The sequence below is a fragment of the Chitinophaga silvatica genome, assembly GCF_003419895.1.
Lineage (GTDB): Bacteria > Bacteroidota > Bacteroidia > Chitinophagales > Chitinophagaceae > Chitinophaga > Chitinophaga silvatica.
On the sequence record NZ_QPMM01000010.1, the window covers coordinates 173,015 to 230,685 of the forward strand.

The 57,671-nt window shown below is 40.8% G+C and carries 55 protein-coding genes (1 of these 55 cut by a window edge); 23 read left to right on the top strand and 32 right to left on the bottom strand.

Going from position 1 to position 57,671, the window contains the following annotated elements; translation table 11 throughout:
* Positions 1-136: 136 nt before the first annotated feature.
* A complete protein-coding gene (locus DVR12_RS18565; RefSeq protein WP_116977287.1) occupies positions 137-763 on the bottom strand; it encodes a WbqC family protein in 627 nt (208 codons plus the stop codon).
* A 392-nt stretch (positions 764-1,155) separates the two neighbouring features.
* Between DVR12_RS18565 and DVR12_RS18570 the strand changes: the two genes are divergently transcribed.
* Positions 1,156-1,611 (top strand): LEA type 2 family protein, encoded by a 456-nt coding sequence (locus DVR12_RS18570; RefSeq protein ID WP_116977288.1) that lies wholly within the window; start codon positions 1,156-1,158, stop codon positions 1,609-1,611.
* 20 nt (positions 1,612-1,631) lie between these two features.
* On the opposite strand, the gene DVR12_RS18575 is transcribed toward DVR12_RS18570, so the two are convergent.
* From DVR12_RS18575 to pyrE, 3 genes are read right to left on the bottom strand one after another with little or no spacing between them, the layout of a single operon-like run.
* Positions 1,632-2,192 carry a hypothetical protein gene (locus DVR12_RS18575; protein WP_116977289.1) on the bottom strand — a complete coding sequence of 187 codons (561 nt, stop codon included), beginning with the start codon at positions 2,190-2,192 and terminating at the stop codon, positions 1,632-1,634.
* Between the two features lie 27 nt (positions 2,193-2,219).
* Positions 2,220-2,591: a heavy-metal-associated domain-containing protein gene (locus DVR12_RS18580; protein WP_116977290.1), complete on the bottom strand. Its 372-nt coding sequence runs from the start codon at positions 2,589-2,591 to the stop codon at positions 2,220-2,222.
* 37 nt (positions 2,592-2,628) lie between these two features.
* On the bottom strand, positions 2,629-3,264 hold the full coding sequence (gene pyrE, locus DVR12_RS18585) for an orotate phosphoribosyltransferase (protein ID WP_116977291.1): 636 nt from the start codon (positions 3,262-3,264) through the stop codon (positions 2,629-2,631).
* 118 nt (positions 3,265-3,382) lie between these two features.
* Between pyrE and DVR12_RS18590 the strand changes: the two genes are divergently transcribed.
* The gene (locus tag DVR12_RS18590; RefSeq protein ID WP_116977292.1) at positions 3,383-4,003 is read left to right on the top strand and encodes an NUDIX hydrolase; all 621 of its coding nucleotides are present in this window, start codon (positions 3,383-3,385) and stop codon (positions 4,001-4,003) included.
* Positions 4,004-4,036: 33 nt separating this feature from the next.
* Here DVR12_RS18590 and DVR12_RS18595 read toward each other — a convergent pair whose 3' ends face one another.
* The 4 genes from DVR12_RS18595 to DVR12_RS18610 are packed head-to-tail and all read right to left on the bottom strand — an operon-like array spanning position 4,037 to position 6,378.
* Positions 4,037-4,468 (bottom strand): hotdog fold thioesterase, encoded by a 432-nt coding sequence (locus tag DVR12_RS18595; RefSeq protein ID WP_116977293.1) that lies wholly within the window; start codon positions 4,466-4,468, stop codon positions 4,037-4,039.
* A gap of 4 nt (positions 4,469-4,472) precedes the next feature.
* Complete coding sequence (coaD, locus tag DVR12_RS18600; protein WP_116977294.1) at positions 4,473-4,949, bottom strand: pantetheine-phosphate adenylyltransferase; 477 nt, start codon at positions 4,947-4,949, stop codon at positions 4,473-4,475.
* 8 nt (positions 4,950-4,957) lie between these two features.
* A complete protein-coding gene (locus DVR12_RS18605) occupies positions 4,958-5,458 on the bottom strand; it encodes an RsmD family RNA methyltransferase (RefSeq protein WP_233522426.1) in 501 nt (166 codons plus the stop codon).
* Positions 5,459-5,502: 44 nt separating this feature from the next.
* Complete coding sequence (locus tag DVR12_RS18610) at positions 5,503-6,378, bottom strand: DUF3822 family protein (protein WP_116977296.1); 876 nt, start codon at positions 6,376-6,378, stop codon at positions 5,503-5,505.
* A gap of 128 nt (positions 6,379-6,506) precedes the next feature.
* Here DVR12_RS18610 and DVR12_RS18615 point away from each other — a divergent pair, with 128 nt between their 5' ends.
* A complete protein-coding gene (locus DVR12_RS18615) occupies positions 6,507-7,838 on the top strand; it encodes an MATE family efflux transporter (protein ID WP_147323488.1) in 1,332 nt (443 codons plus the stop codon).
* A 62-nt stretch (positions 7,839-7,900) separates the two neighbouring features.
* On the opposite strand, the gene DVR12_RS18620 is transcribed toward DVR12_RS18615, so the two are convergent.
* The 5 genes from DVR12_RS18620 to DVR12_RS18640 all read right to left on the bottom strand — a co-directional run bounded on the left by DVR12_RS18620 (position 7,901) and on the right by DVR12_RS18640 (position 12,043).
* Entirely contained in the window at positions 7,901-8,656 is a 756-nt protein-coding gene (locus DVR12_RS18620; RefSeq protein ID WP_116977298.1) for a tetratricopeptide repeat protein, read from the bottom strand.
* A 106-nt stretch (positions 8,657-8,762) separates the two neighbouring features.
* Positions 8,763-9,113, bottom strand: coding sequence for a dihydroneopterin aldolase (locus DVR12_RS18625; RefSeq protein ID WP_116977299.1), 351 nt, complete (start codon positions 9,111-9,113; stop codon positions 8,763-8,765).
* Between the two features lie 52 nt (positions 9,114-9,165).
* Entirely contained in the window at positions 9,166-10,116 is a 951-nt protein-coding gene (trxB, locus tag DVR12_RS18630) for a thioredoxin-disulfide reductase (protein ID WP_116977300.1), read from the bottom strand.
* Positions 10,117-10,132: 16 nt separating this feature from the next.
* A complete protein-coding gene (locus DVR12_RS18635; RefSeq protein WP_147323489.1) occupies positions 10,133-11,014 on the bottom strand; it encodes a DUF4249 family protein in 882 nt (293 codons plus the stop codon).
* Positions 11,015-11,185: 171 nt separating this feature from the next.
* A complete protein-coding gene (locus DVR12_RS18640) occupies positions 11,186-12,043 on the bottom strand; it encodes a sigma-70 family RNA polymerase sigma factor (RefSeq protein WP_089757630.1) in 858 nt (285 codons plus the stop codon).
* A gap of 328 nt (positions 12,044-12,371) precedes the next feature.
* Here DVR12_RS18640 and DVR12_RS18645 point away from each other — a divergent pair, with 328 nt between their 5' ends.
* The 5 genes from DVR12_RS18645 (at position 12,372) to DVR12_RS18665 (ending at position 17,463) form a co-directional block, all read left to right on the top strand.
* Complete coding sequence (locus tag DVR12_RS18645; RefSeq protein WP_116977302.1) at positions 12,372-13,388, top strand: threonine aldolase family protein; 1,017 nt, start codon at positions 12,372-12,374, stop codon at positions 13,386-13,388.
* Positions 13,389-13,546: 158 nt separating this feature from the next.
* Positions 13,547-16,192: a valine--tRNA ligase gene (locus tag DVR12_RS18650; protein WP_116977303.1), complete on the top strand. Its 2,646-nt coding sequence runs from the start codon at positions 13,547-13,549 to the stop codon at positions 16,190-16,192.
* Between the two features lie 55 nt (positions 16,193-16,247).
* The gene (locus tag DVR12_RS18655; RefSeq protein ID WP_116977304.1) at positions 16,248-16,739 is read left to right on the top strand and encodes a hypothetical protein; all 492 of its coding nucleotides are present in this window, start codon (positions 16,248-16,250) and stop codon (positions 16,737-16,739) included.
* Between the two features lie 134 nt (positions 16,740-16,873).
* Positions 16,874-17,056 (top strand): type II toxin-antitoxin system HicA family toxin, encoded by a 183-nt coding sequence (locus DVR12_RS18660; RefSeq protein ID WP_116977305.1) that lies wholly within the window; start codon positions 16,874-16,876, stop codon positions 17,054-17,056.
* Between the two features lie 38 nt (positions 17,057-17,094).
* Positions 17,095-17,463: a pilus assembly protein HicB gene (locus DVR12_RS18665; protein WP_116977306.1), complete on the top strand. Its 369-nt coding sequence runs from the start codon at positions 17,095-17,097 to the stop codon at positions 17,461-17,463.
* 9 nt (positions 17,464-17,472) lie between these two features.
* On the opposite strand, the gene DVR12_RS18670 is transcribed toward DVR12_RS18665, so the two are convergent.
* The 6 genes from DVR12_RS18670 to DVR12_RS18695 form a co-directional block, all read right to left on the bottom strand.
* Positions 17,473-20,262, bottom strand: coding sequence for a TolB family protein (locus DVR12_RS18670; RefSeq protein ID WP_116977307.1), 2,790 nt, complete (start codon positions 20,260-20,262; stop codon positions 17,473-17,475).
* A gap of 106 nt (positions 20,263-20,368) precedes the next feature.
* Entirely contained in the window at positions 20,369-21,796 is a 1,428-nt protein-coding gene (locus DVR12_RS18675; protein ID WP_116977308.1) for an L-serine ammonia-lyase, read from the bottom strand.
* A gap of 306 nt (positions 21,797-22,102) precedes the next feature.
* Positions 22,103-22,582 carry an FKBP-type peptidyl-prolyl cis-trans isomerase gene (locus tag DVR12_RS18680; RefSeq protein ID WP_116977309.1) on the bottom strand — a complete coding sequence of 160 codons (480 nt, stop codon included), beginning with the start codon at positions 22,580-22,582 and terminating at the stop codon, positions 22,103-22,105.
* A gap of 34 nt (positions 22,583-22,616) precedes the next feature.
* Positions 22,617-23,102, bottom strand: a complete 486-nt coding sequence (locus tag DVR12_RS18685; protein WP_116977310.1) for an FKBP-type peptidyl-prolyl cis-trans isomerase — start codon at positions 23,100-23,102, stop codon at positions 22,617-22,619.
* Positions 23,103-23,236: 134 nt separating this feature from the next.
* Complete coding sequence (gene groL, locus DVR12_RS18690; protein ID WP_116977311.1) at positions 23,237-24,874, bottom strand: chaperonin GroEL; 1,638 nt, start codon at positions 24,872-24,874, stop codon at positions 23,237-23,239.
* A 48-nt stretch (positions 24,875-24,922) separates the two neighbouring features.
* Entirely contained in the window at positions 24,923-25,204 is a 282-nt protein-coding gene (locus DVR12_RS18695; RefSeq protein WP_079473337.1) for a co-chaperone GroES, read from the bottom strand.
* 441 nt (positions 25,205-25,645) lie between these two features.
* On the opposite strand from DVR12_RS18695, the gene nusB reads away from it, so the two are divergent.
* The 5 genes from nusB (at position 25,646) to DVR12_RS18720 (ending at position 28,721) form a co-directional block, all read left to right on the top strand.
* Positions 25,646-26,575: a transcription antitermination factor NusB gene (gene nusB / locus DVR12_RS18700; protein ID WP_116977312.1), complete on the top strand. Its 930-nt coding sequence runs from the start codon at positions 25,646-25,648 to the stop codon at positions 26,573-26,575.
* 37 nt (positions 26,576-26,612) lie between these two features.
* Positions 26,613-27,053: a DUF1573 domain-containing protein gene (locus DVR12_RS18705; RefSeq protein ID WP_116977313.1), complete on the top strand. Its 441-nt coding sequence runs from the start codon at positions 26,613-26,615 to the stop codon at positions 27,051-27,053.
* Positions 27,054-27,081: 28 nt separating this feature from the next.
* On the top strand, positions 27,082-27,423 hold the full coding sequence (gene yajC / locus DVR12_RS18710; RefSeq protein ID WP_116977314.1) for a preprotein translocase subunit YajC: 342 nt from the start codon (positions 27,082-27,084) through the stop codon (positions 27,421-27,423).
* A 239-nt stretch (positions 27,424-27,662) separates the two neighbouring features.
* Complete coding sequence (coaE, locus tag DVR12_RS18715; protein WP_116977315.1) at positions 27,663-28,265, top strand: dephospho-CoA kinase; 603 nt, start codon at positions 27,663-27,665, stop codon at positions 28,263-28,265.
* A gap of 165 nt (positions 28,266-28,430) precedes the next feature.
* A complete protein-coding gene (locus DVR12_RS18720) occupies positions 28,431-28,721 on the top strand; it encodes a HesB/IscA family protein (RefSeq protein WP_116977316.1) in 291 nt (96 codons plus the stop codon).
* An 84-nt stretch (positions 28,722-28,805) separates the two neighbouring features.
* Here the strand turns inward: DVR12_RS18720 and secDF are convergent, their stop codons facing one another.
* Positions 28,806-31,946 (bottom strand): protein translocase subunit SecDF, encoded by a 3,141-nt coding sequence (secDF, locus tag DVR12_RS18725; protein WP_116977317.1) that lies wholly within the window; start codon positions 31,944-31,946, stop codon positions 28,806-28,808.
* Positions 31,947-32,161: 215 nt separating this feature from the next.
* Here secDF and DVR12_RS18730 point away from each other — a divergent pair, with 215 nt between their 5' ends.
* From DVR12_RS18730 to DVR12_RS18745, 4 genes are all read left to right on the top strand, one after another.
* Positions 32,162-33,358, top strand: a complete 1,197-nt coding sequence (locus DVR12_RS18730; protein WP_116977318.1) for a serine hydrolase — start codon at positions 32,162-32,164, stop codon at positions 33,356-33,358.
* Positions 33,359-33,401: 43 nt separating this feature from the next.
* Complete coding sequence (locus DVR12_RS18735) at positions 33,402-34,127, top strand: DUF4397 domain-containing protein (protein WP_116977319.1); 726 nt, start codon at positions 33,402-33,404, stop codon at positions 34,125-34,127.
* A gap of 291 nt (positions 34,128-34,418) precedes the next feature.
* The gene (locus tag DVR12_RS18740) at positions 34,419-35,558 is read left to right on the top strand and encodes a pyridoxal phosphate-dependent aminotransferase (protein WP_199417145.1); all 1,140 of its coding nucleotides are present in this window, start codon (positions 34,419-34,421) and stop codon (positions 35,556-35,558) included.
* A 111-nt stretch (positions 35,559-35,669) separates the two neighbouring features.
* Positions 35,670-36,191, top strand: coding sequence for a DUF7935 family protein (locus DVR12_RS18745; RefSeq protein ID WP_116977321.1), 522 nt, complete (start codon positions 35,670-35,672; stop codon positions 36,189-36,191).
* Between the two features lies 1 nt (position 36,192).
* Here the strand turns inward: DVR12_RS18745 and DVR12_RS18750 are convergent, their stop codons facing one another.
* On the bottom strand, positions 36,193-37,101 hold the full coding sequence (locus DVR12_RS18750) for a M23 family metallopeptidase (protein ID WP_116977322.1): 909 nt from the start codon (positions 37,099-37,101) through the stop codon (positions 36,193-36,195).
* Between the two features lie 94 nt (positions 37,102-37,195).
* Between DVR12_RS18750 and DVR12_RS18755 the strand changes: the two genes are divergently transcribed.
* Together DVR12_RS18755 and DVR12_RS18760 are read left to right on the top strand one after the other, a co-directional pair.
* Positions 37,196-38,743 (top strand): acyl-CoA mutase large subunit family protein, encoded by a 1,548-nt coding sequence (locus DVR12_RS18755; protein WP_116977323.1) that lies wholly within the window; start codon positions 37,196-37,198, stop codon positions 38,741-38,743.
* A 27-nt stretch (positions 38,744-38,770) separates the two neighbouring features.
* On the top strand, positions 38,771-39,664 hold the full coding sequence (locus DVR12_RS18760) for a class I SAM-dependent methyltransferase (protein WP_116977324.1): 894 nt from the start codon (positions 38,771-38,773) through the stop codon (positions 39,662-39,664).
* A gap of 74 nt (positions 39,665-39,738) precedes the next feature.
* Here DVR12_RS18760 and DVR12_RS18765 read toward each other — a convergent pair whose 3' ends face one another.
* A complete protein-coding gene (locus DVR12_RS18765) occupies positions 39,739-41,901 on the bottom strand; it encodes a S46 family peptidase (RefSeq protein WP_116977325.1) in 2,163 nt (720 codons plus the stop codon).
* Positions 41,902-42,056: 155 nt separating this feature from the next.
* Between DVR12_RS18765 and DVR12_RS18770 the strand changes: the two genes are divergently transcribed.
* Together DVR12_RS18770 and DVR12_RS18775 are read left to right on the top strand one after the other, a co-directional pair.
* Positions 42,057-43,127, top strand: coding sequence for a sensor histidine kinase (locus DVR12_RS18770; protein WP_116977326.1), 1,071 nt, complete (start codon positions 42,057-42,059; stop codon positions 43,125-43,127).
* A 9-nt stretch (positions 43,128-43,136) separates the two neighbouring features.
* Entirely contained in the window at positions 43,137-43,829 is a 693-nt protein-coding gene (locus DVR12_RS18775; RefSeq protein WP_116977327.1) for a LytR/AlgR family response regulator transcription factor, read from the top strand.
* Here DVR12_RS18775 and DVR12_RS18780 read toward each other — a convergent pair.
* The 3 genes from DVR12_RS18780 to DVR12_RS18790 form a co-directional block, all read right to left on the bottom strand.
* Positions 43,804-44,319, bottom strand: coding sequence for a hypothetical protein (locus tag DVR12_RS18780; RefSeq protein WP_116977328.1), 516 nt, complete (start codon positions 44,317-44,319; stop codon positions 43,804-43,806). The genes DVR12_RS18775 and DVR12_RS18780 overlap by 26 nt on opposite strands.
* Positions 44,319-45,029, bottom strand: coding sequence for a dioxygenase family protein (locus tag DVR12_RS18785; protein ID WP_116977329.1), 711 nt, complete (start codon positions 45,027-45,029; stop codon positions 44,319-44,321). The genes DVR12_RS18780 and DVR12_RS18785 overlap by 1 nt, the downstream gene beginning before the upstream one ends.
* Positions 45,030-45,340: 311 nt before the next feature.
* Positions 45,341-46,168, bottom strand: a complete 828-nt coding sequence (locus DVR12_RS18790; protein ID WP_116977330.1) for a M57 family metalloprotease — start codon at positions 46,166-46,168, stop codon at positions 45,341-45,343.
* 366 nt (positions 46,169-46,534) lie between these two features.
* Here DVR12_RS18790 and DVR12_RS18795 point away from each other — a divergent pair, with 366 nt between their 5' ends.
* A complete protein-coding gene (locus DVR12_RS18795; protein ID WP_116977331.1) occupies positions 46,535-49,336 on the top strand; it encodes a S8 family serine peptidase in 2,802 nt (933 codons plus the stop codon).
* Positions 49,337-49,456: 120 nt separating this feature from the next.
* Here the strand turns inward: DVR12_RS18795 and lpdA are convergent, their stop codons facing one another.
* From lpdA to DVR12_RS18830, 7 genes are all read right to left on the bottom strand, one after another.
* The gene (gene lpdA / locus DVR12_RS18800; protein WP_116977332.1) at positions 49,457-50,863 is read right to left on the bottom strand and encodes a dihydrolipoyl dehydrogenase; all 1,407 of its coding nucleotides are present in this window, start codon (positions 50,861-50,863) and stop codon (positions 49,457-49,459) included.
* A gap of 246 nt (positions 50,864-51,109) precedes the next feature.
* Positions 51,110-51,775, bottom strand: coding sequence for a LolA family protein (locus DVR12_RS18805; RefSeq protein ID WP_116977333.1), 666 nt, complete (start codon positions 51,773-51,775; stop codon positions 51,110-51,112).
* 135 nt (positions 51,776-51,910) lie between these two features.
* Positions 51,911-54,565 carry a DNA translocase FtsK gene (locus DVR12_RS18810; RefSeq protein ID WP_116977334.1) on the bottom strand — a complete coding sequence of 885 codons (2,655 nt, stop codon included), beginning with the start codon at positions 54,563-54,565 and terminating at the stop codon, positions 51,911-51,913.
* 9 nt (positions 54,566-54,574) lie between these two features.
* Complete coding sequence (locus DVR12_RS18815; protein ID WP_116977335.1) at positions 54,575-56,005, bottom strand: alpha/beta hydrolase family protein; 1,431 nt, start codon at positions 56,003-56,005, stop codon at positions 54,575-54,577.
* Positions 56,006-56,015: 10 nt separating this feature from the next.
* Positions 56,016-56,408 carry a DUF423 domain-containing protein gene (locus DVR12_RS18820; RefSeq protein WP_116977336.1) on the bottom strand — a complete coding sequence of 131 codons (393 nt, stop codon included), beginning with the start codon at positions 56,406-56,408 and terminating at the stop codon, positions 56,016-56,018.
* Positions 56,409-56,410: 2 nt separating this feature from the next.
* Positions 56,411-56,905, bottom strand: a complete 495-nt coding sequence (locus DVR12_RS18825; RefSeq protein ID WP_116977337.1) for a shikimate kinase — start codon at positions 56,903-56,905, stop codon at positions 56,411-56,413.
* Positions 56,906-56,926: 21 nt separating this feature from the next.
* Positions 56,927-57,559 carry a 4'-phosphopantetheinyl transferase family protein gene (locus DVR12_RS18830; RefSeq protein WP_116977338.1) on the bottom strand — a complete coding sequence of 211 codons (633 nt, stop codon included), beginning with the start codon at positions 57,557-57,559 and terminating at the stop codon, positions 56,927-56,929.
* A gap of 91 nt (positions 57,560-57,650) precedes the next feature.
* On the opposite strand from DVR12_RS18830, the gene dcd reads away from it, so the two are divergent.
* Positions 57,651-57,671 carry the start of a dCTP deaminase gene (dcd, locus tag DVR12_RS18835; RefSeq protein WP_116977339.1) on the top strand. It continues 516 nt past the right edge of the window, so 21 of the gene's 537 nt are visible here — the first part of the coding sequence; its start codon is at positions 57,651-57,653; the stop codon falls past the right edge of the window.

Below are 57,671 nucleotides of genomic sequence, written 5' to 3' on the forward strand. Positions count from 1 at the left end.
ATAGGTTGCAAATCTAAATATTTTGTTGATTGCCACCTCAATTTTTTTCGGGCATAAAGTGTTAAAATACCATGAATAAGAATGCAAATATACAATCAATTATAAATCAATCAATTGAATAGTAATATTTAATATTTTAACTCAATATTTTCAGGCTTTGTTTTCCTTCGCAAAAAAGCAGATCTAAAATGCTCAAATTAGGAATAAACCCTATGCGTTCCTGAAACACCTGGGTATAAGTCGGCTCCCCTGTACTTGCCGGCAACGGTAAAATTGTATCCCGCGCATCTGTTACCCCGGAAGCTGTCACCTCTTTTTGAAACTCATTTGTAAATGTAACCGGGATCGTTAATCCAATCTGACGGTTTACCCATTCCAAACAAGCTATATTCCAATCCAGCAGAAAATCGAAAGGTTTTGAGTAAAGCGTTTCAAGGTCAGCTTCAAAATACTCAAACCACGGAGAGCGACGATAAGCAGACACCAGCGTTTTCCAGTGTAAACTCTGCCACCTCTCTTCATTGCTAATCCGAACATCCTTCATAACAGTGCGCTGATTCTTTCCTTTTGAAAGCGGAACACTCAAAGTAATCCTCCCGTTTGGCCCCGCAATGTAACAACGGTTCCTGTAACTCACCTTCTGGTAATGCTCATAGCGCTCCAGACATAAAACATCGTTTTGAACTAAAGTTTTATATACATCAATCGGTGCAAAATATTGGGATTCAATGAGTAATATTCTCTCACCAGCATTCTCTGTCATAATGTCAAAATTGTCGACTTTACAGCCTTGGTTTTTATTTAAAAGGTAAATCTGATGGCAATGTACACTTCAATCAAACTATCTTAACTAATTAATTTACAATTAATAGAACTAATAATTAAATACGAATAATATTAGTAATGAATGATTTTCAGCCATTTTAGCCAGTTTGCAAAAATACTAAAGATTTTAGTTGGAAAAATGTTGATTTTTATTGAACAAGCGAGAGAATTTAAAAATACGTAATTCTTATAACAAGATAATTATCAACCATATAATAATTACCTGATCTTTAATATGCTTCCGTTAAAACTTTCCCAATTCAATTTCGTTCCTTTGATAACTTATACCTTTGCCGTAGGTTTGAACATTAATATATTCCGGGTTATTACATGAAGATTTTCAAAATATTTATAGCAGTTATTCTGGTAGCTATCATAGCAGCCTCATGCGAGAAAAATAAAGATATCCAGTTCGTGCGGGTTGCCGGTATCAGTATGGATGAGATCGGTATGTCCAAAAGCATCGTAAGCATGACCCTCGCCTACTATAATCCAAATAATTACCGACTTCAATTAAAGGACGCAAAATTCGACATATTTATCGATGATACTGAAGTAGGTCATTCTATGCAGGATACAACCATCGCTATTCCTGCCCGGGATACTTTTTACTTTCCGGTGAAACTGGAAATAAATATGGCCAACGTCATGAAAAATGCGATGAGTCTGCTTGGCAATAGTGAAGTGACAATTAAGGCAATGGGAAATTGTAAAGTAGGTAAAGCAGGTATTTTTGTTCCGTTCCCAATTAAGTGCGAAACCAAACAAAAGCTCAATTTCTTTTAATTGCCAACTGGCAATGTAGTTTAATCAATTGTTGCTAATAAGTATACCAGCTCCAATAAATGCTGGCATTCCAGAATATTCCGAACCGGAGATAACTCTAATTGCTTCCGCAACTTGTTAATATCTGATTGCAACTCTCCATTTAACAGCCCCTGCTGTTTGGCTGCCTGATAGGCTAAAGCAGTTTTCAAAGCTGTTGCTTTGATTCGTAAAGTATGCGGAACATGCCTTCCGGGATGAACATGCACATAACTTTCACCCTTAGCCTCCCGCAAGATCCACTCAGAACTATCACTTAATTTTATTGTAATAAATTCTTGGTGCGCAATCAGGTAATTATGAAAAGCCGAGTGCTCAAAAATGCCCGATTCTTCCAAAAATCCCTTGATTTCACTAATAATCTCCGGTAATGAAAGCAATCCGGTATACATATCCATCTGCGAGGCTCCTAGCTTTTTCAGGAGAATGAATACTTCAGGGAAAGGTGTCTGAGCAAGTACCTGATGTAATACTCCCAGGTGATGCTTAAGTGGGTTAAATAAAAAAGGAACGGGTAACTCTGCTTGTTTGATTAAAGTCATAGTTACCCGTTCCAATATTATTAAGGATTAGTGTTTCTTATCCATTCCACCTCCATCTTCCGGCTTTTTGCAGCAGGTAGGAAGTTTAGCGTAAGATTCAGGATTAGCAGTTACATTGTCTGCATCATAACCTGCATTAGCGATACCGGTTTTGATGTTTTCGATATTTGTGCGATCAGTCCAATATTTAACAGTAGTGATATGCTTTTTTACATCCACTTTAACAGATTGCACTCCTTCTTCATGGCCAATATATCTTTCGATACGGTTCTTGCAAGACTCACACTGAACGGTAGGTGTGTTGATCTTAACCGTTTCAATAGATTTCTGCTTTTGTTGTGCCATAGCAGTGCTAACACTGGCAAATAAAACTAATAGGAATAATTTCAGGATACGCATAATTGTAAATATTAGAGTTCGAATATACCAAAAAAAGTTATTTCCCCCATTGGTCAGGAGCAGTTCTCCATGCTTGTAAAGTTGCTATTTCTGCTGCGGATACAATTCCTTTTTCTTCGGCCAACGCAATCAATGCATTATAGTTACTCAAAGAATAAAAAGGTACGCCTGCCGCTTCAAAAGCTTTTACCGCTACATCAAAACCGTAGTTGAAGATAGAAACCATACCGATTACCTCTCCTCCTGCCGCTCTGATAGCCTGAACAGCTTCAAGGCTACTTTTACCGGTAGAAATCAGGTCCTCTACTACCACTACTTGCTGGCCAGGTTGCAAAACCCCTTCTATCTGATTTCCCATTCCATGCTCCTTCGGTTTCGAACGTACATATATAAATGGTAATTTCAACTGGTCTGCCACCAACGCACCATGCGGAATACCCGCAGTAGCTACACCCGCAATTACGGCTGCATCCGGGAAAGTGGTAAACACCAGATTACATAATTCTGATTTAATGTAATCTCTGACATAAGGGTAGGATAATGTTTTACGATTATCGCAATAAATGGGCGATTTCCAACCAGAAGCCCAGGTAAATGGATTTGCCGGGCTTAATTTCACCGCCTGTACCTGCAGTAATTTTTCTGCAACTTGTTTTTCGCTTATTGTTGTCATACAAGCGCCAAAAGTACTATCATTTTTATAATAAATCGTCGTTTTCCCTCATCTGCCAGTCCATTCTTTTCGTATTTTATTTTATAATTCTTCATTCTATCATTCTTACATTTGCCCCATGCAAGAAAACATTACCATTTATTTAAACGAGCGGCCCTTACTATTGTGTGCAGATTCATCACCTATTCCTGCACATCTTTCTAACGCCAAAATATATGAGAATCCTGATTACCAGAAAATGGAATCTGTCTTACAAAAATTGGAAAATGGTAAAAAAGAAGCTGCTATTTTTGTAGCTCCTGATGTGAAACAGTTACTTAAAAAAGTTACACTTCATTTTACCCCAATTGTTGCGGCAGGTGGATTAATCACCAATCCGGCCGGCGAAATCCTGATGCTGTTCCGCCGTGGTAAATGGGATCTGCCTAAAGGAAAGCAAGATCCGGGGGAAGACCTGGAAACATGCGCCATCAGAGAAATAAAGGAAGAAACAGGTTTATACTCTATAACGTTAGAGCATAAACTCACTGAAACTTTCCACTATTATCCTATGAAAAATAAAAAGGTATTAAAACATACCTACTGGTATAAAATGCTGTTCACCGGCACTGAATTAACTATCCCACAAATCGAAGAAGATATACAGGATATCGAATGGATTAAACCAGAAAATATTAATAAATACCTGAAATACTCTTATGCTAATATCAGAGAGGTATTCCGGGCTGCAGATATATAAAAAGAAAAAGGCACTTTAAGTGCCTTTTTCTTTTTATTTTATTGAACGAACTGCAACCGTCAACCTACTCACACATATCAAATTATGCTCATCGTCAGTAATCCGAATATCCCAAACATGGGTAGACCCTCCAATATGCAGTGGCTTAGCCAGGGCATGCACGTATCCGCTTTTTACGCCTCTGATATGGTTGGCATTGATCTCCATTCCAACACAAATCTGTTTTTCTGTATTAATAATTAACCAGGATCCAATGCTCCCCACTGTTTCGGCCAGTGCTGCAGATGCTCCTCCATGCAACAACCCATACGGCTGAATAGTACGATGATCTACCGGCATCATTGCCCGCAAGTAATCGGGGCCAATCTCAGTAAATTCCATTCCCAGCCAATCGCCCATTGTATTTTCTCCCTGCTCATTCAATTGTTCCAGGGATATATCCTTAGAATACCAGATCGTTTTCATACTATTACTTTTTTAATTTCTTGATACCCTCCAAAACTGCTTCAGGCAGAAATGAAGATACATCTCCTCCATACCTGTAAATATCTCTGACCAAAGTTGAAGCAATACTGGAATATTTTGGAACCGGGGTCAGAAATATTGTTTCTATTTCAGGAGCTATTGTTCTGTTAGCATCTGCAATAGCTTTTTCATATTCGAAATCACTTACATAACGTATTCCCCTCAAAATAAACCTTGCATCAATCTTTTTGCAAAAATCAATGGTTAAACCCGTATAGGAAGTAACTTCTACCTTAGGTTCATTTTTATAAATCTCCTTAATCCATGCCATTCGATCTTCCAGATTAAACATCGGAGCCTTATTACTGTTCAATCCAATTCCAATTACAATTCTATCAAACAAATCAATTCCTCTGTCGATAATATCTGTATGTCCAAGCGTAATAGGATCAAATGTTCCCGGAAATAGACATGTTTTCATGCTGTAGATTATTTCTTAAGTGATGCTCTATTGATAAATATAGAGAATACGGTTTCTCCGTAGTTTCGTTCTGAACGGTACCAACTATAATCTTTAAACTTATTTTGTTGTGTATGTTCAACAACCAGCCACCCTTCAGGGTTAAGCAAATCCTGTTCAAATACTTTAATAGGAAGCTGATCAAGTGTTTCCATCATATAAGGCGGGTCTGCAAAGATCAGGTCAAATTTCTCTGTACACTGCTGCAGATATTTGAAAACGTCCATTTTCACGACTTTCAAATGTTCTATTCCCAATGATGTAGCTGTTTTACTGATAAAAGCCGCCATAGCGGGGTCTTTTTCCACTATTGTCAGATCTGTTGCTCCTCTGGAAGCCAGTTCATAAGTAATACTTCCGGTTCCTCCGAAGAGATCTAATGTTTTTAAGCTTGAAATGTCCAGGTTGTTCTCTAAAATATTGAATAAACCACCCTTGGCAATATCTGTAGTAGGCCGTGTGTGCGGCATCTTTGCGGGCGGTTGTATTTTCCTTCCCCCACTGTTCCCTCCGATTATACGCATAATGCTAACGCATACAAATTATGAAAAAAATAACCCGGTATTTCCTGCATTTTAGTGATGTAATTAAATCCAGGAACCCGTTGAATCCACTCGAGATGTGGAATAAACTTATACATTTCCTGGTAAACACCTGCATCTGTAGCTACTGTTCCACCTAATTTCACCTTCACTAACTGCTCATTCAGCCCTAATTGCCGTAGGATATTCACCATTGCATAAACCACATCCAGCCCTCCTTCATAGTCGGCTTCCTTCTGTATTAACAGTTTTCCACCTTTATAAACAGTCATTGTAAAGCTCAGCTGCTCAACTTCTATGAATACAATTCCTTCCGCTGCATTAAAATCAAAATCCATCGGATAGGATTGCAAAAGGGCTGTATTTGCATGGATTACAAGATCAGTAGAAAACTCTTTCCGCAGAAAACCCAGCAAATCCTTATCTACACTGTAGATATTTACGGCATCCATCTTATTGCTCTGATCTGCCAGCACCGCTTCCTGTATTTTTTCAGATACCGAAAAATGCAGATAATCCTTTTTAAGCGAAGGATTATAATAGCATGAAGGTACAATTACCTGGTCGCTGGTCTTAAATGCCAGCAATACAGATTTAAAGGCTGTTAACAGGAGTTTATCCGTATCAAAAACCTGTTCAATCATTTCCAAATCCGCCACAGCCAGTTTACTAGGCGTATATTTGTAGGATTTCAGGGCAAGAAACTTATTGGCTGCTGTATCGTACACTACATAACTAAACGTCCCATTCCCCACAAGCACTAATAAACTACAGGCAGTGAGATCTGTTTCCAGTAAAGTTTCATCATCTACTGTAAAAGCTGGAAATATGTTGTAAGCTACGTGCATATTTTACCATTCAAATGAATTACAATAATAATCTTTTTCAGTTATTGGTACAGTGCTTTTGTTCTTTTTATATGAAGAGATGATGACAATACCCCCTATCTTTGTTGCCCGCACCTATTATCTATCATATGCAGCTGGAAGTCAATTACCGGGAAATTCTAAAGATTGCAGGTCCAATTTGCCTGGCACTAATTATCCCTCAGATCAATCATATCACTAATACGGCGTTCCTGGGCAGGTTGGGCGAATTTGAACTGGCTGCCAATGGTATTGCCGGTATTTATTACCTGGTAATGTATATGATTGCATATGGACTGAACAATGGCATGCAGGTATTGATCGCCCGGCGGGCCGGACAACGGCAGTTTAGCGGCATCGGGCAATTATTCTCAAATGGGATTCAGCTCGGACTTGTTTTCTCATTGCTGGCAATTGCCATTACGCTGCTGGCTGCTCCCTGGTTTTTCTCAAAAAGCTTACATGATAAACATATCTACGAAGCAGCAGTTTCGTTTATCCATATCCGGATCTGGGGATTGCCATTTCTGATGCTGCTAAACATGGCTAATGCCTTTTATATTGGCAGTGGCCACAGTAAAGTATTGGCTGCCACATCCTTATGCCAGGAGTTTGTGAATATCGCTTTCGATTATTTCCTGATTTTTGGTAAGGCTGGATTCCCGCATATGGGGTTGAATGGTGCTGCTGTGGCATCTATCATTGCTGAAATCACAGGATGTTCTGTAGCGTTTTCAATTCTGTTTCTAAAAAAATACCACCTGAAATATGAATTATTCAGATACCTCAAAATTCAGTGGAATATTGTGCTGAATATTCTGAATGTATCGGCTCCTATTATAGTACAATTCCTTTTTAGTATAGGTAGCTGGTTTGTCTTTTTTATATTTATCGAACATCTGGGAGAGCGCCCGCTGGCTGTTTCCAATATGTTGAGAAGCATTTTTGGATTGTTTGGAATTTTCACCTGGTCGCTGGCTGCTGCCTGCAATACCATGGTTAGTAATGTCATCGGACAAGGGCGTAGCAATCTTGTATTTTCTGCCATCCGAAAAATTGCGTGGCTTAGTCTCTTATGCGCATTAACCGTCTGTATTATTATTAACCTGTTTCCATATACGCTTCTGAAAATCTATACCACCAACAACGACCTGATTGCGGCTGCAATACCAAGTATTCGTGTTATCACTATTAGTACATTATTGATGGCTATATCGGCTGTTGTGATGAGTGGGGTTTTGGGAACCGGTAATACGAAGATGAACCTGATTACAGAAATCGCAGCAGTAATTGGCTATTTATGGTATTGCGATATAGTGATAGAACGTATGCATAGCCCACTCCAATGGGCCTGGGGGGCCGATTTCATTTATTGGGTGATCATCTTTATCATGAGTTTCTGGTATTTAAGAAGCGGTAGATGGAAAGGCAAGGAGATATAAAAAAGAACAGCAGAAAACAGTCTGTAGCCGTTTTCTGCTGTTCTTTTTAGTGAATGAGTTTATTATTGAAGGTCATCCAGCATTTTCTTGCAATCCGCTTTGATACTGGCGTCATCCTGTGTAATATTTCTGAGTGTCAGTGCTTTTTTCAAAACGTCAATAGCTTTGTCTTGCTGATCATTTTCCTTGTATGCCTTAGCTAATTCATAGTAATTAAGAATAAAGCCAGGATCTAACTGGCGGCATTTTTCATAGTTGGCGATGGCATTTTGCAGAGAACCGTCAGGTAATCCGCCAAAAAGCATTTTAGCAGCTCCTCTTTCAAAAGCATTCAGGTTAGCTACTTCATAATTCCATTTACCAAGTACGTGATAGCCTTGAGCCAGGTTAGGATCTTGTTTAATGGCCAGTTCAGCATATTTCTTTACATCCTTTGATGCGGCTACTTTATCTTTTGCCCCGGAGATCAGGGCAATTCTACCCATTGCGATAGCCATTGAAAGGTTTGACTGAGCGCTGTTGGGATCAACCTTTAAAGCTTCCTGGGCATAGCTTTTAGCTTGATTAAAATAACTGATCTTATCGGCTTTATCTTTTTGTCTGTTACCAATTCGTGAAGATAGTTGGCTGGCCTGGTTCAGAGCGTCGAGCTCTGTAGGTTGAATTTTAAGGATATCCTTATCTTTCTGTAATGCATCCGTCTCCTTCATTTGCTTTTCCAGTTGTTTGGCTTCTTCTACCATTTCATTAACACTTTGAGCTTGAAGGGATAGCCCACCAAGTACAAAAAAAGCTGCTGCCAGGAGCTGTTTCAACATAGGACAGGATTTTTTACAGTGAAATAATTGATTAACTTATGAATATAAATTTACGAAAATTACAAATGACAACCGTTATGGATATCCAAAAATTCTTTCTGTTTAGTTAGTATGTTTTTTCCAGGGAGACCAATGAGTTTCTGATGGATGCACCCATAGGAGGATTCATTTTACGGAGGGTGACTAAACTATGTTGGATGGCAGGATAGCGCTCTTTAAGTTGAGTTGTAATTGCGTATACTACTTCTTCCAGTAAAGGCTTTGGAATAGCCATTATTTCGCTGGCTACTTCGTAGATTCCCTGATAATTGACGGTATCAGCCAGGTCGTCTATTTCCCGGGTATCGGGAATCCGAACGGCAATATCGAGAAGGAAGGTATTTCCAATAATTGTTTCTTCCTGATACAAGCCATGGTAGGCATAAAAAGAGGCTTGTTCTAAGGCAATGGTAAGCATGAGATAATATTAAAAAAGGATAACAGGTGGCTGTTATCCTTTTTATTATTTATTAATGTTGATGTTCTTTTGCGGATAGATATCTTTCTGCATCCAGGGCAGCCATACATCCACTTCCGGCAGCAGTAACGGCTTGTCTGTAAATCTTATCCTGTACGTCTCCGCAGGCGAAAACTCCTTCTACGTTAGTACGGGAAGTACCAGGAACGGTAACGATATAATCCTGTTCGTCTAATTGCAGATAATCTTTAAAGATAGCTGAATTAGGTTGGTGGCCAATTGCCACGAAGAATGCGCTAACGGCGATATCTTTTTTCTCCTGGGTTTTATTGTTGTAGATGCGTAAACCTTCTACTTTATTTTCTCCCAATACTTCATCGGCTTCACTATTCCAGTAAACAATGATATTGGATGTTTTCAGTACACGGTCCTGCATTACTTTAGAAGCTCTCATTTCGTCGCGGCGTACCAGCATATGCACGGTGCTGCACATTTTAGAGAGGTAAAGTGCTTCTTCGGCGGCGGTATCACCAGCACCTACGATAGCTACTTCTTTACCACGGAAGAAGAAACCATCGCATACTGCGCAGGCAGAAACTCCGCTACCATTGAGGCGTTGCTCGGAAGGAAGTCCTAACCACTTTGCAGAAGCACCTGTAGCGATGATAATTGCGTCGGCGGTTATTTCCTTTTCTTCGTCGATAACTACTTTATAAGGTTGTTTGCTAAAATCTACTGATGTGGCCATTCCATAGCGGATATCGGCACCCATGCGGGTAGCTTGTTTTTCGAAATCCACCATCATTTCAGGGCCTTGTATACCTTCCGGATAACCAGGATAGTTTTCTACTTCTGTAGTGATAGTCAACTGACCACCAGGTTGAATACCCTGGTATAATACTGGTTTAAGGTTGGCTCTTGAGGCATATATAGCAGCGGTATATCCGGCAGGGCCAGAACCGATAATCAATAAATGCACATGCTCTTGTTGCTTGTTTTCCATACTTTTTGCTGTATAATTACTTTCTGATATAAATAGTTTTATAGCTTACCTCGTATCCACCCCAATATCCCAAGGCACCGTTAACGTTACCTATGATGCGGGTTGGCGACGAAAAGGGATTGCCGTTAGTATTAAAGGCATAATCGACGGTTCGCCAGAAATCCCAGGTTGAGTTGTCAATATTACAAAACTTCAGGGTAATGGTGTCGCCTCTGCTGAATAATGCATAGGTAACAGGGTCTGGTTTTGTGTTTCTGTCAACTCCTGCGTCCAGGGGAATTTCAAATGTTGTGCCGTTCACAATATGATCGTCGATTACGGAATTCAGACTAGGCAAAAAAGGGCGTCTGTTTACTTTAGTAAAGTAACGGACGTAGTTATTGCTGGTTGGATTGTCTGTAATCCTTGCCCAGAGCCTTACTTTGGTGGTGTCGTTGTCTAACAGCACTTTGGTGGCCCAGAGGGAATCGAGATGCATTCCTGTCAGTGGAATAGAAGTAACTGCCTTATATGTCTTATTGTCAGTACTAATTTGCAGGGTATAGGTTTCACCTGATTTCCCTTTAAAAAGATCACCTGGTTGGCCAAGTTCTGGTCTGTAGACATAATATTCTGCACCGGATGGTGAGAAAGCCTTTTGTTCTTTTAATTCCATGGTTTTTACTCCGGTGGAAACGCTGACGGTAGCGTCATGAACATACATATTGATTAGTGTAAGGGAATCTATACTGGAAAAATAATTCAGGCTATGCGTAAGTATAACTTGCGGATAATTATTATTCTCAATAATACCTTCAACGACTAATTGCGGTACTGATGTTTGAACATGAACGCTGATATCCTTTTCACAGGCAGAAAACAGGAAAACTGTCAGGGTTCCTAGAAGTATCAGGCGCATAGGTGCAAAAATAAGGGGTATGAAATAAAATAAGAACACCGGCCATGTATTTAACAGGCCGGTGTTCTTATAGAATAAAGAGGATTAGTAGAGATTATCCTATTTAATGATTTTCTTCTACAAGTCAGCAACTTCAAAGGAAAAATCAAAAAATGATCAAATATTTATCTATTATCCCAGGTAAGATTTTAGTGCGCCGCTATAACGAGCTTTCTGAAGCCTTTTAATAGCGCGTTCTTTAATTTGCCTGATCCTTTCTTTAGTCAGATCGTATTTCTGACCGATTTGTTCGATTGTTGCGCCATTTTCACCATCCAGACCAAAATAAGCATTTACGATTTCAGCTTCGCGAGGGCTTAAGGATTTCAGGACCCTTTTAATTTCCTCACGGAGTGAATCTCTCATAACGTCATCGTCAGTAATATCACCACCTTCCAGCAAATCGCCCATCGCTACGTCTTCAGCCTCGTGCACAGGTGCATCCAATGACATGTGGCGTGTATTGCTTTGGAAGATATTATTGATCTCTGATTCAGACATTTCCAGGATTTCTGCGAGTTCCTCGGTAGACGGTTCCCGTTCGTTTTCCTGTTCGAATGCCATGTAAGCTTTGTTAGCTTTATTATAGGTGCCAATTTTATTTTGCGGTAACCTAACAAGACGACCTTGTTCGGCTAAAGCCTGCAGGATGGATTGGCGAATCCACCAAACTGCATAGGAAATGAATTTGAAACCTTTTGTTTCATCGAAACGTTGTGCCGCTTTGATCAAGCCAAGATTACCTTCATTAATAAGGTCGCTAAGGCTAAGGCCTTGGTGCTGATATTGCTTGGCAACAGAAACAACGAAACGCAAGTTTCCTGTAGTCAATCTTTCAAGAGCCTTTTGATCGCCCATTTTAATACGTTGCGCCAAAACGGTCTCTTCCTCAGGTGTTAACAAAGGGATCTTCGAGATTTCCTGCAGGTACTTTTCTACCGCCTGCGAATCACGATTGGTGATCTGGGTGGCAATTTTAAGTTGCCTCATATGAAAAATTGTATTGGTTTATAAATTAATAACAGCGAAAGAATTTTTTTGTTCGATTAATGAAAATTATTAACTTACAAAGTTTCCCGCGCTTTATTGTTCTTTTCTAAAATAAAGTCTGCAAAGATCGTGCTAAGCAATCACTCTACCAAATCCTTCTTATATTTGTCAGCATACTAACAAAGTACACTTTAATAACGAATTTTTATAGTGTTTTAGTTGCCTGAAAGGCACGGTTTATCTAAATTTTAACAATTGATAAAGAATCATTATTAAATTATCAACATAACTAATTTATAGCTTACGCACTTGCAAATTTTTCAATAAAATGATTGACTTTAGAAGCGACACTTTTACACGCCCCACCCCTGGTATGTTACAAGCCATGTTAAACGCCAAGGTGGGTGACGACGTTTTTGGCGAAGATCCGAGCGTAAATAAATTAGAAGCCATCCTGGCAGACTATTTTGGCAAAGAGGCAGCCTTGTACTGCCCTTCCGGCACAATGAGCAACCAAATTGCCATTAAAGTACATACGTTGCCAGGCGATGAAGTGGTTTGCAGCGATCTCGCTCACGTTTACATCTATGAAGGCGGTGGGATCGCATTCAATGCTGGCGCCCAAACCCGCCCGATTATCGGCGACAGAGGCATGATCACCGCCGAACAGGTGGAAGCAGCCATTAATCCCGATGATGTACATAAAGCCCGCACCAGCCTCGTATGCCTCGAAAATACCTCCAACAGAGGGGGCGGATGCTGCTATGACTGGAAAGAAATTGAAAAAATAGCTGCCGTTTGCCGTAAACACTCCCTGGCCCTGCACCTGGATGGCGCCCGGCTTTTTAATGCCCTCGTAGCCACCGGTCAGGATCCTAAAGTATACGGACAAACATTCGATAGTATCTCCGTTTGCCTCAATAAAGGCATGGGCTGCCCTATGGGCTCCGTATTGCTAGGCAGTAAAGCCTTTATCAAAGAAGCCAGACGAATTCGCAAAAAATTAGGCGGGGGCCTGCGACAAGCCGGCTACATGGCCGCTACCGGCATTTATGCAATGGAAAATAACATCGCAAGATTAGCCGATGATCATGCACACGCCAGACAAATTGCCGATACTTTACTTACCAGGTCATTTGTCGCCAATATGTTACCCGTAGATACCAATATTCTCATATTTGAAGTCAACGGAGGCTGGACGCCCGTCAGCTTTGTTGAATATCTGAAACAACACGATATTCTGGTCACCGCTATTTCGCCCACACAGATCAGATTGGTTACGCATCTGGATATTACGCCTGAAATGACCGCCAAAACCTGCAGTGTTATTGCAGCAATGAGCTAAAAATTCGGGATAAGACGATAAATTAACAGGGCGGGCTTTAACCCGCCCTGTTAATTTATCGCCCATAACTGCAGTCTGATTGTCATCGGCTTTCGTAACTTAATTTTCATCTCTGCTTAATCTCTTTTATTTTTGCAACCTTATACATTATAAATAGCATGGAACTTTCGAAAAATTACTTACCTGCAACGGTTGAAGAAAAATGGTACCAACATTGGATGGACAAGGGTTATTTCCGCTCTAAGCCGGATGGCCGTCAGCCTTTTACTGTCGTGATCCCTCCTCCTAACGTCACCGGGGTCTTGCACCTGGGCCATACTCTGAATGAAACTGTACAGGACATACTGGTGCGCCGCGCACGTATGAGTGGGTATAATGCCTGCTGGGTACCTGGTTCCGACCACGCCTCCATCGCTACCGAAGCGAAAGTGGTAGATATGCTCAAAAGAGAAAAAGGCATTGAGAAATCACAACTTAGCCGCGAAGAGTTTTTAAAATATGCCTTCGAATGGAAGGAGAAATACGGTGGCATCATCTACCACCAAATCAAAAAACTCGGCTGTAGCTGCGATTGGGACCGAGTTTCCTTTACAATGGATGATCACTACTACAAAGCAGTAATTGAAGTGTTCATCGACCTGTATAAAAAAGGAGTGATCTATCGCGGTGCCAGAATGATCAACTGGGACCCTAAGGCCAAAACTGCACTCAGCGACGAAGAAGTAGAATACAAAGACATACAGGGTAAACTTTACTATGTAAAATATGCAGTAGTAGATGCTGCCGGTACTCCAACCGGTGAATATATCACTATTGCAACCCAACGCCCTGAAACTATCATGGGCGATACCGCTATTTGTGTAAACCCTGAAGATGAGAGATACGCTCACCTGAAAGGATATTATGTAACTGTTCCATTGGTAAACCGCCGTATTCCTATCATCTTCGATACGTATGTTGATAAAGAATTCGGTACCGGTGCACTGAAAGTAACTCCCGCACACGACATCAACGACTATAACCTGGGGCTGAAACATAACCTGGAAGTAGTTGATACCCTGAACGATGATGGTACTTTAAGCGAAGCTGCCGTTGTTTTTGTAGGGATGGACAGATTTGCAGCACGTAAAAAAGTAATCGAAGCACTTGGCGAAGCCGGCATCCTGGATAAAGAACAGGAATATACTACCCGCGTAGGATACAGCCAGCGTAACCCTGATACCGTTGTAGAACCTCGTATCTCTACCCAGTGGTTTGTGAAAATGGCCGAAATGGCGAAACCGGCACTGGATGCAGTAGTAAACGGTGATGTAAGAATACATCCGGGCGATCGCTTCCTGGCTACTTACAAATACTGGATGGAGAATGTAAAGGATTGGTGTATTTCCCGTCAGCTTTGGTGGGGCCAACGCATTCCGGCCTGGTATAATAATGATGGCGCCTTTGAAGTGGCGGCTACTGCAGATGCAGCAGTTCAGCAATTTGCTGCCCGCAATATCTCTGTTACCCCAGCCGAACTAAGACAGGACGAGGACTGCCTCGACACCTGGTTTAGCTCCTGGCTCTGGCCAATGGAAGTATTCAACGGTATTTCCAATCCTGGCAACGAAGACATCAACTACTATTATCCGACTTCTGTACTCGTTACTGGTCAGGATATTATTTTCTTCTGGGTAGCCCGTATGATTATGGCCGGCCTGGAATATAAAAACGAAAAACCTTTCAGTGATGTATACTTCACCGGAATGGTACGTGATAAACTAGGAAGAAAAATGAGTAAGCAATTGGGTAACTCACCCGATTTGCTGGAACTTATTCATGCTTATGGTGCTGATGCCGTTCGTTTTGGTATCATGATCTCCTCCCCTGCCGGAAATGACCTGCTGTATGATGATGCAAGCTGTGAGCAAGGCCGTACTTTCAATAACAAGATATGGAATGCGCTGAAACTTGTAAAAATGTGGCAGGAGCGCCAGGTAGAAGACAATGTTGATGCTAATGCTCACTTTGCAGTTAAATGGTTTGAAAGCAGATTAAATGAAGCCCAACTGGAAGTAGCTGCCCTTCATAAAGATTTCCGTTTGAGTGAAGGCCTGAAAACCTTGTACAACCTCATCTGGGATGATTTCTGTAATTGGTACCTCGAATGGGCAAAACCTGGTTTCGAACAACCAATTTCAGCAGCTGTATATCGCAAAACTGTTTCTTTCTTTGAAGATCTGATGCAGTTGTTACATCCTTATATGCCATTCATTACTGAAGAAATCTACCAATTGCTGGATACGAGAGCAGATAATGATTCATTGATGGTGAAACAATTTAGTACACCTTCTCAACCTGTTCATAGCGTATTGGTTGAAGGTATACTGGCTAAAGAAGTAATCAGCAGCATCCGCGATGCCCGCAATAAACATCAGATTAAACCAAAAGATCCGATTGTACTGCATATAGAAACCAAACATAGAAATGCCTACGAGCAGATCGAAAATATCCTGAGCAAACAAGTGAATGCAAAAGCCATCAGCTATGTTCAGGAGCCTGTTGCAGGATGTATTAACCTCGTTATTCAGAAAGATAAATTCTATATCGAAACTGAAACGGTGCTTGATACTACTACTCAGAAGACTGCTTTGCAAAAAGACCTGGATTATCTTAAAGGTTTCCTCTTGTCTGTAGAAAAGAAACTTTCTAACGAAGGTTTTGTACAAAAAGCAAAACCTGAAGCTGTGGAAGCGGAGCGTCGTAAAAAAGCCGATGCTGAAGCTAAAATTGCTGCTATCGAGGAAAGTTTAAAGTCACTATAATTTTTAAGATCGCCCGGCGTTAATACTCCGGGCGATCTTATATCCCAATATCATCATGCACAAAAAACTGTTACTAAGCTGCCTGCTACCCTTTTCTTTTACACTCGTTTTTGCTCAAAACAGCAAAAAACCTGCTCCTAAAGCAGCAACAGCTATTACCACTACTACTACCGACAAACGTCCTGCAAAACTGCGTAGTAGCTGGAGCATTTTTTTGAGCGATACTCTCCCTAAAAATGAAGTAGTAAAACTTCTCGATTCTGCCCTCATCGTCAGAGATGAAAAGAATATCAAATACCCGGTTGTTTCATTCGCCTTCACCTACGAAAAGCATGAACCTTATCTCAACGATACCACCGGCCATGTTGGTATCTATAAGGATTACACCGGCGACAACTTCAAATCAGCCTCTCTTTCACCACTCTGGAGCAGTTCATTAAAAAATTCCCTCGAAAGCGGCGACGTTCTCTATTTCGATGACATTATCATTAAATACACTGGTGATAAGCTATATAAAGCCCCTCCCATTAAGATTAATATCAAGTAGAAATATAGTCTTTTAGATTAAAGCTTTCGGAATTCAGCACTTCATTTATAACATATTTGTTATTTAAATTTAATAAAAACTAACAAATTTGTTATATTTACAAACCTATTCGTTCAATTTAAAACGAAAAGCTGATGAAGTTTTCGGAGTTGCGCAGACTCTTACAAAGAGATGGGTGGTATATTGAAAGAACTGTAAGGCATCATATTTACAGACATCCGACGAAAGCAGGTAAAATTCCAGTTAGTAAACATGACAAGGAAGAAGTACCTAAAGGAACACTAAATAGTATACTTAAGGCTGCAGGATTGAAATAGGCAAAAGGATCATCCTTCAAACTAAAAACTTAAATACCATGAGAAAAAAGAAAATAGTTGCTATTGTAGAAGCATCCAGCACCGGTTTTGGTGTTTTTTCAGAAAACTTACCTGGTATTACCGGTTATGCACACACTATTCAAAAAGCAAAAGATGATTTTATAGCTGCTATTATAGAAGTTAACGGTTCAAACAACTATGAGATCGCCTACAAATATGATATAGTAAGCATCTTCGAGCATCTGTCATTTTTAGATGTAACTGAAACAGCCAAACGAATAGGAATAAATTCGTCACTACTTCGCCAATATAAAAGCGGAATAGTAAAGCCTTCTGAAAAGCAGAAGGAGAGAATTCTCTCCGGCCTACACGAATTAGGAAAAGAATTGATTAATATTCAATTATAAAATCAATTTCTAATAATTGAATAACTGCTGTATCGGGATAATGAATTCAACACGTTGTTTGGCATTATCTACCGGATCTTTATCGAACAGATAGCTAACTCTAACTCCGCAGGAAAAAGGCAGAGTGTTTCCTATCATGGTGTCTAAATACAGTTCTCCACCAGTTGATGAATATTGGTTGCGCGTATTATTGAGAGTAAAATTGGTTTTACTATAATCGTAAAACAGATTAGCACGAATACGCTTAAAGTAAAGCAGTTGCGCAAATCCCCAATCCGGATAGGCAATTGGGAAGCTATAATTAGCTCCAAGTTTATAAATACTTGTATAAGGAGGTTTATTATACCCTCTCACATATACGAAATTATCTGAGAAAGAGTAATTAAAGGCCCTGTCTCTTTCCTGGTACGCCCCTTGCAAAACGATATTATGATTTTGCATGAATCCCGGCAAATACTGATCAAATCTTACATACAATTGCTCTGCATACAAGCCGCCTGTAGTACGATTATATTGGGCTGCCAGATATTGGCCAAAATGGGTGTAGATATTCTGGAGTGCCTTAATTCGTTGGTTGCTGAAGATAATTGTATTGGATAAAAATTGAAGATCATTACCAGCATACTTATTACTCAGATCGCGGTGCCTGACATTATAATTACTTCCGAAAGTCAGGCCACGGCTATATAAACCTGAAGTAAAATTCAACGGAACTGTAAACCCAACAAACCCGGTTGCTTCGTTCCAATAAACCTTATTCCTGCTTTGGTCTATTCCATTCCTGTTAATATTGTAATCGGCCCCGATTGATAAATAAGGGAATAAGCCGCTGAAGGTAAACCTGCCATAGAAATCAGAGCTTCCCTCATTGTTATTATAGGTATACCCAATACTGGTGCTGGTGGTATTCAGAATATTTTCTCCAAGTAATGCAATTCCATATTCCGGATCATTGAAAGAAGGCACCCAACTATGGAAATTAAATGGCCTGGTCAGCTGGGCATACTTCTTTACTGGTAAAGAATCGGTAGGAACCTTCTCCAAAATGTTTCCGCCTTCTGCAAAATCTGGTTTCATCCAGCTGCTATGATTAAGTTGGTCTACCTCTACTTTTCTAAGTTTGATACCACTTTTAAACAGCTTATATCCACGATCTGTAAACTCACTGAATACGAGGCTATCACCGGCCGCTGCGGCATGTAATACACTATTGGCTCTGTCTGTAACTTCAAATTGCTGTTTATCGGCTAACGTAATCGCATATATGTTATTTACATCTTTATAACTCGCAGTATAATATACTGTATCGCCTTTAATTGACGGAATCCCTAAAACCTTATAACTCCAATCAGTCAGTAATTCTGTAGTTCCATCTTCTGTACTAATACGTGCCAATGCCATTTCACCTTTGTGATTTCTGATAGCACTGATGATCTGCTGATTATTTGGAAGGAATTTAGGATAGGTATAAAACCAGTTTTCCTTATTTGGCAACTGCTTTATTGTTTGGCCGGTGCCTGCATCAATTAGTTCCAGGCTGTAATGTGAACTGGGTGCAACCACCACTGCCACTATTTGCCGGCCATCCTGGCTGATATCTGGAGAGAAGTACTTCCCTTTAGCAGAAACAGTGCTGGTCTGACCGGTTGCGACATCATAAACCCTGATTACTGAAAAGTCTTTCCAACTCCAACGGGCGTCAAAACGTGCGGCGGCCCAGATAATGTGGCCATTATTATAGCTGAAATAATCATCAAAACCGATTCCGGGTCTTACAAGCAGTTGTTCCTTGCCATCCTGGCCTATCTTATAAATACCAGCTACATTCTTATTGGAATTTCTCAGCACTACCCATTCATTTTCACCGGTTGCGTAGATGTATTTATAGTTGGTTAAAGTTTTAGTGGCCGGTGTTAAAGTAAGTGCCGGAGTGATGTCTGGCCTTGCTGCATAAGCATTCCAGTAAGGTTGGTATTCTCCCAGCATAGCATGATAAAACGAAGTAACGTTGTTGCCTGTACGCTTTTTAAGACTGTGAGAAAGTGGATAGAAAAGTCCGCGGTATCTGACAGCATCAGTTGTTACATCCTTCCAGAAATCCTTACCATAATGTTCGCGTCCATAAGTTGCCATGAGGTAACCAAGCGGGTAATGATTCGGCACAAAATCGACATACGAACCATTCCTGATTTTCATGTAGGAGTAATTGCGGTGTGCCAGGGCCAGAGCTCTGAAACCGTCGAAGAATTCCGGTAAGCGCCCTCTTCCCTGCGGCGACAATGCAGTTTCCATTACTACAGCATCTCCCTCCCAGAACCAGTTTGGAACTGCAATATTTGTGGCAGCCGCCTGGCCTAGTTGTCCACCTAGTATTGAAAAAACTTTCGACAGTCCTTGCCGGAAATTCATATTCTGTAAAACGTGGCGATATTCATGAATCGCCAGTTGATCAACCCAATTCAGGGAACCTAAATCCAATGAGGATGGCGAAGGAGTCATATAAAACTCGGAGCGAAATGGGCCTAGTTGTACGTAGCCATTGGAGATCATAGTTTGATTTTGCAAGACTATGTCTACTTTTCGTTCGAGGTTTCCAATAGATTCTCTGGTATATTTATTCAGATATAGAGCGATATTGGCGGCACGCTCTCCCTGAGTTGAAAGTCCTTTTGGAAAGATAACCCTAACTGTATCAGTATTAATTTGCTGCCATTTAAGAGATGGGGGATTTCCTCCAAATTGTTGGGCTGCCAGGGAAAGAGAAGATAATAAGAGGCAAGTGGCCAGGATTGAGCGCATACGAAATACCGGATTACGGACAGTTGTAGTAAAATGGATGCAAACGAAAATAGGGTACTTTCCTTACATCACAAAATGTCTAACAAGCCCGTAACCCGGTATCGATTTAGCATTCAGGTAAGCTGATTGGAATGTTTACAGCCAACCCGCCATCGGAAGTTTCTTTGTATTTAGAGTTCATATCCTGGGCGGTTTCCCACATCGTTTTCACGACAGCATCCAGAGATACTTTAGCTAGTTCAGGATTACTTTGCAATGCCAGCTGTGAGGCAGTGATCGCTTTAATAGCACCCATAGTATTACGTTCTATGCATGGCACCTGAACTAATCCGCCGATTGGGTCGCAGGTTAGGCCAAGATGGTGTTCCATGGCAATTTCAGCTGCCATTAATACCTGACGCTGAGAACCACCGAGGCATTCTGTAAGAGCAGCGGCTGCCATGGCAGAAGATACTCCGATTTCAGCCTGACACCCACCCATAGCGGCAGAGATAGTAGAGCGTTTTTTGAAGATGCTGCCAATTTCCGAGGCAACAAGCAGGAATTGCTGGATTTTATCGTCGTGCAGTCCATCACAGAAAGCGATGAAATATTGCAATACAGCAGGAATTACTCCGGCTGCTCCATTGGTAGGAGCGGTAACCACTCTGCCAAATGAAGCATTTTCTTCATTTACAGCCAGTGCAAAACAGCTTACCCAGTCGAGTGTATAGGTAAAATGAGAGCCACCTTCACGGATAGCTTCAATCCAGGAAATATAATCGGTATATGTACGGCCTTTCAGCAGCTTTTTATTTAATGTGGCAGCACGGCGCGCTACGCGTAATCCACCTGGTAGATCACCGGTGGTATGACAACCTCTGAAGGTACATTCCTGCATTACCTTCCAGATATTTAAAAGGCCGGCACGTGTTTCATCTTCCGGACGCCAGGCCATTTCATTTTCCAGCACCAGCTCTGAAATGCTGTACCCGGTTTTAATACACCATTGCAGCAACTGTCTGGCAGTGTCTACGGCAAAGGGTAAATCTACCTGTTGTCCATTATTATTGTTTTCGCCTTCCTGAACCACAAATCCGCCTCCAATTGAGTAATAGGTGGCTGCCAGTTGTTCACCATCGTTCAGGGATACTAAGAAGGTAAGCGCATTAGGATGGAAAGGCAATGATTCTTCATACAGGAAATCGATATCTTCTACCGGGTCAAAATCAATTTCATATTTGCCGGCAACGGTCATTTTACGGCTGCGGCGTATTTCATCGATTTTAGGATTGATTTGGTTGACATCAAAAGTGACAGGATCATCCCCGCATAAGCCCAATTGCACTGCTATATCGGTTCCATGCCCATGGCCTGTTTTAGCGAGGGAGCCATAGAGTAAAATCTGAATTTTACTTACTGAAGAGAGTTTACCGGCAGATTCCAACTGGTCTAAAAACCGAAGTGCTGCTCTCCATGGGCCCAGCGTATGTGAACTGGAAGGCCCTACCCCTATTTTAAAAATATCAAATACTGAAATACATTCTTGTGCCACTATTGATTGCTATTTATCATGTAAAACTAATCATTTCCAAGGAGTTTCGAACGCTCGCAGGCTCGCTTTTGTTTCTCGCAAAGCAGCAGAGATTAATATTAAGAGAGCAAAGGGATTTTTTTAAGATTTTTAAGTTGAAGCGGATATTTTTATGAATTGCAGATTTGTTTAGATCATATTTATAAACAAATCAGTAACATATAACAATATTTATTTTAGCTTAAAAATCTTAAAAAAATCCCTTTGCTCTCTTAATATTAATCTCTGCTGCTTTGCGAGAAACAAAAGCGAGCCTGCGAGCAAGAATTACTTATTCGTAAACTCGTAGAGTTTTACATTGAATATCAATGGGGAGTTGGCAGGGATAGATCCATTTTTGTATGGGCCATAGCCAAAGTAAGATGGAATAAATATGTTTACTTCTCCATCTTTTCCGATTTTGCGGATTCCCATGCTAAAGCCTGGAATTACTTTATCCAAATCGAAGTTGGCGGTATCTTTACCATCGAATTGGGTTTTGTTTAACAAGGTTCCTTTATAACCTAATTTTACACTGGCAACTCCGTTCGGTTTCGCATCCGATCCCGGCTTTACTATCTGGTACCAAAGTGACCCTGTATCGTGTTTTACATCAAGAATATTATTTTCTTTAATATAATTTTCGATTTTAACTGAGTCAATATTATACTGAGCAATAGCATCATAAGTTTCGCCACTATCTTTTTTTGAGCAGGCAGCCATGACAGTTAATGCAACTCCGGTTCCGAGGAGAAGGAATTTCTTCATACAATTGATTTCTATAAAATAAATAAAGTGATTACTACTCTACTATGCTAACCAGCTCTATTTCAGAGATAAGGATTGCATTAGGAGGGATTACTCCCGTAACACCCACATTCCCATACGCATATTCTGGAGGGATATAAAGTCTGATTTTACCCCCTACTGAGATTTTTAACAATCCGATCTGCCATCCCGGAATATGATTTTTCAGCTCACGGTGATCGAAGTCGGTAGGTACAAAGGAACTAAAAACGGTTCTTCCGTTCAGCAGTTTTGATGAGTAAACGATAGATGGTACGCTGGTAGGTTTACAGAAATGTACTCCGTCTCCAGGTTTTATAATAGTATAATAAATACCTGAAATATCTTTAATTGCAGTAGTGTCGTTTTGCTGGCGTAAATATGCCTGGATAGAAATATCGGATGCCGGGTCCATCATTTGGAAGCCCCCATCCTTATTTTTGGCACAGGCAATTAGTGTGAACAGTAAACAGGTGCTAAATAAACGTACAACTATTTTCATCCGCTTCTTTTTTCTGGTATTGATGGTGTAACGGATTTTGAATTGTTAAAGTTACAACAGGATAAATTAATTAGCATAAAAAAAACTCCCTCTACAGAGTAGGGGGAGTTTTTTAATATAAGTTGGACGGACTATTAATAATCCATACCCATACCATGACCGCCAGGACCCATTGCAGGGGCAGCAGATTTAGGTTCAGGTTTATCAGCGATTACGCATTCTGTAGTCAGGAGCATAGAAGCAATAGACGCAGCATTTTCCAATGCGATACGGCTAACTTTAGTTGGGTCGATAACTCCGGCAGCCAGTAAGTTTTCGTAAGTTTCGGTGCGGGCGTTGAAACCGAAATCACCTTTACCTTCTTTAACTTTCTGAACTACGATAGAACCTTCGATACCGGCGTTAGCAGTGATTTGGCGAAGAGGTTCTTCGATAGCACGTTTAACGATAGTGATACCAGTTTGTTCGTCGTTGTTATCACCTTTCAGGGTGTCGAGAGATTCGATAGCGCGGATGTAAGCAACACCACCACCAGGAACGATACCTTCTTCAACGGCAGCGCGGGTAGCGTGTAAAGCATCGTCTACGCGATCTTTCTTCTCTTTCATTTCTACTTCAGTAGCAGCACCTACGTAAAGTACAGCAACTCCACCGCTTAATTTAGCCAGGCGTTCCTGTAATTTTTCGCGGTCGTAATCAGAAGTAGTTACTTCGATTTGAGCTTTAATCTGGCCGATACGAGCCTGGATAGCTTCTTTATCGCCTTTACCACCTACAACGGTAGTATTATCTTTATCGATAGTTACTGATTCTGCTTTACCCAGGTAAGTGAGGTCGGCATTTTCCAGTTTGTAACCTTGTTCTTCGCTGATTACGATACCACCGGTGAGGGTAGCGATATCCTGAAGCATATCCTTTCTTCTGTCACCAAAGCCAGGAGCCTTAACAGCAGCAACTTTCAGGGTACCACGTAATTTATTTACAACGAGAGTAGCTAATGCTTCACCTTCCAGGTCTTCAGAGATGATAACCAAAGGAGCGCCTTGTTGAGCTACTTTCTCCAGGATGTGGAGAATATCCTTCATGGTGCTGATCTTTTTGTCGTAGATCAGGATGTAAGGATTAGCCAGTTCGGCTTGCATTTTCTCACTGTTAGTGATGAAATATGGAGACAGGTAACCACGATCGAACTGCATACCTTCTACTACTTCAACAGTAGTATCGGTACCTTTAGCTTCTTCAACAGTGATAACACCGTCTTTAGTTACTTTCTGCATAGCTTCAGCGATCAGTTTACCGATTTCGCTATCGTTGTTTGCAGAGATAGAAGCAACTTGTTCGATTTTTTTATTGTCGTTACCGATTTTTTCTGATTGTTTTCTCAGGTTTTCAACAACAGCTTTAACAGCTTTGTCCATACCGCGCTTCAGGTCCATTGGGTTAGCACCTGCAGCTACGTTTTTCAAACCTTCGCCGATGATAGCCTGAGCGAGAACGGTAGCAGTGGTAGTACCGTCACCTGCCAGATCAGCAGTTTTAGATGCTACTTCCTTCACCATTTGAGCGCCCATGTTTTCAACTGCATCGTCCAGTTCAATTTCCTTTGCAACTGAAACACCGTCTTTAGTAATGCCTGGAGCACCAAATTTCTTTTCAATTACTACGTTACGGCCTTTTGGTCCCAGAGTTACTTTAACGGCATCCGCCAGGGTATCAACACCCTTTTTCATTTTGTTGCGGGCCTCTATATTGAAGAATATTTGTTTTGCCATGATAATTTATAGATTTTCTTATTTAGGAATTAAAATATATCCGGGCTATTAAACGATAGCAAGGATATCTGATTCACGCATGATTAAGTAATCTTCGCCTTCAATCGGAAGTTCCTGACCAGAGTATTTACCATACAATACGGTATCGCCTACTTTAACGGTGATAGGCTCATCTTTTTTACCAGGACCAGCAGCCACTACGGTGCCTCTCACTGGTTTTTCTTTTGCGGTATCCGGGATGATGATACCACCAGCTGTCTTCTCTTCTGCTGCTGCAGGTTTCACGATCACCCTGTCAGCTAAAGGTTTAATACTTAATTGTTTAGCCATAGTAGTTTTTATTTAAAAAAGATGTTTTGTTTTTTTTGTGTCTCTTCCGTCCACGAGAATTATGCCAAGGCTCAATTTGGGTCAAATTTGCAGGTTACTAAGGTATTGCGTTGTTAGCATACTGACAAATCATGACAACCTCTGCGAAAAAATGACAGTTTCGGTTAGCTCGCGTTGCTCGCTTGTTTCTCGCAAAGGGGCATAAGAAGCAAAGAAGCATAAGGACCGAAGCGATTGTTTTGTGGATTTTTGACAGTTTTTATATTTATTGAAACCTATCGATATATACTTAATAAGCCATAAAACAATCGATTCGATCCATACTTTTCTTTGCTTCTTTGCTTCTTATGCCCCTTTGCGAGAAACAAGCGAGCAACGCGAGCTACAAATATGAAAATTTTTCTCTAGTTTTGCGCCCTTATACCAGTTCTTTTTTATACGATGATCAGTAGAAGAAATATCCGGGTAAAGGTGATGCAAACACTATACGCCCTGGAAACGATGGAGCAAAGCAGTATTAAGCCAGGCACGGCTACCAGACTTTTAAATGAAAAGCTGGATCAGACTTGCCAGATATTTACCTACCTGCTATACTCAGTAGTACAGGTGGCCCAATATGCAGAAATTGATGCACAATCCCGTGCTTCCAAGCATTTACCATCCGCAGAAGATCTGCAGGTAAACACCAAGATTGCCGGAAATGAATTTATTTACCAGATAACTGGTGACAAAGGCTTTCAGGTAAATCTGGAGCAATGGAAAATGAAGCAGCATACCGATGAAGGTCTGATCAGAAAGCTCTATAACCTGCTGGTAGCTACAGATACCTACAAAGCATATATTGCTGATAATACCAGAACAAAAGCCGGAGAAAAAGAGATACTGGAATTCATCTACAAAGAAATACTAGCTAAAAATGAGCTGTTCATCCAGCATATGGAAGATACCTTCCTGCACTGGGGAGATGATGAAGAAATGATGGGCATTTTGATCAATAATTACTTCAATAAACCACACCTCTTCAACTTCCTGCAACTGATCAGTAAAGAAAAGCTGGATTATGCCAGAGAATTATTACTGACAGTAATCGATAAAAAAGAGTATTGCCTGGAGCTCATCAAGCCTAAACTACAAAACTGGGACTCTGAGCGTATAGCCGCTGTAGATATGTTACTTATGGAAATGGGCGTTTGCGAATTCCTTTACTTCCCTACCATCCCTACCAAAGTAACCATCAACGAATATATTGATCTGGCTAAAGCATATAGCACTCCACAAAGCGGACAGTTTATCAACGGGATTCTGGATAATATCCTGAAAGACCTGGAAAAAGAACAATTAGTTCAAAAACAGGACCGCCCTAAAAAGTAAGTGGGAAAAGTTATTTTTAGCCTAAAATAGCAATGCCATGAAAAAACTGTTCTGTTTATTCGCTTTAGGATGCTTGCTCGTAGTAGCTTGCAATAATGGAAATACCCAGTCTGCCGGCCAATCGGCAAACAATAGCCAGGAAAAAGTAGATACCAGTCTGGCTAACGCATTGACCTTTGAAGAAAAGGTTCATAACTTTGGCGATATTCACGAAGGTGAAAAAGTAGAATATTCTTTCAAATTCACCAACAATGGGAAAAGCCCGGTTGTTATTCAGGATGCCATTTCAAGCTGTGGATGTACTGTACCAGAATGGCCTAAGGAACCCATTAAACCAGGTGAATCAGGCTTTATGAAAGTTATTTTTGATAGTCATGGAAAATCGGGATATACCGAAAAGGAAATCTCTATTAAAACCAACGGCAGTGAAGGTTACATCATGGGGCCTAAAATCCAGTGCAATATCCTCACTAAATAAGAGATTAAACTAATAAATCAACAAATAGATGAACATTCTAAACATTTTACTAATGGCTCCTCCGGCGGGAGGCGCTCAAGGCGGAGGCGGAATCCAAACTATCCTGTTCATTGGTGGTATGATCCTCATCATGTGGCTCTTTATGATCCGTCCTCAAACTAAAAAAGCGAAACAACAGAAACAATTTATCGAAAACCTGAAAGAAGGTGATAAAATTGTTACTATCGCCGGTATCCATGGTAAAATAAAGAAATTTAATCCGGAAGGTACTGTTCTGATCGAGGTTAGTCCGGGAACCACTTTTACTATCGAACGCTCTGCTATCAGCATGGAGTATTCAAATACTCAAAAAGCTGCTGAGACTAAATAAACTCGCTGGCTCGTTGTTTCTCGCAAAGAAGCAAAGACTAATATTAAGCAACAAAGAATTTTTATAAAAAAGCGGATATTTTTAAGAATTGAAGATTAGTTTTTGGTATATAAGAAACTAATCTTCAATTCTTAAAAACATCCGCTTTAATATTTAATACTTTCTTTGCCTCTTAATATTAACCTTTGCTTCTCTCCGAGAAAGGCGAGCCTGTGAGCAATTTTTCATACCTTTCGCTTATGTTAAAGATTGGAATCACCGGAGGAATTGGATCCGGCAAAAGCACCGTCAGCAAAATATTTGAACTATTAGGTATCCCTGTTTACTATGCAGACGATAAGGCGAAAGACATAATGATAAGGGATCAGGAATTAGTTGCTCAGATAAAAGCCCATTTTGGGAATGATGTATACGATCAAAACGGAGTATTAAACAGAAAACAACTGGGTAATATCGTTTTTAATGATAAAGAAAAATTAAAGATCCTGAACTCATTGGTACATCCGGCTACCATCAAAGATGCTGATCAATGGGCTTTAGAACAATCAGCCCCCTATGTATTGAAAGAAGCCGCCCTCCTGTTTGAATCCGAATCTTTCCATCATTTAGATAAAATTATCGGCGTTTATGCACCTCAACCACTTAGAATACAGCGCGTTATGAAACGCGATAATGTTTCCAGGGAAGATGTGCTGGCAAGAATCAATAAACAGATTGATGAAAGCATCAAAATGAAACTATCCGACTATATCATTTATAACGACGAACAAAAAATGGTCATACCACAGGTATTGGCACTCCACGAACAGCTATTGGCACTTGCCGCCTCTCAGCAAGCCTAAGTATACCGGAAGGATTGTACCCAAGCCAAAAGAAGATCAATTTTAGAAGACAGTATCCTCTTCCAGGCCAGGGAAAAAGTCTGAAGCCTGAGGTTACCTCATGGATAGCAATTTAATGCTAACCCACCCCTATTTCCTATTTTTGCAAAAAAATGGAGATTTACCATGAGTGAGGCACCTTTAGAATTAACCACTACCGCTATAGATATAATAAAAAAATTGCTGGAATCTGGCCAGGCCACCTCTCCCTATTTAAGAGTAGGAATTAAAGGAGGCGGATGTTCCGGAATGGCTTATATGATTGGCTTCGATGAGAAAGCAAGCGATGACGAGCTCTTTGAGATAGCCGGAATTCCTGTAATTATGAAAAAAGCCCACGGCATGTACCTGTTGGGAATGGAAATTGATTATCAGCAGGCAGAAGATACCCGGGGATTTGTATTCAGAAAAAAATAAGCATCAACATAATTAAAAAATAAAACCTCTCTCTACATGGTAGAGAGAGGTTTTTTTATGTATCAAACATTATTTCAGTTGATCTTACTTAGTAGCAGGAGCAGCTTTTTTAGCTGATACGTCTACTGATTCACCTTCATTTGCCAGTTGGTTGTTCTTGTCGAAATCTACCAATACCGGAGCAGCAACGAAGATAGAAGAATAAGTACCGGTAACAACACCCACTAACATTGCGAATGCGAATCCGCGGGTTACTTCACCACCGAAGATAAAGAGAATCAGGATGGTCAGGAACACTGTCAGGGAGGTCATAATGGTACGGCTCAATGTATCATTGATCGCTTTGTTGATAACAACATCTCTATCGCGGCCATGAGCTCCAGTTCTGAAGTATTCACGGATACGGTCGAATACAATCACGGTATCGTTCATAGAGAAACCGATAACTGTCAGGATCGCAGCGATGAAGTGCTGGTCAATTTCCAATGTGAATGGAACGAAAGAACGGCACCATGAGAATACTGCCAGGATTACCATTACGTCGTGCAGCAAAGAGAAGATAGTACCGATGGAGTACTGCCACTTGCTGAAACGGAGTAAGATATACAGGAAGATAGCTACCAGTGATAAAACGGTTGCTTTAACCGCACCGGCGCGTAAATCGTCCGAAATAGTTGGAGATACAGTTTGAGAACCAATTACATAACGGTTGTTGAATACTTCCGGAGTAACAGAAGCATCATAGTATTTTTTCAGACCGTTATAGAGTTTAGCCGCAACTTCTTTATCTACTTCCTGGTTTTGTTGTTCAACTTTATAGGAAGTAGTGATACTCAATTGGTTAGTAGAACCGATAGTTTTTACGAAAACTTCTGATTGGAACTCTTTTTCCAGTTGATCAGCCACTTCCTGTCTGTTCATTGAGTGTTCGAAACGAACAGTATAGCTACGACCACCGGAGAAATCGATACCGTGATCGAAACCATGGAAGAAAGAAGAAGCACCAGCAATCATTACGATAGCAGAGATAACATAAGCGATTTTACGTTTACCTACGAAATCGAAAGCTGCATGTTTGAACACTTTACGTGAAATTGGAGTAAAGTATTCGAAGTGTCTTTTTCTCTTCATCCAGAAGTCGGTTACCATACGGGATACCAGGATACCGCAGAACAGAGACAGGAGCAAACCTATGATCTGAGTGGTTGCGAAACCAAGTACCGGACCTAAACCGAAGTAGAACAGGATGATTGCAGTTAATAAAGAGGTAATGTGACCATCGAGTACCGGTGCATAAGAGCGTCTGTAACCGTCTCTTACAGCATCGGCATAAGATTTACCATGCGTAAGTTCATCCTTGATTCTTTCGAAGATGATTACGTTGGTATCCACGGCCATACCGATAGTGAGAACCATACCGGCGATACCAGCCATAGTGAGCGTAGCGCCCATGGAGGCCAGGATACCGAAAGTATACAGGAGGTTCAGAATTAAGGCGATGTTAGCTACCCAACCTGCGGTATTATAATATACCAGCATCAGGATGAAAATGATCACGAAGGAGATCATGAAGGATTTAGCACCAGCTGCGATAGATTCGGCACCCAGGGTTGGTCCTACAATTTGTTCCTGAACGATTTGAGCAGGAGCAGGCATTTTACCTGATTTCAGGATGTTTGCCAGATCGGCTGCTTCTTCAGGGGTGAAACTACCACTGATAGAAGAACGGCCACCTGCGATTTCCTGTTGGATAGAAGGAGCAGAATAAACGATATTATCCAGTACTACAGCGATGTAGTTGTAGCTGGCCGGATTCTTTTCATCTGCAGGTTTTAATTCGTTGGTCCATTTTCTCCATTCGTGTGCTCCGGTTGCGTCCATAGTCATGCTGATTTCAGCGCGGCCATGCTGGTCGAAGTCCTGACGGGCATCAACGATGCTTTCGCCACCGATACGGGCACCAGGAGTAGCTGGATTAACTTTAAGAATATAAACGGCGATAGGGCCATGTTTATCTTCTTTATTTTCAGCACCTAATGCGAAAACTGCATCCTTAGGCAATACGTTCTTTACTGCAGGTAATTGCAGGTAGCGATTGAAGGTAGCAGTATCTTTAGGGTAGATAGATCCTATAGAAGAAGAAGGATACAGGTTTCCACTTTGAGGATCCACGTTAGGGCGAATTAACGCAAACAGAGGATTCTCTTTTTGTGCCTGTTGCATTTGCAGGTCCCTGGTAGACGTTGCAGAATCTTTTCCTCCTTTATTAATGAAAGAGCTTAAGCTACCGGTAGTATCACCTGCTGCCTTATTTGCTGCTGTATCTACCTTAGTTGCAGTAGTAGCAGGAGCATTGGTTGGTAAAGAAAGCTTAATGGCATCGTTCAATGGATACAGGATATTCTGGTAAACTTCAGGAGAGTTTTTGTAAACATCTCTGAATTCCAGGTTTGCAGTAGCCTGTAAATATTTATGAACACGGGCAGCATTATCAACACCTGCCAATTCAACGGAGATCAGGCCTTTATTTTCATCCAGGCTGATGTTTGGTTGAGCAACCCCGAATTTATCAATACGTTTTTGCAGTACAGTGTAGGTGTTTTTGATAGCAACCTTAGATTCTCTACGAATCATATCCAATACCTGAGAATTGGAAGAGTTGAAGGTGATATCCTTTTGATAAGCATTTGCAAAGATATTTGCCAGTTTGCCCTGAGGCGCTACTTCAGCATATGCTTGCCCGAACAAAGTAACATAGTCTGACTGGTTAGTTTTCTTGAGCTCATTTGCCCTTTCCAGCGCTCTATTGAAAGCGGCGTCCTTAGATTGACCAGAAAGTGCGCGGATTACATCTTCCACGTTTACTTCCAGTACAACGTTCATACCACCTACGAGGTCTAGACCCAGGTTCAGTTCCTTCTCCTTTGCTTTGGTGTAGGTAACGTACCAAGGGAAACCTGCAATTTGCTTGCTGCTGGTACTGTCCAGAATCTCTTGTCTCCTATCCTTTACATAGCCTGTTAATGTATCAGAGTAGAAGCTTTGAAGCTCTTGACTGCCCGGATATTTCTTTTCAGGTGTAGGGTACTGTTTAGCCACATCGTTTTCGGCCTGCTGGTCTATCTTCTTCTCATAGTTCCGCACCAAAAACGTGAAGGACAATTGGTACAAAGAGATAAGGATCAGTGCGATGGCAAAAAATCTTACCAGTCCTTTAAGTTGCATACTGTTTGTTTCGGGTTTATAAAAAAAAATTTTAAGAGTTGCAAAGATAGAATTTAAATCGATATATTAAAGTCCTTGTTAAAAGAGGTGCAAAATCAATACAAGCCTGCTTTTCAGATTTGCCGGCGTTCTTTTTTAGCGTTCTGCAGATCCTGGATTCTGGTCTTTATTTTAGAAAATTCCTTTGCTTTACAATCACTAATAACGACAAATATATGCAAACCCGACATTATCCGGCAACAGATAATTTTCTGGAAGCTTTGCTGAAAAGTCAATTTACCAGATTAGGACCTGTTTTTAGTGACCCGGAAAAATACAGATTGCAAATAATTTATACCCGGATTGACCGTAATGAGTCGCAGGAGCCTCAATTTACTGATTATCATTATGGTGTAGATCCTGACACCTACTTTTATCCTGCGTCAACTGTCAAATTGCCGGCAGCTGCCCTGGCATTGGAAAAATTAAATGATCTGAGGATTAATATCTCCCCGGAAACCCCTTTCTATACCGCCCCCCTCATGGGAGTAAATACCGGGGTACACAGGGATATTACCTCTCCTAACAGATTGCCCAGTATAGCCAATTATATCAGGAAAATTTTTCTGATAAGCGATAACGATGCCTATAACAGGCTTTATGAATGGCTTGGGCAGGAACATTTTAATAAAAGATTATGGGAGATGGGGTATAGGGATGTTCAGATCCGGCACCGGGTAGGGTTACCCTTACATGAGGAGGCCAATAGGTGGACGAACCCCGTTAGTTTTAAACTTGAGCAAAAGATCTTATATCAGCAACCTGCCCAGTATAGCCGTTTGTTGTTCCCTCAAAGATCTGATCTGGCCGGAGAAGCCTATTACAACCATCTGGATAAGCTGGAAATGCAGCCGATGGACTTTTCGCACCGGAACAGATTGCGCCTCACCAGCTTACACCAAATATTAAGGAGCATAATTTTTCCGGAGGCTGTAACAATTCCGCAACGTTTCCGTTTAACAGATTCAGATTACCGTTTTTTGTATCGAAGTATGTCGGCCTATCCAACTAAGGAATATCCTGGATATGATCCAACGCTATATCACCAGGCTTATACCAAGTTTTTGCTTTATGGAGGACTGAAAACACAGAAAATACCTGATCATATCAGAATTTTTAATAAACCTGGATGGGCATACGGATTTTTAACTGATACAGCTTATATTGTGGACCTTGCAAAAAAAACAGAGTTCCTTTTATCAGCCAGTATATTCGTGAATACCAGCGGTATTTTGGGAGACGACCATCAGGCATTTGAAGAAATAGGCAAACCATTTCTTCAGGCCCTGGGAGAAATTATTTACACAGCAGAAGTGAATCGGCACCGAAATATTTTACCAGACCTGTCACGTTTTCACCTGCCAATCGACTGAGAAATAAAAAAACAACTGTATATAACACAAAAACTGAGAGCTAATGCTAACCAAGAAAAATCGCGTATGGGGGATAGTAGCCCTGTTGACAATCGCTATCGGGTTTTCTTCCTGCTTAAAAAACAAGAATGATTTTACCCCAAGCAGACCAATGGCTTCTATCTGGTTTATGAATGTATCAAATATCGCTGTTGATCCACAATTCTATGACAATGATCAGAAAGTAAGCGATAGCACCATTTACTATAATTTTTATTCCAGATATTATGTGTATGGTGGATTACATAAGTTTGAACTGAGAAAGAAAGGAAGTGACAGTGTAATCGTTACTAATACTACGAATTACGACTCTACAGCTTATTATAACTTCCTGATATTTGGTTCTACACCAGTGAGGGCACTGGCAGTTAAATCTGATTTTACAGGAGTAGATCTGAATAAGATCAACATCCGCTTCTTAAACCTGAGCCAGGATGCTGGTCCGGTAGATGTTTACGTTGGCAATGAGAAAATCGACAGCAACCGTACTATGCTGCAAAACCCTACCAGCGAAGAATCTACCCGTTTCAAACAGTTTACCAACTTCAGTATAAACGACAGGGTGACTATTAAAGCCGCCGGAACTGAAACTGTATTAGCTAACAGCGCAAGTTTGTCTGTTGGTTACTTAAACTATGGAGCAGTATATACTATCTACCTGTATGGTTCTAAAGCCAGCACAGGTACCGATAAATTAGGCGTTAATGCCTTCCTGAGCTACTGGCAATAAAATAAATTGAAATAAATTTTTCAGAAAAGGATGTATCAATAAAAATTGATGCATCCTTTTCTTTTATACAGAATGAGTTTAAAATCACTTTCTATCCTTTCTTCAAAATAAAAAATCACCCTCAAAGGGGCTATATACCTAAGTCTTATTCCTTGTTACTCCAAAGAGACAAATTGCTTAGAATATCTACTTTTTTTGTGTAGGTTTGTCCCCTGTCAATTCAATCATAATAAAAACATGAATCAACTAGCAGATAGGCTGTCCAAGATTTCGGAGCCTCAAACCATCAAAATGTCTAAACTCGGACGCGAGTTAAAAGCACAGGGCATTGATGTTATAGATCTTAGCATCGGCGAACCTGATTTCGATACACCCGCCTACATCCGTGAAGCAGCGAAGAAGGCTATCGATGACGGTTATACCCACTATACCCCAGTTGCAGGCTACCTGGATGTAAGACAAGCAGTAGTGCATAAGTTGAAACGCGACAATGGCTTAACTTATACTCCGGAACAAATCGTGGTAAGTACTGGTGCCAAACAATGTCTGGCTAACGTGGTATTGAGTGTTGTAAACCCAGGAGATGATGTACTCATCCCCACCCCTTATTGGGTTTCATATTCAGAACAGGTAATTCTGGCTGAAGGAAATCCGGTATTTATTCCTGGTACACTGGAAAATAATTACAAGATCACTCCAGAACAATTAGAAGCAGCTATTACGCCTAAATCTAAGTTGTTCATGTTCTCCTCCCCTTGTAATCCTTCTGGTGCTGTATATTCTAAGGAAGAATTGGCAGGCTTGGCAGCAGTTTTTGCGAAGCATCCTCAGATCTACATCATTTCTGACGAAATCTACGAATACATCAACTACGAAGGTAAACATGAGAGCATTGCACAGTTTGGAGACCTTATCAACCGTACCATTGTTATTAATGGTCTGAGTAAAGGTTTTGCAATGACTGGCTGGCGTCTTGGTTATTTAGCGGCACCTCTTCACATTGCTAAGGCCTGCGATAACATCCAGAGCCAGTTTACATCTGCAACCTGCTCTATCACCCAACGCGCTGCTATCACTGCACTGATGGGCGATCTTACTACTGTTGATGAAATGGTGGCTGAATTTAAAAAACGCCGTGCTTTCGTTAACAAAGCCCTGAATGAAATTCCAGGTCTGAAAGTAAACAACCCGGAAGGTGCATTTTATATGCTGCCGGATGTGAGCGTGTATTTCAACAAATCGTACGAAGACATTCATATTAAAAATGCTGATGATCTGAGTATGTACTTATTGAATAAAGCTCACGTTTCTGTAGTTACAGGTAGTGCATTCGAACAACACGAGTGTATCCGCCTTTCATATGCAAACAGCATGGAAAAACTGGAAAAAGGTATCGAGAGAATAAAAACCTGGCTGGCTAAACTCCAATAATCGATCCTCTATATTATACTGGCAGCAAAGGAATGATTCCTTTGCTGCTTTAGTTTAAAAATTTTAACTATATATGTAATTTTATTATATTTGTGCGCTTAACGCAGAAAGATGGACCAGAAGTTTCTATATATAGCAATTGCAATAGGCGCAGTGGCGATTATTTACCCAACTGTAAAAGACCTATTTAAGAAGAATAAATCAACAGGAACCAAAGACGAGGAAAAACCTGGTACACCAAATCCTGCGGTACTTCCCCTACAATTACAGGCTTACGAAAGATTGTCTTTATATGTAGATAGGATCACCCCTCAAAGCCTTATAGGACGTATTTACATCCCGGGTATTACGGCTGTTGACATGCAAATAGCCATGGTACAGCAAATCAAAGCAGAATACGAACATAATGTTACCCAACAGATCTATGTTTCTGCCATGACCTGGGAAGCAGTAAAAACGCTGAAAGAACAAACTATTTCCGTTATAAACCAGGTAGCCGTTCAACTTCCTCCCGATGCCCCGGCGCTGGAATTAAATAAACAAATACTGGAAGTTTTCCTGCAGGCAGGAGAATCTCCGGCCGAATTAACTGCTCAAATAATTAACGCAGAAGCTAAAAGAATCATGCGCTAATTTATTTGATGGTGATTACTTCATTCAGCAGATAGCCCCGACCGTTAAAATGAATATATAAAGGTTTACCAAAATACCAGGCAACACCTGGTGTTTTTTCGTGTACCTGTATATGTAAATGTGGTTCTGTACTGAATCCGGAGTTACCAACGCATCCCAGGGGTTGTCCTTTTGTGACATAATCTCCTTCTCTTACAACAATGCTGTTCATTTTCAGGTGAGCCATAAATACATTAAAGGTGGGTGTTTCCAGCACTATCTGGTTGGTATTTTTAGGTCCACGGTTCATGTTTGGCGGAATATTATCGGGGTTGCTGCTCACAGCCCTGGCCACCAGTCCATCACATGGTGCATAAATCGTATCGTTATAGATTTCATAGTCGGCCAGGTTTTTAGAGAAAATCTTATCTGCCCTGCCTCCAAATTTATTGAGCTTTACAATGTCCATTGCATAAACGGCTCCCCTCAAACTAAAATGAAATAAGTTTGTCGGCAGCCCTTTACCGCCCTGTAAGACGAAATAACGCCCCGGCTTAAACGGAAATGCTAACTCAACAGTCTTAGGCTTGCCGGTAGTTCCTGTAAAATATAGGACGATCAGGACTAATAAAACACCTGAGATCAGCAGGTTTGTAACTTTCTTCCAACGTGACAATGGCCTGGCGGAATGATCGTGCTTTCTGGCCAGATAACTAATACAGAAGATTAAAATTAAAGCCCCGAAAAGGTATTTTGTATAGATGGAAATATATACCCAAACCCCAAACAGATAAAGGAATACACATAAGGTAAGCCCTAAGAACAAATAGGGGTAGGTATACTTCAATGGGCGATTCCCGGCCTTCCATACCAGATGTAAGCTAAAGCCTGCCAATAACAGCGTGATTCCGATTAACGTATAAATGATCATAGGATGCGTCGAACTTTCTCACAAAATATAGATATTTTTCTCACTGGCGAAGTACCATAATATTTGTAACATTGCAACGCTAGTTTTTGATACTATGGAAAAGACCATTCAAACCGATTCAGGGATAGAAATTGCACCATTATATACTCAGCCGGTGCCAATGGAAGAGCGCCCGGGCGTTTTTCCCTTTACCCGTGGCATACATGCTACGATGTACCGCGATAAGTTATGGACCATGCGCCAGTATGCCGGGTTTAGTACAGCGGAAGCCTCCAACGAACGTTATCACTACCTGCTGAGCCAGGGGGTGATGGGTTTAAGCGTAGCATTTGACCTTCCTACCCAGATCGGTTACGATTCAGACCACCCTATGTCTGAAGGCGAAGTTGGAAAAGTGGGAGTAGCTATCGATTCACTGGAAGATATGGAGAGGTTGTTTAAAGGCATTAGCCTGGAACAGATCTCTACCTCCATGACCATTAACGCCACCGGGTTTATCCTGCTCGCCCTCTATATCGCCTTAGCCAAAAAGCAGGGGGCAGATATCAAAAAGATATCAGGAACCATTCAAAACGATATTCTGAAAGAGTATGCTGCCAGAGGAACCTTTATCTATCCTCCACAGCCCTCTATGCGTATTATTACAGACATTTTTGCCTTTTGTAGTAAAGAAGTACCAAAATGGAACACTATTTCTATTTCAGGCTATCATATCAGGGAAGCAGGTTCAAATGCCGTTCAGGAACTGGCATTTACACTGGCTAACGGTAAAGCATATCTGAAAGCTGCAATTGCTGCAGGTTTGGAGATCAACGTTTTTGCAAAACGCTTAAGTTTCTTCTTTAATGCTCATAACCATCTGTTTGAAGAAGTAGCCAAATTCCGGGCTGCCAGAAGAATGTGGGCAAACATCACTTCCGAACTGGGCGCCACAGATCCTAAGGCCCAGATGCTGAGGTTCCATACTCAAACCGGTGGTAGTACCCTAACAGCCCAACAACCTCAAAATAATATTGTGAGGGTGGCCATTCAAACTATGGCTGCAACCCTGGGTGGTACCCAATCATTGCATACCAACGGCTATGATGAAGCCCTCTCCCTGCCTACTGAGGAAGCCGCACGTATAGCCCTGCGCACCCAACAAATTGTTGGGTATGAAAGCGGCATTGCCGATACAGTTGATCCACTGGCCGGCTCTTTTTATGTGGAAGCCCTTACCAATGAGGTAGAAAGCAAAGCCTGGGAGCTTATTAATAAAATTGATGCGATGGGTGGCGCTGTAAGTGCCATTGAGCAAGGGTTTATACAGGATGAAATAGCTCGTAGTGCCTATAAATATCAGCAGGAAATTGAGAATAATGAAAAAATAATCATTGGTGTTAATAAATTTACAGCCGCTGATCATGTTACACCAGAAGTTTTCAGAATAGATGATAGTATCAGAATCATTCAGTCTGAACGCTTAAAGTCATTACGTGAGCGTAGAGACAACGATGCTGCAAAAGCCTCTCTCCAAGCAATCAGAGATGCTGCCAATGGCACCGCCAACCTTATGCCTCCGGTAATATCAGCAGTCGAAAACCTATGTACCCTCGGCGAAATCGCCGATGTACTCAGAGAAATCTGGGGAGAGTATAAATAAAATCATTGTAAGCGTATTAACAAACAAATGAGCTTAATCTATTACAACAACTGTCCACTTTGCGGTTCATCGCAAATCCATGAAGTATTGACTGCCAAAGATTATACTGTATCTAAGGAATCATTTGATATCTTTCATTGCGGAGGGTGCAGTGGACGTTTCACACAGAATGTACCAGATAGCGCAAATATTGGCAAGTACTATCAATCGCAGGAATACATATCCCATTCCGAAACCAAACAAGGACTGATCAATCGCCTGTATCACAGTGTCAGAAAAATTACCTTGCGCTCCAAACATAACTGGGTACGCCATTCCACCAGCCTTAAAACCGGGAGCGTATTAGACATTGGGAGCGGAACCGGAGCATTTCTCCATTATATGAAACAGGCCGGCTGGGAAGTAACAGGACTGGAACCGGATGAAATTGCGAGAAAAAATGCCAAAGAAATTCATCAAATAGATGCCCGACCTATAGAAGAGCTTTACTCACTACCTCCTCAACAATACGATGCCATCACCATGTGGCATGTGCTGGAACACGTTCACGACCTTCACAAATATCTGGATCATCTTCGTACCTTATTAAAGCCTGGAGGTTCTCTCCTGATTGCTGTTCCAAACTATACCTCCGTTGATGCCAGCTTTTATAAAGAATTTTGGGCGGCGTATGATGTTCCAAGACACCTATACCACTTCAGCCCTTCTTCCATGGAGCAACTATTATCTCAACATAATTTAAAACTGATAAAAAAACATCCAATGGTGTTTGATGGGTTTTATGTGAGCTTGCTGAGTGAGAAATATAAAACCGGCAAAAGCAGGCTATTCGCAGGCTTCTTCCATGGTTTACGCTCCTACCGTAAAGGTTTGAAAAATGTAGATTTATGTAGCTCTATCGTTTACGAATGTAAATTGTAGATTGATTCTATAAAAAAGTAAGAGGCACCAAACTATATTTGATGCCTCTTACTTTTTTTATTTAGAGCAATACTTTATCCTTTCAATTTCATTTCATCAATCAACCTTGTACAGCCGGCATATTTATCGACGATAAACAATACATAGCGTATGTCTACCATGATGTTTCTACAAATAGAAGGATCATAATTGATATCACTCATGGTACCTTCCCAGGTGCGGTCGAAATTCAATCCAACCAATTCTCCGTATGCATTTAATGCAGGGCTGCCAGAGTTACCGCCGGTAGTATGATTGGAAGCAATAAAGCAAACAGGCATTTTACCATTTACGCCATATCTTCCATAATCTTTCTTCTTATAAAGTTCAATCAGTTTTGCCGGTACATCAAATTCATAATCTCCCGGTATATATTTTTCCATTACCCCATCCAGGTAGGTATAGTAATCATAGTTGACAGCATCACGAGGACTATATCCATCTACCTTTCCATAAGTTACTCTTAAGGTAAAATTGGCATCGGGGTAGAAACGTTTTTTACCGGCAAATACATCCATCTGTGCCTGCATATAGGTACGTTGTAATGAGTTTACTTTTGCCTGCAGAGTGCTCAGTGGTTTACTAACCTGATCTACATACGTATTGCGAAGTGCCATTGAAAATTTAATTGCCGGATCTTCTTTTAATTGTGCGTACACATTGGCGTAAGGCTGCTCCAGTAACTTCGATAACTGATCATAGGATGCTAAGGAAGAAGTAAATAATATGTTGGTGACAGCACGACTATCATTATTATTTTCCCTCCATATTTGCGCATAACTACCGCCCCTGAAGGCCGCAGGAACGCCTTTGTTATAAATTCCAAGCAGCTCAACACAAATATCACGGTCTACGCCTGCATTGTAGTTCTGATAGAATGACTTCATTTCGGTAAGAAACTTCTCCTTGAGCTGGGCATATTGATTTGCACCCTTATCATTTACAGAATTGAGAAAAGCAATGGTTTTGTCTGATACATCAAAGAGTTCTACATGCTTTACCAATTCGCTGTAGTAATCGCGGGTCTGAGCATAGGGTTGAATCTGGCGATAATAGCTATTGAGCGAATCCAGTACTCCGGCATATTGTTCTTTCAGTGCAGGATTTGCATTCAGCAATTCTTTATAGGAAGCTTCGTAGCGAAGTTTTTTGCCAATGCCATCTGTAGTTTTTACACCCTGCATTTCTCCCATCCACTTTTTCCAGTAGTTGGCGGTATTGGCGAATTTGGCAGCGTACTGAATTTTGATCTGTGGATCTTTACGCATGTACCCATCCATGATTTTCAGGGCAGCATCTCTCATTTCAACTTTTGCGGCATCCAAAACCTCCACAGTTTGTTTCACCGCTTCAGAAGGTAAGTATTCGGTAGTACGGCCAGGGAAACCCAGAACCATGGTAAAATCGTCTTTCTTCACTCCCTTCATGGAGATAGTCAACGCATATTTAGGCTTTAAAGGCACATTATCCTTCGAATAAGGAGCAGGTTTACCATCTTTACCGGCATAGATTCTAAAGAGGCTAAAATCGCCTGTATGACGTGGCCAAACCCAGTTATCGGTATCCGATCCGAATTTACCGATAGAAGAAGGAGGAGCTCCTACTAATCTGACATCGCGATAAGTTTCGGTTACAAACAGAAAGTATTGATTTCCTTCAAAAAAAGGTTTGATTAATATTTCCTGCCAGCTTTCTTTCTTAGTAGTTTCCTTTATTTCGTTTAAACGTTTGTCGATCGCTGATTGGCGCTCACTTTCGCTCATGCCGGGCTTTACATCTCTCAACGCTGCTTTGGTTATATCATCAATCCGAACTATAAATGTTGCAAACAGGTCGGGATTTACTAATTCTTCATTTAAAGATTTAGCCCAAAAACCTGCTTCCAGGAAGTTATTTTGTAAGGTAGAATGTTTTTGAATGGAGCCGTATCCGCAATGGTGGTTCGTTAGTAAAAGGCCTTGTTCTGAAATTACTTCAGCAGTACAAAAGCCACCAAAACTGACGATAGCATCTTTCAGGCTACCTTTATTGATACTGTAAATATCTGCGGCAGTGATTTTCATGCCCATTCCCTTCATTTCCTTCTCATTAAGGCCGGAAAGCAGCTGAGGAAGCCACATCCCCTCTGTAGCAAAAGTGCAGTGGGATATCAACAGGAATACCACTACCAGCACTGGCTTCACGATTCGTTGCAACATATCTTAAATTCTTTTTATAAAAAAGGCAATTTACTACAATTCGTGCGACTAGCCTATGATATCCATCATTCATCGATACAATGCCCCTATTTACAGACTATTTGCTGACAATCTGATTGGAATGCGCCACCTTCATCCAATATTTATTTTACGCCATGTTCCGGTTAAAATCTTCGGTAGTAATAATTCATATTACGGGGTGGCTAATCTGTCTGAGCTTACCTTTGTTATTTATTAGCGGGCAAACAAATGATAGTAGGGCCTTCTCAATGTTGCGCTCTCCTAACTATCTGATTTTTCTGCTTACCTACATTGCAATATTCTATTTTCATTCAACTGTTTTATTTCCAAGCCTTTTCTTTAAGAAACAATACCTGCTTTATGGTTTATCGGTCTTATTGTTATTGATGCTTGTAAATTTTCTGCAACCCTTCGATCACCTGGTTTCGCAATTAAGGCCACCCAGGAGACCTCCGGGATCTGAATGGTTACCACCCGGGCCTCCTATGCCAGGAGCAGATCACAGGCCACCTGCACGCTTAGATTTTGTAAGCGACTTTCTGTTTCTGCTTACCATTTCACTTAGCATTGCCACCGAAACAACACATAGATGGCGACAAACGGAGAAACGGGCACTGTTTGCGGAAACCCGTAAAACACAGGCTGAATTATCTTTTCTCAAGGCACAGATAAATCCTCATTTTCTATTCAATACATTAAACAATATTTATTCCCTTGCCATGACGCATAGCGAACATACAGCTACCAGCATCATGAAACTCTCGAACATGCTTCGTTATGTAACGGAAGAAAGTAAAGGAGATTTTGTATTGCTCGAAAATGAAATAGATTGTTTGAATGATTATTTAGATCTGCAAAAGCTTAGGCTAACCTCTAAAACAATTGTTAGTTTTTCTATTACAGGAAATCCAGGCATCAAGAATATTGCACCATTGGTATTGCTTCCATTTCTTGAAAATGCATTTAAATATGGGGTAAGCAACCACGAAGCATCAGAAATTAATATTGTGTTGGACTGCCAGCAAAGTACCATCTGTTTCTTCTGTACCAATAAAATATTCAGAAGTCAGCAAGACAAAAACAGTACGGGTATCGGTATTTCCAATACCCGTCAGAGGTTAGATCATTTGTATGGCAACAGATATACTTTAGATATTAATTCCGCTAACGGAATACATAATGTTTCTTTACTACTACCCTCATAATTAAAAAATATGGAGATCAGATGTATAGTAATTGATGATGAACCACCTGCTTTGCAGGTTATGAGCAGGTATATAGAGCAGATTCCATATCTGAAACTTTTAAGAACCTTTGACGATGCAGTATCGGCCACTAACTACCTGCAATCAAAGCCGGTAGATCTTCTGTTTCTCGACATCCATATGCCCGATATAAATGGGATGGACCTTGCCAGAAATTTATGTAGTTCGCCTATGCTGATTTTCACAACGGCATACAAGCAATATGCCTATGATGGCTTCGAACTTGCAGCCGTTGACTACCTCCTTAAACCCATTCCATTTGCCAGATTTGAAAAGGCAGTAGTGAAGGCACAGGCAAGTTTTCTTCAACAACAGTTCCCGCCTGCTATCGAACATATCTTCGTTTATTCATCCTATCAACATATCAAAATTCCCCTTCATGAAATCATCTATATCGAAAGCCTGGAAGATTATCTGAGAATTCACTTAGCAACACAGCCACCAGTGCTAACATTGATGACATTAAAGAAAATGCAGGAAAAATTACCACAGGAACGTTTTAAGAGAATCCACCGCAGCTATATTGTGGCAGTAGATAAAATCCGATCAGTAGTAAGTCGTAAAGTTAAATTGCAAAATACTACTGAATTGCCGGTGAGTGACAGTTACGGAGACTTTATCCGAAATTGGAAGCAGCAATAACTTCCTCTTCCTGGTAGCTGGCAACAGATACATTTGAATCGAGTTTTACCAGAAAAGTATCAGTAGCATCCGTGCATCCAAGCAACAGGCAATCTCCCAAAATACAATGCAAAATCAATGGTCCTGTGTAGTACAGGATTGCAACTTCATGGTGTTGTTTTTGTTCTATATTGGATTTAATAATTCTGAACTGATGCTTTACAAAAGATAACTGTATCAAGCCCAGAGTATCCCAGGTATCAGGAATCAGTTGATTCAATTCTTTTACATATAATCCGATGGCAAATCCAACTTTATAATGTAATGAGTTTGCTTTAGGTTGATTTGTTACCAGTTCTGCAAAAGTCGTAAGATTGCCATCAGGATTATAGACTTGTGATTGCATTTGAAACTCTATATACGAGTCGTCAAACACCTGTTTTGCAAATCTGCCGGGTGTAGAATTGTTTATTGTTTGCTTAAATACTAAGCTGATTATAGGTTTACTCATTATCCTGCAACATAGATATTGTGAACAAGATCGTAGCCTCCGGCATCATTGGCAGTAACAGTAGCTAATTCCGCAGCCAGTGAATCGCCGATAATTGAATCAGCTTTATTGGATGGCACACCTGTATTTTGTCCGTGCGCCGAATAAAGAGAAGTTTTATATACAGCAGTATTTATTTCATCGGGGAAAGCAATCTGTGTAGTCTTCTTCAATTTACTATCTACATATACCTGAGCATGGATATGAGTTACACGACCTTCATACCATCCCGGATAAATGGATTTGAATTTCACTTGTCCATTAGCCTCAGCATATTGGAGACCGCGACAAAAAACCAAAGCAGTATTATCCTGATTTCCTAAATAGCCTCTGTTACTGTATCCTGAATAATAGCCGTCTTTATCGCAATGCCAGATATCTACCCTGGCATTTGGCAATGGGTTACAGTTATTATTGGTGTTGAGGATATTGATAGTAATGTTGAGGGTGATACCGGTTTTACCGTCAGTAATATCTATACGTTGGATGGAAGATCCTCTGCTGTTATAGAGCGGGTAAGGCCCATCTGTTTCTTCCGGGGATACTTTACACCCACCACTTTCTTCTTTAGTATCGTTACTCTCTTTTTTACTGCAGGCATTAAGCACAACAGGAACGGCTGAAGCGCCAACCAAAAGCTGTTTCAGAAACTTTTTACGGGTGTTTTCCATCTACCATTTTTTTGATTACCATAAAGATTTTGAATATCGAACGGAATTACAAATATGATAGATCAACAGGCCAAATGTATCGGAGAATAGTTTTATGATCATTGATGCTATTCCGATCAATGATTTCATTTTGGATCGATGATTTTGTTTTAGATCGATGATTTTGGATTTAGATTGATGACATGGTTTTTGGTTGATGATTCTGTTTAGATCAATGATTCTATTATAGATCGATGATTTTGTTTTAGATCGATGATTTTGTTTTGATGAGCAAGATTTACTCACTCATCAAAACAATATCATAACACTATTTACTGATACAGGTACTTCAACGCAATGATATCATTTGAGTTGAAGGTACGGTTGCCTCCATTGGAACATGCCAGCATCCAGGAATTAGGATCGGCAGTATCAGGAGTACCAGGAATCAGAACAGCGCCAATAGTGCTTTGACCTTCATCAACCGGTGATCCTCCGCAGCTATAGGAACGATCCATATAGTCGGTATGTCTCATTCCTATACAGTGGCCAATTTCATGCTGAATCACCGAACCAACATAGAGCACATTAGGGTTTGAGCCATAGGCATACTGATTGGTGTTCATTTTGATGGTAGCATAAGGATTTCCGGTATTGGTTGGAAAACCGGAAGATCCCAGGGTGATATAACCACCGCTAGGCCCCTGGTTAAAGCCTTGGATGGTGATATCAGCAGCCCCGCTGGTTACACGTTGGAAAGTCATACGCAATGCCAGATTATTATATCTGTTAATTGCAGTATCACAGCCATCGATAAAGGCATTGCCTAATCCTGTAACTTTAATTTTAATAACCCGCGGCAAAGAAGTTACCAGTAAATTAGTCCTGTATTGCTCTGTATTGGCAACTCTAAGAACAGGACTGCTAACTTTTTCTTTAAGCTGGGATTCCGTTAACAAAATATCACCTTCCACGAGGTAGCCTTCATCGGTTTTAATAACATGATCGGTACTAAAGCCATTGGCTTTGATTTGCGCCAGGACCTCGGCGCTTACAGCATTGGGTTGTACTACATCCTGTTTGTTTGAGTTACGATTACAGGAAGTAAAAGCTAAGGCAGCTAGTAAACAGCATAATGCAGGGAGGGTTTGTTTTCTCATAGATTCAGATTTTTGGTTAAGAAAAAAAGATATGCTACACCTGTTCCTGCAAACAGGGGATTGTTAACAACAAAAAATAAATGGCAAAGCAGTAGCTGTTATGCCCTGTTCAAGCATTTACCAATAATAAAAACTAAATAAATGATACTATTTGCGGGTTATTCAGGCTCCTCAGATTTTGCTTTAAAAAACTAACGTTGCTAAATAGTGTTACAGATTGATGCTCAGATTTTGTCTATTTCTTAGTCAAGATTTCCGCTTTCAATATTACAACTTTCGTTTTATCTAAAAAAAATATTTCTACATTTTCTCACAACAAAAATTTAAATACTGTAGCTTTAATCTAACATTTTATCAACTGACTGCATGCCATACCAACCCTTCAAAATATTGTCTACATTGGTTTTCATGCTTATCTACTGTAATAGCATTGCTGCAGTAACCCAATCGCCTGCCGATTCAATTCTGCAACGTTATGCAGTTGATACCTGCAGCAGTCATTCAAATTCTAACCCGTACCTAATAAAATTTTCAACTATTCCATCTGCCAACCTACTGCAACAATATGGAAATGTGCAGTCTATAACCCGCCACCATTATATATTGCGGCAGAAACCAACTGATAGTAGCGTTGTTTATTGCTATACAGCCAATAATAATTATAAAGCAGGGTTACAGGTTTTGCAGCAGTTAGACCACTTGCAAAGTAAAGACAGTATTACCTTACAGGTGGCATATCAGGATTTAAAGGAACCGTTACAATTTTGCCGTAGACTTACGCAATCATCTCAGTATCGTGTAGGTATATACCGGGTATTAAAAAGTGATTGGAAATCATTTATAGATCAAGCGTCCGTGGTACGGGCAGATGTAATCAGAAAGCCTGTGCCGGAAATCATTATCAATACAAGTAATCTGGCTGCTAATCAGATCATTTATGCACAATCGAAGTTCCCGGAAATTACAGGAAAACGTATAGTCGTTAATGTTAAAGAAGATCTTTTTGATACTACAGATATCGATTTACATGGAAGGTTTATCAAAACCGGAAACGAATCTTCTTCCAACACTGCTCATGCTCTCATAATGGCTACCCTTATTGGAGGTGCTGGAAACAGCGGAGATAAAGGTAAGGGTGTTGCAACTGAAACATTGCTAAGCAGTAGCAGCTACAGCACCAGTCTGTTACCGGACGATAACGAGTATTATTCAGGTAACCTTATTAGTATACAAAACCATTCCTATGGCACCGGAATAGAAAACTACTACGGGCCTGAAGCAATGGCTTACGATGAGCAAACCTTTACATCAGACACAACGCTACATATCTTTTCTTCAGGCAATATTGGTAACCAAACATCAAACACAGGCGCTTATTCGGGCATTAATAATTTCGCCAATCTTTCAGGCACCTTCAAACAGGCCAAAAATATACTGGTGGTTGGAGGTACAGAGGCTTCAGGAACGGTTATGCCACTAAGTTCGAGAGGCCCGGCCTATGACGGCAGAATTAAGCCCGAAATAGTAGCATATGGAGAAGACGGTACTTCGGGGGCCGCAGCAATAACTTCCGGGGTAGCTGCGCTTATTCAGGATGCCTGGACTAAGAAGTTTGCAAACCGTGCACCCGCTGCATTAGTCAAAGCACTAATAATTAATAGTGCAGACAGAGCCTACAATGCAGGCCCTTCCTTTATAGCAGGATTTGGTACCTTAAACGCAGCAGCCGCATTAAATACTGTGCAAAGTAACCAGGTTTTTCAGGGTTCTGTAAGAAATGGACAGGTTATCTCTTTTAACGTTACAATTCCTCAGGGAACAGGAGAATTAAAAGTAACTCTTTGCTGGACAGACCCTCCTGCTGCCGTGAATGCGAACACTGCACTGATTAACGACCTGGATATTACTGCAACTACAGACAATCTGCAAACCTGGCAGCCCTGGGTATTGAACAGTTTCCCTATTGCCGATAGCTTACTACAAAATGCAAGGAGAATGAGGGATAGCCTGAATACTACTGAGCAAATTACAATACCTGATCCGGCCGGCACTGTACAGATTAATCTGAAGGGTACCAAAGTGAATAGTGCTCAGCAATTCTATATTGTATATTCCTTTCTGCCCAAACAATATTTTCACTGGTTGAATCCTGTTGAGAATATAATATTACCAGCCAATCAACAAACCACAATACAGTGGCATAGTACATTTACAGGTAGTGGAACAATTTCCTACAGTTTGGATGCCGGTAACTCGTGGAATCCTATTGCATCCAATGTAGCCCTGCAACCAGAACTGATAAACTGGAATGTTCCTGATACTTTATCTTCTGCATTAATAAAACTAACGCTAACGGATACCTCGTTTGTAAGCGATCCGTTTATTATATCTCCACGGCCACGTCTGGCCACTGGCCTTAATTGTGAGGATACTGTATTACTCCACTGGAATAAGGTGCCTGGAGCAAAAGCATACAGGATCTACCTACTAGACAATCATCAACTTACAAACTATAAACAAGTAACAGATACTAACATTATACTTTTCAAAAAGCAGTTACCTGGTAATTATTTAGCGGTAAGTCCGATAATGCAGGACGGAAAAGAAGGGCTTAAAAGCTATACTACCCAATATGAAAAACAGGGAGTGGCCTGTTATGTTGTTAGTTTACTGGCCGATAAAACAACTAACAAAGGGGTATTACTTTCATTAACGCTGGGGTCATTGTATCAGCTCGAGAACCTGCATTGGGAGCGTTTTACCTCTACTGGCTGGAAAGACCTCGGAACAGTAGCGCTCAATAATTCATTTCATTTCAACTACAATGATGAGCAATTACCAGAAGGGATTATATATTACCGGGTTAGGTTAACAACAAGCAGTGGGGCGTCTATTTATTCGGAGGCTGTAAGTGTAGTGATTTTCAATCAACATTCCTTTATTCTATATCCCAATCCTGCCTATAACAGTATTACATTATTGAATGAGGAAGCCAAAAGCAGGCGTGTAGTGATCCGGGATATGAGCGGCAGAACAGTATTACAGCGCAATATTGAGGATATACAGGAAACCATATTTCTTCAGCAACTGGCATCAGGTATATATAACTTTAGTGTTTATGAAAATGGGGTATGTGTTTTTTCAAAGCAGTTTATAAAGTTGCAGTAGGTTGATGCTGTGAGCCTGTAAAGATAAAAGTCTACGCTAATACCTTCTAAATTAGGTATCCAAATAAAAGAGGGCTGACCAAAAAATGGTCAGCCCTCTGAGTATAATTTAGTAAATAGATTACAGGTGAATTGCTTCGCCGTAAGCTACTTCGATAGCGTCTTTTACTGATTCGCTCATGGTTGGGTGCGGGTGGATAGAATCCAGCACTTCCTGGTAGGTTGTTTCCAGCTTACGAGCCACAACAGTTTCAGCGATAATTTCAGTTACGTTTGCACCGATCATGTGAGTACCTAACCATTCGCCATATTTAGCGTCGAAGATCACTTTTACGAAACCTTCGGTAGCACCGGCAGCAGAAGCTTTACCGGAAGCAGAGAATGGGAATTTACCAACTTTAACTTCGTAACCTGCTTCTTTAGCTGCTTTTTCGGTATAACCTACAGAAGCAATTTCAGGAGCGCAATATGTACAACCTGGGATGTTCATATAATCGATAGTCGCAGGTTTGTGAGCATATTTCTTTTCGTTGTAAGCGAGAGCTTCAACGCAAACGATACCTTCTTTAGAAGCAACGTGTGCAAGTGCCTGACCAGGAACCATGTCACCAATTGCATAGATTCCAGGAACGTTGGTTTGGTAGTATTGATCCACTACAACGCGGCCTTTATCGGTTTTGATCCCTAATTGTTCGAGGCCGATGTTTTCGATATTAGCAGCGATACCAACAGCGCTCAGTACAACATCAGCTTCGAGGGTAACCTCACCGGTCTGAGTTTTTACTTTTGCCTTAACGCCATTTCCAGAAGCTTCTACAGCTTCTACAGAAGCGTTGGTCATGATTTCGATACCTTTCTTCTTGTATATTTTTTCCAGTTCTTTGGAGATATCTTCATCTTCAACTGGTACAATGCGAGGGAGGAATTCAACGATGGTTACTTTAGTACCTAAAGTTGCATAGAAATATGCGAATTCAACACCGATAGCACCAGAACCAACAACGATCATTGATTTAGGTTGCTGAGGCATTACCATAGCCTGGCGGTAACCGATTACGTTTTTACCATCAATTTTCAGGTTTGGTAATTCACGGGCGCGGGCACCAGTAGCCAGAATGATGTGCTTGGCATCGTAAACAGTAGCTTTACCGTCTTTATCGGTAACTTCTACCTGGCCTTTTGACTTCAGTTTACCTGAACCCATAATCACATCAATCTTATTCTTTTTCATCAGGAACTGAACGCCCCTGCTCATTTTATCTGCAACACCACGACTGCGTTTGATTACTGCGTCAAAATCTACTTTAGCATCAGCCACTGTGATACCGTAATCTTTGGAATGCTGAGTATATTCGAATACCTGTGCAGTTTTTAATAATGCCTTAGTTGGAATACAGCCCCAGTTTAAACAGATACCACCCAAGCTCTCTCTTTCCACTACAGCGGTTTTAAATCCAAGCTGTGAAGCACGGATAGCAGCCACATATCCGCCGGGACCACTACCAATTACGATTACGTCGTATGCCATATTGTTTAATTTTAAATTGAACTCGCCAAAGGTAAAAAATATTTCCCGCAAAGAGGCAAAGATTAATATTAAGGTACATAAGGATTTTTTTTAAAGCAAATAAGGATCGAAGCGAATGTTTTTAAGAATTCAGATAAATTTTCTCTAAACAGAAACCTTATCTGAATTCTTAAAAACATTCGCTTCGATCCTTATTCTTCTTAATATTAACCTTTGCGTCTTTGCGAGGAAAAGCGAGCTTGCGAGCTATCGAAGATCTACTACTTCAACACCAGGATATTTCTTAGCATCAAAAGTAAAAGTAGCATCAGTCAGGTCGGAATTCGGTGTGAAAGATGATATCTCATAAGTATAATGATTACCATTCTTTTCGAAAACCTTCATCTTCGCTATACTCTGTGACTTTTTGTCGATAGATACAATTACCTTGAAAATATTTTTTGACTTATCTGTCGGAGTCAACTCAATATTCTGCAATACTTTTCCCTTTTCAGTTGTTTCTCCGTTTAATTTATACAGATAATCCTTATCATAGAAGTTAGTGAACAGTTTAGCCGGCGTCATAGCTCCGCTGCTTTGATCTACGTTATTGATAGTTACTTCGTTAACGTCTTTAGCATAGGACCAGGAGGTTTTATTATCACTGATAATTTCCTGACCAGGTAAAGTCACTTTATATTTTGAACCTTTCAGGTAAACAGTTCCTTTTTTAGAATCAGTTACGCTATTATTGGCACCTTCAACTTTTAATACGAAGTTGGCAACTACTGTTTTTAAAGATTTGAATTTATTGCTAACGCCATCAAGTATTGTTTTGGCTTTAGGGTCAGAAGCAGAAGCACCTTTTGATTGAGCCATCCCGCTAAAAACAAGACCACTCAATAACATTCCGGTTAATACAAATTTCTTCATCGTAATTCTTTTTTGGTTTGTGCTAAACAAGCAGAGACAAATGCCATGCCGTTATACTTTCACTTTTTCTTTTCAGGGTGCAAAATTCAGCATAATTTCCCGAAAATGGGAATAAATTCCCAGCCTGTTAACATATTATAACAAATTATTAAGGATTTCCTGGAGCTCGCTATCGGTCTTAACCATTACCTCTCTTGCCTTACTACCCATATTTGGACCTACGATTCCGGCGGCTTCAAGCTGATCCATTAATCTACCTGCCCGGTTATAACCTAATTTCATGCGTCTTTGCAATAAAGAAGTAGAGCCCTGCTGAGTGGAAACAATTACCTGTGCAGCCTCTTCAAATAACGGATCTCTGTCGGCAATACTCAATTCCCTGCCATCAGGATCTTTATCATCCACGTATTCAGGCAGCAGGAAGGCATCAGGATATCCCTTCTGATTACCAATAAATTCGGCTACACTTTCCACTTCCGGCGTATCTACGAATGCGCATTGAAGCCTAACCAGCTCTCCGTTGAACGAAACCAGCATATCCCCCTGCCCTATCAGTTGTTCTGCTCCTCCGATATCCAGGATGGTACGGGAATCGATCTTCGATGATACCTTAAATGCTATACGTGCAGGGAAGTTGGCCTTAATTGTACCGGTAATAATATTTACAGACGGACGTTGCGTGGCAATAATCAAGTGAATACCCACTGCACGGGCCAATTGAGCCAATCTGGCAATCGGCATTTCCACCTCTTTACCGGCTGTCATAATCAAATCTGCAAACTCATCCACTACCAGCACGATAAATGGCAGATAACGATGCCCTTTAAGAGGGTTGAGCCTACGTTGAGTGAATTTAGCATTATATTCCCTGATATTACGCGTTCCCGCTTCTTTTAACAGATCATATCTCAGATCCATTTCTATACAGAGGGCATTGAGCGTATGAATAACCTTCTTCGTATCCGTTATAATTGCATCATCTTCACCTGGTAGTTTGGCTAAGAAGTGCTTCTCAATCAGTTTATATAGTGAAAGCTCTACTTTCTTAGGGTCTACCAATACAAACTTTAATTGTGAAGGATGCTTTTTATAGAGAAGTGACACTAATAATGTATTGATACCCACAGACTTACCCTGACCGGTAGCACCTGCCATCAACAAGTGTGGCATTTTGGCAAGGTCTGCTATAAAGTTTTCATTATCAATCTTTTTACCGATAGCAATTGGTAGGTCCATGGTACTGGTCTGGAATTTCTCTGAAGCCAGCAAGTGCTTTAAGGAAACTATAGATTTTTTCACATTCGGCACCTCAATACCTATAGTTCCTTTACCAGGGATCGGGGCGATGATACGAATTCCCAAAGCCGATAAGCTCAGAGCAATATCATCTTCCAGGTTTTTTATCCGGGAAATACGCACACCGGCAGCAGGAACAATTTCGTATAGGGTAACCGTTGGCCCCACAGTTGCGCTGATCTTCTGGATAGAAATATCGTAGTTTTTAAGCGTATCGATAATCTGATTCTTGTTCTTCTCCAATTCTGTGGTATCCTGTACAATGACCTTATCGGCGCTATGATTTTCCAGTAAATCGAGTGTCGGAAATTTATAATCTCTCAGATCCAGCGACGGATCAAAAGGATCTACAGGTTCCAGCGGCATTACCGGAGCAACTACTTCGATATCTTCTTCAGTATCCTGGTAGGTAGATTTGATTTCAAAAGTTACTTCTCCCCCTTTATCCTTTTTTTTAGGTTGAAGCACAGAAGCAGTATCCTCAGTTTCTTCGATATATAACAAAGGACCCGGGTCTTCCATCTCCTCTTCTTCAGTTCTGATAAGATCACTTTGCCATTGAGCCGGAGCTTCGGGTACAATCACCGGAGCCGGAACAGGTGGCATAAAAGCCGCATGAGCAGGAGGAATAGGAAGCTCCTCTTTCTCTACCAGCTGCAAAGGAGGAAGATCTTCTTCCTCAATTTCTTCGTTTATGGGTGTTTGAAGAATTCCCCCTTCCTCACGTAAACCATTTTTACGCGCCTGTTCATTTTTCTGAGGAGCAACCGGTGCAGCGGCAGCAGCAGTTCCTGCAGCGGCAACGGGAACAGGAGCCGGCGCCGGAACGGGTTTAGGAGGTTTTATCTTTTTCTCGGGCCATTTGAAGCTGAAGTTAAATTTCCAGATAAGCCAGGAGAATCCGATTACCAGTAAAAGTAAGGCAGTACCGGTTTTGCCAATAAAGCCGGAAGTCCATTTATCCAATGCATCACCTAAAGCTCCTCCCCATGGGAAGTTGTTACCACCGGCAATAAACGACATCGACATACTGATATACAGCAGTCCGAATAAAATATATTTAATGTTGCGCCATACCCGAAAGACACGGCGACCAACGATGAAGTTAACACCTATGATAAAAAAGAAGTAACAAAACAAATAGGCAGCTATGCCTACTCCGTAAAAGAAGAAATTATGTGACACATAAGCTCCCAGGCGGCCTAAGAGGTTATCAACCTTTACATCACCAAACAATAATTCTTTAGTGCTATAATGAAATATTTTGTCCTGGTCTTCTTCCCAGGTAAAGAGATAGGAAGTAAAGGCAATGAAACAATAAAGAGAAAGTAATAAGAAGAACACACCTAATACTTTGTGTGTGCGTTCATCTTTCACTAATTCTTTTACTTTAACCTCAGGCTCTTTATCTTTCTTCAGAATATCAGGATTCGGGGTAGTGCCTTTCGGTTGTTTGCTTTCCGGTTTTTCGTTTTTCAGTTTATTCTTGGACATAATTTAAATTCAGATTGTGGAACCTGGCCATTCGGGCAACTGTAGTATCCAGTGTACCATAAATTCAGGAACCAGGGGATCAATGGTTTGTTCCAGCGCACCGTATTCATCTTCTCTACAAGTATTACAACGCTGAAACAGGTGATTTAGTCCTTGAAACTGACGGACTGTGGTTAAAGAATTTCCATTTTCTCTTAAAATGCGTTCAATAGCATTCAGATTACTCGTTGCGTCTACCTGTATATCATTCGTACCGTTTATGGCCATAAACGGGCATTTAATTCTTTTTAGCTGATTCAATGGCTGGTACTTTAAAACCGAAATTGCTTCGTGGCTTAAGTTTGCTTCATCAACCATTTCAGCGGAGGTAGTTGTTCGTTTAAAAGCTTCGGGGGCATCCTCATACATTTTCGCGATCATGGTCTGTGCTTTCAAACGAATCACTGCAATTGGCTGATTACTAGCCAACAAATCCCAATATGGTTTAAGCCTTTTCGACTGTGCAGCGATCAGACTATCCGGAACACCTTCTAATTTACTTCTTATTCTGGATTGTAGATCAACTAAGTCTCTTCCGGGCAACCCCATTCCTGCCATTGATATTACAAAAGCAACAGAAGGATTGTTGGCAGCCATTAACTGGGCAACGATTGCGCCTTCGCTATGGCCAAGTACCCCTATTTTGCGTTTATTCACATCCTGGCGGGTTTCCAGGTAGTCGAATGCCGCCTGGGCATCGCTTGCAAAATTGTGGATATCGGAGGTGTCGAAATTGCCATTCGACCCTCCAACACCTCTATCATCATATCTTAAAGTAGCTACTCCGTTTTTAGCGAAGTAGTCGGCCAATACCAAAAACATTTTATGGCCGGCCATTTCATTATCTCTTGTTTGTTGCCCAGATCCTCCCAGGAGAATAACCACGGGATATTTACCAAAAGTTTTGGGTCTGGTAAAGGTTCCTGCCAGGGATACCCCTTCCTGAGTATTAGAGAATTTCACTTCTTCAGTCAGGTAGCTAAAAGGGGCTTTAGGCTCCTGTGGTCTTTTATTCAGATCACTTTTCTGGATTTCAGTTTTTCCAAAATCGGTCGGGCTCATATCCGGGCCGAAACTGGAGGTGCCTTTAAACTGTTTGGTAGCAGCATCCCATACTCCAACGTAGGCAAAACGGATATCATCTACTCTGAATAATAAAGTATCGGAACGATGAATAATGATGGTCAGATTAAATCTTTCTGCTACCGGAAGGTCTGGCAGTGTTAAAGTGCCTTTATAACCGTTGTCTTCTTTCTCAAAGTTCAGGATAATTCTTTGTTGTTCGCCGTAATATAGTTTATAGGTGCCATACCACTTTCCCTGCAAATCCATCTGCTGCTGTGCCATAGCAGTATTTCCAACTAACAAACCAATCAACAACACCCAAAACCATTTATACATATTGTTTGCTTTATGCTTTTAATTTAAGTAATCCTGATAAGAGGCAAATCCAGCCTGCGATAAAAAATACGCCACCAATTGGGGTTAGTATACCTATTAACTTAGGGATTTCATTATTTCCAATCTTAAGGGCGGTAATTGCATAAAGGGATCCTGAAAACAGGAGTATACCAATAATGAAACATCTGCCAGCCCATTCCAGGCTACTACCTGGTAAGTGAGCAAAGAGGATGCCGGTTGCAATCAATGCAAATACATGGTAAAATTGATACGTAACACCTGTCTGAAAAGTAGATACACTTTCCGGCGATACCAGTTCTTTCAGCTTATGTGCACCAAATGCACCTAAAATAACTGCCAATGCGCCTAACGCTGCTGCCCAAACTAAGAAACTTTTATGCATGATTAGATATTTTCGGTAAAGGTATCCAATGTAATATTATCGGAGGTGATAATGTGCCTGGATTGTTGGTAAAAGGGCAACCGTTCTGCCAGCTTTTTTTCTATAAACCCTGTCAGGTCTTCATCTTCCAGATCAGCTATCAGCGGGCGTTTCTGTTTTTTCCGTTTCAATCTGTCTGCCATGGTTTCGAGAGAAGGATTAATCCAGATGGTAGTTCCATGTTCGTTCATGAAGTCCATATTTTCCTGAAAGCAGGGCGTACCACCACCACAGGAAATCAGGAAATTATCCTGGAGCGATAATTCACGCAGCAGAATACTTTCTCTTTCTCTGAAGTAATCTTCTCCTTTGGTAGCGAAGATATCGGCGATTGCCATTTCTTCTGCTTCCACAATTACGTCGTCGAGGTCATAAAACGGCAACTGCCAATGATCTGCCAGTTGCTTTCCCCAATAGGATTTTCCGGCACCCATGAAGCCTAGTAAATATATTTTCATAATAAACGTAACAGTTCGAAATTATTCCGCTTGTTTGGCGGGCTGTGTCCATGCCAGGCATAGGCCATTTTCCATAATGTATTGCAAATATAACCGTGTATTTGCATCAGGTTTGTTAAAATCGGCAGTTATGAATCCTGCTACCTGATATGGAAAGGGCTGCAGGTTCATATTTGCCCGAAAATCAACTTTTCCATGGCCATACCATTTAAACATTGCTTCTTTGGCACTCCAGCAAATAGTTTTGTGTTGGAGATCATGATTTGGATCTATAAACGCCGCTTCTTCAGGAGCCAGGAATTTATGAGATACTAATTCGATCTTCGGTTTAGCCTCTTCAATATCTATTCCAACAGGTGCTTTTTTACTAACGATAGCCGCGGCATAGTCGGCACAATGCGATATAGAGAAATAATAAGTCTGACAGTTTAATACCGGTTTCTTCGTATTTGAGATGGTTATGTCGTGAATAGGAAAGTCGGGAAACAGATTTACCAATAAATACCTACCCGCGAAATGTTGTAAACGTTTATGTGGATGATGAATAGCCGGACTGATATTTACCTCTTTACGGAAAAAGTCTTCCTGCTCTGTGATCTTCCATACACCTAGCTTTGTCTCTGAGTCAATTTGTATCGTTCGTATTAATGGCATATCTTGCCAAATTAAAGCAAAAAAGCAGAAAAAAACGCTTTTAACCAATACTACACCATAAAAACAACAGCTAAAACTAAACTATACAAGCATGATTCTGTCAGACAACCGG

Excerpts from the sequence above, each read along its gene's own strand:
- DVR12_RS18565 (WP_116977287.1), bottom strand. The coding sequence starts at position 763 with ATGACAGAGAATGCTGGTGAGAGAATATTACTCATTGAATCCCAATAT.
- DVR12_RS18570 (WP_116977288.1), top strand. The coding sequence starts at position 1,156 with ATGAAGATTTTCAAAATATTTATAGCAGTTATTCTGGTAGCTATCATA.
- DVR12_RS18575 (WP_116977289.1), bottom strand. The coding sequence starts at position 2,192 with ATGACTTTAATCAAACAAGCAGAGTTACCCGTTCCTTTTTTATTTAAC.
- DVR12_RS18580 (WP_116977290.1), bottom strand. The coding sequence starts at position 2,591 with ATGCGTATCCTGAAATTATTCCTATTAGTTTTATTTGCCAGTGTTAGC.
- pyrE (WP_116977291.1), bottom strand. The coding sequence starts at position 3,264 with ATGACAACAATAAGCGAAAAACAAGTTGCAGAAAAATTACTGCAGGTA.
- DVR12_RS18590 (WP_116977292.1), top strand. The coding sequence starts at position 3,383 with ATGCAAGAAAACATTACCATTTATTTAAACGAGCGGCCCTTACTATTG.
- DVR12_RS18595 (WP_116977293.1), bottom strand. The coding sequence starts at position 4,468 with ATGAAAACGATCTGGTATTCTAAGGATATATCCCTGGAACAATTGAAT.
- coaD (WP_116977294.1), bottom strand. The coding sequence starts at position 4,949 with ATGAAAACATGTCTATTTCCGGGAACATTTGATCCTATTACGCTTGGA.
- DVR12_RS18605 (WP_233522426.1), bottom strand. The coding sequence starts at position 5,458 with ATGCCGCACACACGGCCTACTACAGATATTGCCAAGGGTGGTTTATTC.
- DVR12_RS18610 (WP_116977296.1), bottom strand. The coding sequence starts at position 6,378 with ATGCACGTAGCTTACAACATATTTCCAGCTTTTACAGTAGATGATGAA.
- DVR12_RS18615 (WP_147323488.1), top strand. The coding sequence starts at position 6,507 with ATGCAGCTGGAAGTCAATTACCGGGAAATTCTAAAGATTGCAGGTCCA.
- DVR12_RS18620 (WP_116977298.1), bottom strand. The coding sequence starts at position 8,656 with ATGTTGAAACAGCTCCTGGCAGCAGCTTTTTTTGTACTTGGTGGGCTA.
- DVR12_RS18625 (WP_116977299.1), bottom strand. The coding sequence starts at position 9,113 with ATGCTTACCATTGCCTTAGAACAAGCCTCTTTTTATGCCTACCATGGC.
- trxB (WP_116977300.1), bottom strand. The coding sequence starts at position 10,116 with ATGGAAAACAAGCAACAAGAGCATGTGCATTTATTGATTATCGGTTCT.
- DVR12_RS18635 (WP_147323489.1), bottom strand. The coding sequence starts at position 11,014 with ATGCGCCTGATACTTCTAGGAACCCTGACAGTTTTCCTGTTTTCTGCC.
- DVR12_RS18640 (WP_089757630.1), bottom strand. The coding sequence starts at position 12,043 with ATGAGGCAACTTAAAATTGCCACCCAGATCACCAATCGTGATTCGCAG.
- DVR12_RS18645 (WP_116977302.1), top strand. The coding sequence starts at position 12,372 with ATGATTGACTTTAGAAGCGACACTTTTACACGCCCCACCCCTGGTATG.
- DVR12_RS18650 (WP_116977303.1), top strand. The coding sequence starts at position 13,547 with ATGGAACTTTCGAAAAATTACTTACCTGCAACGGTTGAAGAAAAATGG.
- DVR12_RS18655 (WP_116977304.1), top strand. The coding sequence starts at position 16,248 with ATGCACAAAAAACTGTTACTAAGCTGCCTGCTACCCTTTTCTTTTACA.
- DVR12_RS18660 (WP_116977305.1), top strand. The coding sequence starts at position 16,874 with ATGAAGTTTTCGGAGTTGCGCAGACTCTTACAAAGAGATGGGTGGTAT.
- DVR12_RS18665 (WP_116977306.1), top strand. The coding sequence starts at position 17,095 with ATGAGAAAAAAGAAAATAGTTGCTATTGTAGAAGCATCCAGCACCGGT.
- DVR12_RS18670 (WP_116977307.1), bottom strand. The coding sequence starts at position 20,262 with ATGCGCTCAATCCTGGCCACTTGCCTCTTATTATCTTCTCTTTCCCTG.
- DVR12_RS18680 (WP_116977309.1), bottom strand. The coding sequence starts at position 22,582 with ATGAAGAAATTCCTTCTCCTCGGAACCGGAGTTGCATTAACTGTCATG.
- DVR12_RS18685 (WP_116977310.1), bottom strand. The coding sequence starts at position 23,102 with ATGAAAATAGTTGTACGTTTATTTAGCACCTGTTTACTGTTCACACTA.
- groL (WP_116977311.1), bottom strand. The coding sequence starts at position 24,874 with ATGGCAAAACAAATATTCTTCAATATAGAGGCCCGCAACAAAATGAAA.
- DVR12_RS18695 (WP_079473337.1), bottom strand. The coding sequence starts at position 25,204 with ATGGCTAAACAATTAAGTATTAAACCTTTAGCTGACAGGGTGATCGTG.
- nusB (WP_116977312.1), top strand. The coding sequence starts at position 25,646 with ATGATCAGTAGAAGAAATATCCGGGTAAAGGTGATGCAAACACTATAC.
- DVR12_RS18705 (WP_116977313.1), top strand. The coding sequence starts at position 26,613 with ATGAAAAAACTGTTCTGTTTATTCGCTTTAGGATGCTTGCTCGTAGTA.
- yajC (WP_116977314.1), top strand. The coding sequence starts at position 27,082 with ATGAACATTCTAAACATTTTACTAATGGCTCCTCCGGCGGGAGGCGCT.
- coaE (WP_116977315.1), top strand. The coding sequence starts at position 27,663 with ATGTTAAAGATTGGAATCACCGGAGGAATTGGATCCGGCAAAAGCACC.
- DVR12_RS18720 (WP_116977316.1), top strand. The coding sequence starts at position 28,431 with ATGAGTGAGGCACCTTTAGAATTAACCACTACCGCTATAGATATAATA.
- secDF (WP_116977317.1), bottom strand. The coding sequence starts at position 31,946 with ATGCAACTTAAAGGACTGGTAAGATTTTTTGCCATCGCACTGATCCTT.
- DVR12_RS18730 (WP_116977318.1), top strand. The coding sequence starts at position 32,162 with ATGCAAACCCGACATTATCCGGCAACAGATAATTTTCTGGAAGCTTTG.
- DVR12_RS18735 (WP_116977319.1), top strand. The coding sequence starts at position 33,402 with ATGCTAACCAAGAAAAATCGCGTATGGGGGATAGTAGCCCTGTTGACA.
- DVR12_RS18740 (WP_199417145.1), top strand. The coding sequence starts at position 34,419 with ATGTCTAAACTCGGACGCGAGTTAAAAGCACAGGGCATTGATGTTATA.
- DVR12_RS18745 (WP_116977321.1), top strand. The coding sequence starts at position 35,670 with ATGGACCAGAAGTTTCTATATATAGCAATTGCAATAGGCGCAGTGGCG.
- DVR12_RS18750 (WP_116977322.1), bottom strand. The coding sequence starts at position 37,101 with ATGATCATTTATACGTTAATCGGAATCACGCTGTTATTGGCAGGCTTT.
- DVR12_RS18755 (WP_116977323.1), top strand. The coding sequence starts at position 37,196 with ATGGAAAAGACCATTCAAACCGATTCAGGGATAGAAATTGCACCATTA.
- DVR12_RS18760 (WP_116977324.1), top strand. The coding sequence starts at position 38,771 with ATGAGCTTAATCTATTACAACAACTGTCCACTTTGCGGTTCATCGCAA.
- DVR12_RS18765 (WP_116977325.1), bottom strand. The coding sequence starts at position 41,901 with ATGTTGCAACGAATCGTGAAGCCAGTGCTGGTAGTGGTATTCCTGTTG.
- DVR12_RS18770 (WP_116977326.1), top strand. The coding sequence starts at position 42,057 with ATGTTCCGGTTAAAATCTTCGGTAGTAATAATTCATATTACGGGGTGG.
- DVR12_RS18775 (WP_116977327.1), top strand. The coding sequence starts at position 43,137 with ATGGAGATCAGATGTATAGTAATTGATGATGAACCACCTGCTTTGCAG.
- DVR12_RS18780 (WP_116977328.1), bottom strand. The coding sequence starts at position 44,319 with ATGAGTAAACCTATAATCAGCTTAGTATTTAAGCAAACAATAAACAAT.
- DVR12_RS18785 (WP_116977329.1), bottom strand. The coding sequence starts at position 45,029 with ATGGAAAACACCCGTAAAAAGTTTCTGAAACAGCTTTTGGTTGGCGCT.
- DVR12_RS18790 (WP_116977330.1), bottom strand. The coding sequence starts at position 46,168 with ATGAGAAAACAAACCCTCCCTGCATTATGCTGTTTACTAGCTGCCTTA.
- DVR12_RS18795 (WP_116977331.1), top strand. The coding sequence starts at position 46,535 with ATGCCATACCAACCCTTCAAAATATTGTCTACATTGGTTTTCATGCTT.
- lpdA (WP_116977332.1), bottom strand. The coding sequence starts at position 50,863 with ATGGCATACGACGTAATCGTAATTGGTAGTGGTCCCGGCGGATATGTG.
- DVR12_RS18805 (WP_116977333.1), bottom strand. The coding sequence starts at position 51,775 with ATGAAGAAATTTGTATTAACCGGAATGTTATTGAGTGGTCTTGTTTTT.
- DVR12_RS18810 (WP_116977334.1), bottom strand. The coding sequence starts at position 54,565 with ATGTCCAAGAATAAACTGAAAAACGAAAAACCGGAAAGCAAACAACCG.
- DVR12_RS18815 (WP_116977335.1), bottom strand. The coding sequence starts at position 56,005 with ATGTATAAATGGTTTTGGGTGTTGTTGATTGGTTTGTTAGTTGGAAAT.
- DVR12_RS18820 (WP_116977336.1), bottom strand. The coding sequence starts at position 56,408 with ATGCATAAAAGTTTCTTAGTTTGGGCAGCAGCGTTAGGCGCATTGGCA.
- DVR12_RS18825 (WP_116977337.1), bottom strand. The coding sequence starts at position 56,905 with ATGAAAATATATTTACTAGGCTTCATGGGTGCCGGAAAATCCTATTGG.
- DVR12_RS18830 (WP_116977338.1), bottom strand. The coding sequence starts at position 57,559 with ATGCCATTAATACGAACGATACAAATTGACTCAGAGACAAAGCTAGGT.